The following is a 56,388-nucleotide window of genomic DNA, read 5'->3' as shown; positions in this document are numbered from 1 at the left end:
GCGTTGTTTCTGCGCAGCAGCCACGGCAGCAACATGTCGTTGGACACCATGGTCGACAGCGCCACACTGGCCACGATCACCATGCCGGTCGCCGCCGACGCGCCACCGATAAACGCCAGCAACGCCAGCGCCGGGTGGGCCTGGGCCAGGGGCAGGCTGATCACGAAGGAATCCGGCAACACTGAACTGGGCAGCAACATCTGACCGGCCAACGCGATCGGGACGACAAACAATGCGGCCAATGCCAGATAAGCCGGGAACACCCACTTGGCCAGGCGCAAATCCTGGGGCTCGATGTTCTCCACCACCGTGACGTGGAACTGCCGGGGCAGGCAGATGATCGCCATCATCGCGACGCCGGTCTGCACCACCATCGACGGCCAGTTGATGGTTTCTTTCCAATACTCTTCAAGGCGCGGGGCGAGCATGGCCTGGTTGAACAGGTCGTCGAAACCGTCGTACAGGCCAAAGGTCACGAAGGCGCCGACGGCGAGAAAGGCGAACAGCTTGACCAATGATTCGAAGGCAATCGCCAGCACCATGCCGCGATGGTGTTCGGTGGCATCGAGGTTGCGCGTGCCGAAAACGATGGTGAACAGCGCCAGCACCAGGGACACGATCAGCGCCGTGTCCTGGGCACGCACGCCCATGGCATCGGCCCCGGCGCCGATCAGCAGATTCACGCCGAGGACGATGCCCTTGAGCTGCAAGGCGATGTAGGGCAACACGCCGACCAGGCAGATCAGCGCCACCACTACCGCCAGCGATTGCGATTTGCCGTAGCGCGCAGCGATAAAGTCGGCGATGGAGGTGATGTTCTCCTGCTTGCTGATCATCACCATTTTTTGCAGGACCCACGGCGCGCACACCAACAGCAGGATCGGCCCAAGGTAGATCGGCAGAAACGACCAGAGCTGTTCGGCGGCTTGGCCTACGGCGCCAAAGAATGTCCAGCTTGTGCAGTAGACGGCCAGCGACAGGCTGTAGACCCAGGCACGCACCCGCGGCGGCAACGGCGCGCTGCGACGGTCGCCGTAGAAGGCGATGGCGAACATGATGGCCATATAGGCCAGGGCAACGGCGGCGATCAGCCCGCTGGACAGCGACATGGAAACTCCCGGCAAAAGACATCCGGGGTTCAGGCCCGGTCAGACAGTCTCGCACGACCGTCCGCGTTAGTCAGTGTCGACCAAGGTCGAGGCGTGGCGGGGTGTCGCAGGGTTTTGTGTCAGGTAGATCGTGGGGGTTTGGGCGGGCCTCTTCGCGAGCAAGCCCGCTCCCACAGTCGACTGAGTTTCCCTGAAGAAATGCGATCCCCTGTGGGAGCGGGCTTGCTCGCGAATGGCGGCCTTAATGACTCAACGCAATCTCAATCAACCGATGCAACTCCTCAACCTCCAGCGGCGCCGCGGAAAACACGATGCGAAACACCGTCGGTGCGACGATCAGGTTGATCAGCCGATCCACACTCGGCAGCGACTGGTTGGGATAGCGATCCAGAATGGTCTGCAACTGCCCGCCGATGATCGCCGCGCAAAAGCCCGGGGTAGAGCTGCATTGCACATCGCGCAACAGGTTGCGCCCAAGCTCTGAGCTCATCTCATCCAGATACTGCTCGGCCCAGGCACGCAGGTCACCGCGCAGGCTGCCGGTGTTCGCCGGCTCGCTGTCGGGTTGCATGCGGGCGAGGGCGACGTCCGCCAGCAACACCGACAAATCCCCCCAGCGCCGATAAATCGTCGACGGCGTCACCCCCGCCCGCGCAGCGATCTGCGGCACGGTCACGGTCGAGCGCTCCTGTTCTTCAAGGAGCGCGCGGACTGCCGAATGAATCGACTCTTGCACCCGGGCACTGCGGCCGCCGGGGCGTAAACCTTCTTTAATTGCCATGTGGCGGACCTTAACACAAAGAATTTGCTTTAAGCGCTAACGAGTAGCACACTCCGCAAAAGCAAAAACTTAGCTTTTGCGGAGTGTGCCCATGTCTCGTTCTACCTCAAATCGTGTAAGCCTGTGGTTTCTGGCGATCACTTTACTCAGTTTTCTCGCCGCTTCCACGGCGCCGACGCCGTTGTATCACTTGTATCAGGAGCAGTTGCAGTTCTCGGCCGCGACCCTGACCCTGATTTTCGGCGTATACGCCCTCAGCTTGCTGGTGGCGCTGCTGACCGTCGGGTCGCTCTCGGATTTCCTCGGGCGCAAACCGGTGATCTTCACCGCGATCCTGCTGAACATGCTGGCGATGCTGCTGTTTATCAACGCCGACAGCGTCACTTGGCTGATCAGTGCCCGGGTGCTTCAGGGCTTCGCCACCGGGATGGCCACCGCTGTATTGAGCGCCGCGCTGCTGGATACCGATCGCCAGCAAGGGCCGCTGATCAATAGCGTGGCGCCGTTGCTGGGCATGGCCATCGGGGCGATGGGCTGCGGCTTGTTGGCCGAGTTCGCGCCGCTGCCGTTGCAACTGACCTTTTGGGTATTGCTGGGGCTTTTCGTGATGCAGGCGCTTTACGTCTGGCGCTTGCCGGAAAGCGTCAGCCCGCAACCGGGCGCCTGGGCGTCGCTGCGCCCGACCTTGCACGTGCCGGTCCAGGCGCGGCGCACCTTGTGGTCGGTGCTGCCGATCAACACCGCCGTGTGGGCGCTGGGCGGTTTCTTCGCTTCGTTGGCGCCGTCACTGGTGCGTACGGCCACGGGCTCGACCTCGAACCTGATTGGCGGCGCGACGGTCGCGACATTGACGGTGACCGGTGCATTGATGATCTACACCTCACGCAATCGGCCAGCGGACAAGGTGCTGCGTCTGGGCGCCAGTCTGTTGCCCATCGGCGTGGTGCTGATCCTGACCGCCGTCCACAGCGCCAGCCTGTCGCTGTTTTTCATCGGGACGCTGGTGGCCGGTTGCGGTTTCGGCGCCGGTTTCCTGGGTGCCGTGCGCAGCCTCGTGCCGCTGGCCTTACCCCACGAGCGGGCGGGATTGATGTCGTCGTTTTATGCGCTCAGTTACCTGGCGTTCTGCCTGCCGTCGTTGTTGGCAGGAAATCTGACCCGTACGTTTGGGCTGATCGCGACCACCGATGGCTATGGCGCGGTGCTGATCATCCTGGCCGTCGGTGCGCTGCTGGCCTTGATGCGCCAGCGCTCATTGAAAGTCTGCCAGCCATAAAAAAACGCGGCGCCCATCAAGCCTTGCTGCTGATCCGCCGGTTTGAGTTAGCCTTGGCTTCGCCATTCACTCGACAGGCCGACCATGAAAATCATCCGCAGCAAATCCTTCACTGCCGAGCGTGCCTGGGGCGCGCTGGACATCGCCAACATGAACGGCATCACCACCCGTTTGCACTGGACCGATCAGCCGTACAAATGGCACGTCAATGACGGGCAGGAAGTGTTCGTCGTGCTCGATGGCCAGGTGCAGATGCATTACCGCGAAAATGGCGCCGAACAGCAGACCTTGCTGGAGGTCGGCGATATTTTTTATGCGTCGGTGGGGACCGCGCATGTGGCACATCCCATCGGTGTGGCGCGAATTTTAGTAATCGAATCGGAAGGAAGCGTCTGACGGTATATCTGCAAAACAGATAACAGTTAGAGATATTACCCGTTATATAGATATTCGATTCGGATCTACCATGGCTCCACCTCATCAGAGGACAGGAGTTCGCCATGATTTGCCCCAATACTGCCAAGCCCGCTTACAAACCTTTAAGCCTTCTGCCACGTCCGCTGGAGGCGATTCGCCAATTCACTCCGAACTGGTTCGCCGCCACCATGGGCACTGGCGTGCTGGCCTTGGCGCTGGCGCAATTGCCTGTCGCGATTCCCGGTCTGCACGGGGTCGCGGAGGGTTTGTGGCTGTTCAACATCTTTCTGTTTGTGTTGTTCACCGGGTTGTACGCCGCACGCTGGGTGCTGTTCTTCGATGAAGCGCGACGGATTTTCGGCCACTCCACGGTTTCGATGTTTTTCGGCACGATTCCCATGGGCCTGGCGACCATCATCAACGGCTTCCTGGTATTCGGATTGCCGCGTTGGGGCGAAGGCGTGATTCATGTGGCCGAAGTGCTGTGGTGGCTGGATGTGGCGATGTCCCTGGCCTGCGGAGTGTTGATCCCGTACATGATGTTTACCCGTCAGGAACACAGCATCGATCAGATGACCGCCGTCTGGCTGTTGCCCGTGGTCGCGGCAGAAGTGGCGGCTGCAAGTGGTGGTCTGTTGGCGCCGCATCTGGCCGAGGCCCATTCGCAACTGGTGGTGCTGGTGACCAGCTACGTGCTGTGGGCTTTTTCCCTGCCGGTGGCATTCAGCATTCTGACCATCCTGTTGCTGCGCATGGCCCTGCATAAATTGCCTCACGAAAACATGGCCGCTTCGAGTTGGCTGGCGCTGGGACCCATTGGCACCGGGGCGTTGGGCATGTTGCTGCTGGGCGCTGACGCCCCGACGATCTTCGCCGCCAATGGCTTGCCGGGCATCGGCGAAATCGCCGCCGGGCTGGGGCTGGTGGCCGGGATCACGCTGTGGGGCTTCGGGCTGTGGTGGATGCTGATCGCGGTGCTGATCACCGTGCGTTACCTGCGGGCCGGCATTCCGTTCAACCTTGGCTGGTGGGGGTTCACCTTCCCGCTGGGCGTCTATTCTTTGGCGACGCTGAAACTGGCCAGCACCTTGAACCTGACCTTCTTCAGTATTTTTGGCTGCGTGTTGGTGGCGTTGCTGGCGGTGATGTGGCTGATCGTCGCCAAGCGCACCGTGCAGGGCGCCTGGCGTGGCGAGCTGTTTGTCTCACCGTGCATTGCAGGATTAAAGAAATAACCTGCAAAGATTAGGTAATGTGTGGCCTGGATCGGCGTTCGATATTCCAATAACAAAATCCACGCCGCACTCTACCTAACATCAGCTACCTAACATCAGGGAAACACGGAAGATGAGTCACCCCTCACAGTTCACCTTGCTTCGTACCCGGCGTTTCCTGCCGTTCTTCGTGACCCAGTCCCTCGGGGCGTTCAACGACAACATCTTCAAGCAGTCGCTGATCCTCGCCATTCTGTACAAACTGACTATCGACGGTGACCGTTCGATCTGGGTCAACCTGTGCGCGCTGTTGTTCATCCTGCCGTTTTTTCTGTTCTCGGCCCTGGCCGGCCAGTTCGGGGAAAAATTCGCCAAGGACGCGCTGATTCGTCTGATCAAGCTTGGGGAAATCGCGATCATGGCGGTGGGCGCGGTCGGCTTTATGTTCGATCACCTGTCGCTGATGCTGGTGGCGCTGTTCGCCATGGGCACCCACTCGGCGCTGTTCGGGCCGGTGAAATACTCGATCCTGCCCCAAGCCTTGCGTGAAGACGAACTGGTGGGCGGCAACGGCCTGGTGGAAATGGGCACGTTCCTGGCGATCCTCGCCGGGACCATTGGCGCCGGGATCATGATGTCGTCCGGGCATTACGCGCCCATCGTTTCCACCGCGATTATTGGTGTGGCGGTGCTCGGTTACCTGGTCAGCCGCAGCATTCCCCGCGCGGCGGCCGCGTCACCGGAAATGCGCCTGAACTGGAATATTTTCACCCAGTCCTGGGCCACCTTGAAACTGGGCCTGGGGCAGACCCCAGCGGTGTCGCGCTCGATTGTCGGCAACTCGTGGTTCTGGTTTGTCGGGGCGATTTACCTGACGCAGATCCCGGCGTATGCCAAGGAATGGATGCACGGCGACGAGACCGTGGTGACGTTGATCCTCACCGTGTTTTCGGTGGGTATCGCACTCGGTTCGATGCTCTGCGAAAAGCTCTCCGGGCGTAAAGTCGAGATCGGCCTGGTGCCGTTCGGCTCGTTTGGCCTGACGGTGTTTGGCTTGCTGCTGTGGTGGCATTCCGGTGGAATCCCGGACAGCGTGACCGGCCATGGCTGGATCGAAGTCCTGGGTTTCGGCCATACCTGGCTGGTACTGATCGACATTCTCGGGCTTGGGGTTTTCGGTGGTTTCTACATCGTTCCGCTGTACGCGCTGATTCAGTCGCGCACGGCCGAGAATGAGCGGGCGCGGGTGATTGCCGCCAACAACATCCTCAACGCACTGTTTATGGTGGTGTCGGCGATTGTCTCCATCGTGCTGCTGAGCATGGTGAAACTGTCGATCCCGCAGTTGTTTCTGGTGGTGTCGCTGCTCAACATCGGCGTCAACGCCTACATCTTCAGCATCGTTCCCGAGTTCAGCATGCGTTTCATGATCTGGCTGCTCAGCCATTCCATGTACCGCGTGGAGCATCGCAACCTCGACCTGATTCCCGACGAAGGCGCGGCGTTGCTGGTGTGCAACCACGTGTCGTTCGTCGATGCGTTGCTGATTGGCGGCGCGGTGCGTAGGCCGATTCGCTTTGTCATGTACTACAAAATCTACAACCTGCCAGTGCTGAACTTTATCTTCCGCACCGCCGGGACGATTCCTATCGCCGGGCGCCAGGAAGACATCCAGATTTACGAAAAGGCCTTCAAGCGGATTGCCCAGTACCTGAAGGACGGCGAGTTGGTGTGCATCTTCCCTGAAGGAAAACTGACCGCTGACGGTGAGATCAATGAATTCCGGGGAGGGCTGACGCGGATTCTTGAAGAGACACCGGTGCCGGTGATTCCGCTGGCATTGCAAGGGTTGTGGGGGAGTTTCTTCAGCCGCGATCCGGCCAAGGGCTTGTTTCGCCGGTTGTGGTCGCGGGTGACTTTGGTGGCGGGGCCGGCGGTGGCGGTTGAAGTGGCTGAGCCGGCAGCGTTGCAGGCGTTGGTGGGGGAGTTGCGCGGGACAGTTAGATAGTTGTGATGATTGAGGGCCTCTTCGCGAGCAAGCCCGCTCCCACAGTTAACCGAGTTCCCCTGGAGGAACGCGGTCCCCTGTGGGAGCGGGCTTGCTCGCGAAAGCGGTAGAGGCCTAAGCGCTGACCTTAAGCCCAACCAACCCGGCAATAATCAACGCCACACTCGCCAGTCGAAACAGCGCCATGGACTCACCAAACAAAATGATCCCGGCAATCACCGTGCCCACCGCGCCCACGCCGGTCCAGATCGCATAGGCCGTGCCCAGCGGCAATTCCTTCATGGCAAGGCCCAGCAAGCCGAGGCTGATGGCCATGGCGGCGACGGTGAGTGCAGTGGGGAGAGGGCGGCTGAAGCCGTCGGTGTATTTCAGGCCAACGGCCCAGCCGACTTCGAACAGGCCGGCGAAAAACAGAATGATCCAGGACATGAATGACCTCCATCGATTGACGGGGTCGTCCCCAGATTAATGACTCGATCGAGCCGCGAGGTCGTCCTCGCGTTGGGCCATAGAGTGCCCATCATTAACCCGAGGATCAAGTTTGAGCGCTTACTCGGTCGCCTGCCGCGCTGCGGTTTCCCGGTCTTCTTTCTCGCTCATGCGGCGGAAATACGTCGAGAGCAACGCCCCGGAAATGTTGTGCCACACACTGAACAACGCGCTCGGCACCGCCGCCAAAGGTGAGAAGTGCGCACTGGCCAGGGCGGCACCCAAACCGGAGTTCTGCATGCCGACTTCCAGGGCCAACGACTTGCGCTGGGCCAGGGGCAGCTTGAACAGGCGCCCGGTGAAGTAACCCAGCAGGTAGCCGAAGCTGTTGTGCAGCATCACCACCGCCATGATCAACAGGCCGGACTCGGCAATCTTCGCCTGACTGGCCGCGACCACGGCGGCAACGATGATCACGATGCTCACCACTGACACCAGCGGCAACACTTCTACCGCGTGACGCACCTTGTTGCCGAGCAGTCGTTGAGCAATCACGCCGAGCACGATCGGCAACAGCACCACTTGCAGGATCGACCAGAACAACTCCATGAACGACACCGGCAACCAGGCCGAGGCCAGCAACCAGATCAGCGCGGGCGTCAGCAGCGGGGCGAGGAGGGTGGTGACGGCGGCGATGGCTACCGACAGCGCCAGGTCGCCGCGGGCCAGCCACGTCATGACATTGGACGACGTGCCGCTCGGGCAGCAACCGACCAGGATCACGCCGACAGCAATTTCCGGCGGCAGGTGAAACGCCTGGCAAAGCAACCACGCCATACCCGGCATGATCACGAAATGCGCGACCACGCCCAGTGCCACGCGCCACGGATGGCGAGCGACCTCGGCGAAGTCTTCGAGTTTGAGGGTCAGGCCCATGCCGAACATCACCAGCCCCAGCAATGGCACGATGGCGCCTTTGAGGCCAACGAACCACGTAGGCTCCATGAACGCCAGCACGGCGAAAATCAGCACCCAATAGGCGAAGGTGTTGCCGACGAAGCGGCTTAAAGCGGCGAGTGCGCGCATGGCCTGATCCTTATTATTCGATGTTGAAAATCACACAGAACCCCTGTGGGAGCGGGCTTGCTCGCGAAGGCGGCTGATCATTCAACATTTATGTCGTCTGACACACCGCTTTCGCGAGCAAGCCCGCTCCCACAGGGGATATCACACGGCTTTAGATGCCTTGTGGGGTCTCTTCGCCACCCAGCGCTTCAACCAGCGCCGGCAGGAAGTCGCCGAAGGTCAGCATCATCAGGGTGAAGCTGGCGTCCAGTTGGCCCAGGGCTTCGTCGCCGCCGTCCTGTTCCGCCTGGTCCTGCAGCAAGTCTTCGAACTTCAGGCGCTTGACGGTCATCTTGTCGTCGAGCATGAACGACAACTTGTCCTGCCACGCCAGGGACAGCTGAGTCACCACTTTGCCGGTGCTCAGGTGCAGCTGGATTTCTTCGCTGGTCAGGTCCTGACGCTTGCAGCGCACGATGCCGCCGTCTTCGTGGGTGTCGCGCAGTTCGCACTCGTCCAGAACAAAGAAGTCGTCTGCGGCTTTCTGGGTCTTCACCCAGTCGGTCATGGTGGCAGTCGGGGCCATTTTCACGGTCAGCGGACGCACCGGCAGCGAGCCGATGACTTCACGCAAAGTCGACAGCAAGTCTTCGGCGCGTTTCGGGCTGGCCGAGTTCACCAGGATCAGGCCTTGTTTCGGCGCGATGGCGGCGAAAGTCGACGAACGACGGATAAAGGCGCGGGGCAGGAAGGCCTGGATGATTTCATCCTTGATCTGGTCCCGTTCCTTTTTATAGACCTTGCGCATTTGCTCGGCTTCGATCTCTTCGACCTTTTCCTTGACCGCGTCACGCACGACGCTGCCCGGCAGAATGCGTTCTTCTTTACGGGCGGCGATCAGCAGGAAGTCACCACTGACGTGCGCCAGCGGGGCATCTTCGCCCTTGCCGAACGGCGCGACGAAACCGTAGGTGGTCAACTCCTGGCTTGCACATGGACGCGCCAGTTTGGTCGCCAGTGCAGTTTCCAACGCCTCGGCATCAAAAGGCAGATCTTGGGTCAGGCGATAGATAAGCAGGTTTTTGAACCACATGGGGCGAGTCTCTCCTTTATACAAAGGGGGGCATTATTCTCTTCGCGGCGCCATAGGCCAACCCTTCTCTAAGCCTTTGGAAGGCCTCGGAAAATTAATTAAAAAAGTGCTTGCCAGAGGTTGGACCCCTCCGTAGAATGCGCGCCACACCGAAGCGAAGGGTGATTAGCTCAGCTGGGAGAGCGTCTGCCTTACAAGCAGAATGTCGGCGGTTCGATCCCGTCATCACCCACCATTCGTTCTTAGTGTTACGCGCAGCGGTAGTTCAGTCGGTTAGAATACCGGCCTGTCACGCCGGGGGTCGCGGGTTCGAGTCCCGTCCGCTGCGCCATATTCGGTCACCTGGAATGCTGAACGCCAGGTCACCACGGAAAAGCCCGCTAACGCGGGTTTTTTTCTGTCTGTTGTTCCCGCGGGATGTGTGATTTCACCGGTTTTCAGATTTAATTGAAAAAATATTCAATTAAATCAACACTTTACGAAAACCTGTGGCATAATGCGCCCCGCAACGAAGGTAAAGGGTGATTAGCTCAGCTGGGAGAGCGTCTGCCTTACAAGCAGAATGTCGGCGGTTCGATCCCGTCATCACCCACCACTTTCAACGCTACGCGCAGCGGTAGTTCAGTCGGTTAGAATACCGGCCTGTCACGCCGGGGGTCGCGGGTTCGAGTCCCGTCCGCTGCGCCATATTCGGTAACCTGGAACGCTGAACGCCAGGTCACCACACAGAAAGCCCGCTTGATGCGGGCTTTTTGCTGTCTGGGATTTGACTCACTACCGCGATTCCCCTGTGGGAGCGGGCTTGCTCGCGAATGTGGTGTGTCAGCCAACATCTTCGGCGACTGATACACCGCATTCGCGAGCGAGCCCGCTCCCACAGGGTTACTGGGTTTGGCGTTTATTGCTCGGCGTTGCGGCTGTGGCGGTAGTCGCTGACCGCTTCATACACCGCCTTGCGCAGACGATTGATCCCCCCAATCGGCCGATGCGCCTCCAGCCCAAACCACGGGTTGAACGACAGGTTATCGCATTGCAGATTCAGCGCCGGGGTATCGAAATCCTGGGCCGGCACATTGATCTTCGCCACCGTCTCGAATGCTGCATCACTTTCACGCCACTCAATGCTCGTGTCCTCGATCGGCATGTACTTGTTTGCGTCCTGGCGCTGGATCTGCAGGACGAAACACGCCGGCACCCGGTCAGTCGACAACTGTTGATTCAGCGCACTGCGCAGGAAGTTCGGCAGGTCCTGATTCTGCTTGGGCAACACATAAGCCGGGCAGCTTCCCGGGTCCGGCATCACGCGGAACTTGGCGTTCGCGCCGCCGAATTTGTAGGGCGAAACTGAAAAGTAAGTCGTCTGGGTCGGGCTGTCGGGAGCGGGAGAGAGCGTCGCCAGGGCGATAAACAAATGGCGAACCTGCCACGTGCGCGGGTCCCAGCCCGGAAAGAACGCCATCGCCGTTTTGCCATCGGCCTGGGCGGCCACATTCTGACGGTACTCGGCGACATCGCTGACAAAGAAATTCGGATGACTGAACATCACGAAGTCCTGCTCCTGGCGCGCCGTTTGGTCGGCCAGCAATTGTTTGCCGGGCACGTCGAGCAACTTGATCGCCATGCCCCGGGCATCGCGGATGCTGTCGAATTGCGGGTAGGCGTTGCCGTTGGACAGGCGCACCGTGGCTTGCCAGGTTTTCCCCGGTTCGCTGAACACACCTTGACGCAAATCCGCTGCCAGATCCGGCAACACCTGGACCTCGGCTTTCACGCAACCATGGGCCTTGGCGTGGGCGTCGCGCAGGTAGCGCGTGTTTTCACGGTGCTGATCCACGATGCGTACGGCGGTCTGGATGATGTCCTGGGTCATCGCCGCTTCACCCGTCGGAACCTGTTCATCCGCGGACACCGCGCCGCTGTGCTGCCAGGCAAACCACGCAGTCGCCAGCGCCCAGCCCAGCAGCGCCAGGCCCAGTATCCAAAGCAGAAGTTTTCCGAGAAAGGCACCGAGGCGCAGCCAAAGGGTGATCAGCATCAGCAAGTCCTTTTGACGAATTCAGAATTCATGGCAGTTGCGCCTCCAGCGGGCCGCCCAGCACTTTCAGGTATTCCAGCAGCGCCCAGCGTTCTTGCGGTTGCAGCAAACGGCCAATAACGCCGTTGCCACGCTCGCCGGCGCGGAATTCGTGGCCGCTGTTGTGATTGCCGGTGATGCGCGTGTCGAACACGAAACCGTTAGTAAAGGCTTCGGTGCGATAGCCCAGGTGTTTAGGGTCGTACTCGAAAGTGCCTTTATAGAAAGTGGTCGCGCGTTCGTCCTGGGGCGACAGCAACTGATAAATGCTCGGCACTGAGCCGTTGTGCAGAAACGGCGCGGTGGCCCACACCCCCGCCAGTGGCCGGGCCTTGTAGGCGCGCAGCTCCTGAACACCGATGGGCAGGCCGAAGCCGTCCAGGTTCGGTCGTTCTGCGGGGGTGACCTTGGCCTCGCGGTAAGCCCGGTTTTCCACGAACGCCGTGACGTAGGCCAGGCCCTTAGCCACCGAGAGTTTGCTCAGGTCCAGCGGTTCGGTCGGTTTGGGATGCAGTTGAACATCCAGTTGCCCGAGTTCCGCCGGGTCCCATTGCAGGGCTGTCAGGTCGAAGCGATGGTCGGCGATGTTGTTGGCGGCGGTGGGGTCGGTGCCGATGGCGGCGACGGGCAGCAATTTGAGTTGTTGCACCGCACGATCGCCCACCTGATTGACCCGTGGCACGTGGCAACTGGCGCAGTTCTCGGCGAACAGCGTGCGGCCTTGGGCGGCCAGGGCTTTGTCCACGCGGCCCAGCACCTCCTCCGGCCAGGCGGGTGGCTTGAGCCGTTGCAGGGTTTCTTCGATCAGGTTCAGGTCGCGCACCCGGACACTGGAGGGATAGCGCGCATCTCCGCTGAGCGGCTGTCCATCGGCATCGAAGAAATTCAACGTCGCGCCCACGCCCAATGCCTCGCCGATATTGCGCGCCATCGGTTGCTGCGCCGAGCCGTTCCACTGCACCCAATCGAAGGTCCAGATGTCCCACAGCTGTGGATAATCCACTGGGGCGTTGGCCACGCGGTAGTTATCCGGGGAAATCGCATCGCCGAAGCTGGCATTGGCAATGCGGCCGAATGCGTCGGTGCGGCCGGGGCCTTCTTCGGTGGGATAGAGGCCGCGATGGGTGTCGTTCCAGGCGGCTTTCACAAAGGTATCGAGAGATTTTTTGAAGTCTTCCCGTAGGACGTTATGCCGGGCGTCGTAGTCCGCGCCCAACACGTTGCGTGCGAAACGTTCGAATTTCCACGGGTTGTAATAAGTCGATACAAGGCTGGCCACCAATGCCTGGCCGAAACTGCCGCCGCGCAGGGTCGGCACGCTGGACGGCAACACATGCTGCGCCGAGCCGCCATCAATGCGCACCGCTTGGCCGTTAAAGCGCAACTCGCCGGTATGGCACGCGGCGCAGGTGATGTCGAGGAACTGGTCCTGGCTGCCGGCATTCTGATGCCGGGCAAAGCCCACGGGCAGGTTGCCAGGGTTATTTGGCGTGGCTTTCTGGGCAGGATCGATCAGGAAACCGAAGCGTGCGAGGTATTCCGGGGCGGCGAATCGCTGTTGCGAGAACGGCAGCTCCAGCGCCTCGAACCAGTCGTAATGCAGGCCTTTGACCTGGGTGCCCTGGGGCGTGAAGTAGTAGGCCTGGCGGTCGGCGGCGCTCCACTGCTCGAGGTAATGCACCTGTTGCGCAGGAGAGTAGGTCGGCAGTTTTGGATTGGCCACGTAGTACAACACCACGGCCAGGCCAAGCCCCAGCAGTACAGCGATCACAACCAGCAAGCGGAGTAAGAGGCGCAAGATAAACGTCCTTGTCGATTTATAGCTCTCTTATGCCTCAGCTCCGTACGGGGCGGCAAGTGGCCATTACGCCAAGTGTTGTAGGAACCGGCATCTGCGTCTGTGGGGCGAAGATGACAGAAACTTCATCCAGCCCATTCCCGAAATGCTTTAAAAGACCTGAACTTATCAGAAGTTTCCTGCTCTCATGCCGGTAGCCATTGGTCGTGGCCGCCTGATAAGCTCGCGGCTTTATTCGATTGCCCTTTAGGCGCATGAACAAGGAAATAGCATGAAACAGCATCGGTTGGCGGCGGCGGTGGCCCTGGTAAGCCTGGTACTTGCGGGTTGTGATTCGCAGACCAGCGTAGAGCTGAAAACCCCGGCGCAAAAAGCTTCCTACGGGATTGGCCTGAACATGGGCAAGAGCCTGGCTCAGGAAGGCATGGATGATCTCGATTCCAAGGCCGTAGCCCAAGGCATCGAAGATGCCGTCGGCAAGAAAGAACAAAAGCTGAAGGACGACGAACTGGTCGAGGCCTTCGCAGCACTGCAAAAGCGTGCAGAAGAACGCATGGCGAAGATGAGCGAAGAGTCGGCAGCCGCCGGCAAGAAATTCCTCGAAGACAACGCCAAGAAAGCCGGTGTAGTGACCACTGCATCCGGTCTGCAGTATGAAGTCGTGAAAAAAGCTGATGGTCCTCAACCTAAGCCTACCGACGTAGTGACTGTTCACTACACCGGCAAGCTGACCAACGGCACCACCTTTGACAGCTCGGTTGATCGCGGTAGCCCGATTGATCTGCCGGTCAGCGGTGTGATCCCTGGTTGGGTCGAAGGCCTGCAACTGATGCACGTCGGCGAGAAGTACAAGCTGTACATTCCTAGCGACCTGGCTTACGGCGCGCAAAGCCCAAGCCCGGCAATCCCGGCCAACTCGGTGCTGGTATTCGACCTGGAACTGCTGGCGATCAAAGATCCAGCGAAAGAAGACGCCGCCAAGTAAGCGTCGTCTGCTGCAAACACAACGCCTCGCATTATGCGGGGCGTTGTTGTATCCGGGGTTTGGGCGCTGGCAAACAAAGCGAACGGATGCTGTAGGCTGGAGTCAGAGGCATTGAGAGTGCCGGACTAGCCGCACCGAACCGCCAAGTCAATGAAATCTTGGGTTTTTTTATGTGAGTAAAAAACGCCCGATCTGAGTTGAGCCCTTATAAAACGGGGCTCTCAGCGGTGAAATGCAGCTCTGTTCACAAGGTTATCCACAATTTGTGTGGATAACATTTCAGTGGGAGGAAAAGATGAAAACACCCTGGAATTTTGCTCGCTTCCTGCCATTGGCCGGGCGCCTGCTGGCCCGAGGGCGTTTGCCGACCCTGTTGTTTGCCGTGGCCAGCAAAAGCGCCAGTGAGGGCGGGCGCCTGGGTAAGCTCAAGGATGATCTGCGCCTGTTGCAGGCCTTGTGCCTGGCTTACTGGCGCGGTGAGTACCGGGCCATCAGCCGCAAGTCGATCCTGGTCGTTGTCGCCGGCCTGATGTATTTCCTCAGTCCCCTCGACGCCATCCCGGATTTCATCCCGGTTTTCGGCATGCTCGACGACATCGCCGTGCTGGCCTGGGTCATGAAAACCCTCGACGACGAACTCAATGCCTTCCGCGCCTGGCGCAATCGGCAGTTGCCGGAAAAGCTTGCGGTAGTGGAACGATTGCCCGATACCCCGGAGCAACTTCAGCTTCAAGGCCCGAAAGATGACTGAGTGACGGCAGTTTCATCCAGAGATTGATGCCCCCGCGACCTTGGCCGCTGTTAGGATTACACTTCAAGGGAAAAGCTCCGACTCGCTAAGTGTCGTTGTCCTACGGGGAAGTCATGGATATTCAGATAATCACACGCGAAGGCGAGCCCGAATATGCGGTTGTGCCATGGGCTCAGTATCAGGCTCTTCTGAAAGCAGCAGGCATCGAGCAACAACCGACGCGGGTCGCCCCAGAGCGCCCGGCGGCCGCAGCAGACCAGATTCTTCCGGGTCTGGATCAACTCCGTAATTTGCGCGAAGGGAAGGGCATCGCCATCGAGGCGCTGGCCCGCACGGTAGGCATCAGCCCGTCTTATCTGGCCTTGATCGAAAGTGGCGAGCGTCAACCCGACGCTGCGATTCGCCGCAGCCTGGCCTGGGAATTGACGGTGCCAGGGTGGAGGGATGAATCGTGAGCGTACGCATCAGTCGTCAACATTGGGACGGGTTGTTGGGTGAACTGGACCAGGCGCGCCGCCAGCGCCATCTTCTGACATATCGAGCGCTGCTGGAGCGATTGCAATTGCCCACGCCGGCCATGCAAACCCTCACCGCCGCCCTCGAACACCTGGCCGCGCTGGACGCCAAGGCCGAGCAGCCATTGCGCAGTTCGCTGGTGATCAGCCAGGGCGCCAGTCGCCTGCCGCGCACCGGTTTCTTCGAATGCGTCGAGCGCCTGGGGCGGTTCTCCGGCCCCTCAGATGGCGTCGCCGCCGCTTCATGGCACGCCTCGGAAGTCGTCCGCGTCTTCGAATACGAATACCCCGAATCAGCCGAGGCCTGAGTGTTCTTACGACTCAAGGCGCGGGCCGCCTACTGGCTGGCCCGCAGGCTGTTTCACTGGTCATGGTTCGTGCGCCAGCCCCGAGGCTGGAAATGGCTCGAAGGCCAATTCGCGCGCATGGCCAACCTCGGCGACGTCGGCGCGCAAAGCTTCTATGGCCACATCCTGACCTTTCGTGGTGTTGGCCTGGGTGCGCGTGAGGAAGGCGTGCGATTGCTGCGTCTGGCGGCATTGGCGGGGGATGGCAAAGCGGCGTATCAGGTCGGCGTGATCTGTTTGGCAGGCACGCCGAGCAAAGCGCCGGACCCAGTGGAAGCGGCGCGGTTCTGGCGGATCGCGTTGAAGGCCGGGCATCCGTTGGCGGAGATCAAGTTGAAAGGCTTGCCGAGCGACAGCTAACAGATCGTTCCCACGCTCTGCGTGGGAATGCAGCCCGTGACGCTCCGCGTCACAACAGTGTCCGACTCGAAACCACCAGTACAATTGCAACGCAGAGCGTCCCTGGCAGCATTCCCACGCAGAGCATGGGAGCGATCATCTCAAACAGATTTCAGGTACAGATGGATCAATCTACTCAAGGAAGATAAAAACAATGAAAAAAGCTCTCGGCCTCTTGCTTCTAACCTGCCTTACCACCAGCGCATTCGCCAACGATAACCTCATCGGCTTCCAGTCCTCGACCCTGCCAGACCCGCAAAACGAGCGCCCACTGGAGATGGTCGTCTGGTATCCCAGCACAACCACCGCCACACCGCAGCTATTCGGCGACAACCCCGTATTCATCGGCGCCCTTGCCGTGCCCAACGCGCCACCGACCGCCGGCGAGCACCCATTGGTGGTGCTCTCCCACGGTAACGGCGGCAGTTGGATCAACCAGACATGGCTGGCCAGCGCACTGGCCCACAAGGGCTACATCGTCGCGGCGGTCAACCACCCCGGCACCACCAGCCGGGACCGCAGCCCACAAGCCGCCGCACAACTATGGCAACGACCCGCCGACCTGAGCCGAGCCATCGACGCGGTGACGGCCCAACCAGAAAAATTTGGCACAGTCGCCAAGCGCCAAATCGCAGCCGTGGGCCACTCACTCGGCGGCTGGACCGTCCTCGAAATCGCAGGCGCCCGCTTCGACCCCGATCGCTTCGCCAAGGACTGCAAAGTCCACCCTCAATTGGCCAGTTGCACCGCTTACCAACAGATGAACACCGCCAGCACCCCGGAATCCAAGGCCCGACTGGCCGCTGACTTGCGCGATAAACGCGTTACCGCCGTTGTTTCATTGGACTTGGGCTTGTCGCGTGGAATGACCGATCAAAGCCTTGCAAAGTTGCCGGTGCCGATATTGGTGATCGCAGCGGGTGTTCCGTCTGTGGATCTTCCGGCGCAGTTGGAGTCTGCTGATTTGGTCAAACGGTTGCCACAGGCGTCGAAGCGCTATGTGGAGATCAGTGATGCCAGCCACTTTAGTTTTATGGCGGTGTGTAAGCCTGGGGCGGTGGCGATGCTTGAGGAGGATGTGAAGGGTGATGGGATTATTTGTGGGGATGGGGTGGGTGGTAGGTCGCGGGAGGTTATTCAGGAACAGGTTACGTCGTTGATATCAGGGTTTCTGGCGCGGCCACTATGAACCAAAACCCTGTTGAAGCCTGCCCCCGATTTGGATCAATCCAGCACGTTAGACCCAAGGCAATCTTGATAGGAGCAACAAGTCCCAAGAAACGCTTTGGCGGAGAAGAAAAGTCGGGCTTTCGTCGCTTGGATCAACTTGCAGTTGATGAATGCGATCCTGCCGAATTGAAACCTGCGCTGTTGGAGCAGCTTGTCGATGGATTTTATTGTGATAGTTGCGGGGTAGGTTTTGTGGCTAGTGGACTTGTACGGGGTAGCGATCGATTGGCACAGTAAAGCCGGTGTCGCTGAGCGCGATAGATAAAATAGGGACAGGAAAATAAAACTGTCCCATTTGCTCGATTTGCTCTTTTGTACGTTCAAAAAGAAAGTCCAGCTCAATGCCAGTGAACTCTATTACTTCGACGAATTACGGGGGTCGTGATGACTATCAATATAGTCGAGTCCCAGCGGGCCTATTCCGTAAACTTGAGAGACATACTCCCCCGACTTGGCCCAATGGAAATGTGGAGTATTGGCCGGAAGTACGACTACGCTACCTGGACCATATGCAACCAGCTTGCTCGAATCAAAAATGGTCCCAAAGCCAATATAAAACACACCCGATATTACGGTGTATATACGATCTTCAGGGTGTGTATGAGGCATTAATTTAGTGCCGTTCGGGACTTTAACTCGCACAACGTAGGGTGCTGGTTTACTTGGGTCTCCGACCAGAACAGACAATTTCACTTCTTTTGGGAACGCTGGAAAGCTGCGCCATTCCACATCTTCATTGTGTAGGGCCCCGGTACTTCCCAGTGGTAGTGGTTGCGCCTGGACTAATGGCGCAGCGGCGCTTGCGGCAAAAAACGTAGTCAAGCAAGCAGCTTTGATAATGCTTTGAATCATGAGAGGCACCTTAGATACGCAATAACAGACCGGTATCGCCACCAGCATTACCGATCAATTTGACAAGCGAAATGTGGCGAGTCGCCGCTGGCAACAGATAGGGCGCACTATATTTGGGTGCAACGTCTTTGATAATGGCATTAGTATGCATTTCAGTTGATACATTATGTAATTAATACACTGAAGGGACGAATGTGCCACGTTCGCCTTTTATTGAGAGAAATTTCTGGGCAAGGTCCTAGGAAATTTCCTTCAAGTTGCGGCGACTTTGGTGAACTGGTGTGCGGTGCGTCCCATCGGTAGGCGTTAGTGGTCGCTGCATATTCAGCGGCAGGGCGTAGGAAACCTTCAAGACTTTTAAGGTGACATTGGCGCAGTTTCCATCACACTTTCAAGGTTTCGAAAATGACAAACTTCATCCCGATCCATCCTACGAAAGACCAATTACCCACCCCAAAAGCCGCTTCATGGCGCTTACCAGCAACTGCGACGATGTGATTGGGCGGCGGTTGCGGGCGATGCCGTCGGCGCAATAGTTTTACAGAGCTCGGGTGTTTGATCTGGCGTCTTCGCGGGCAAGCCTCGCTCCTACGGGGTTTTGTGTTGGTCGCAAAAATCACGCATGACGCAAAACCCCGCAAGAGCGAGGCCGGCCAGTTGATTTTCAGATCTATGGGGATGGGGTGGGTGGTAGGGCGCGGGAGGTTATTCAGGAACAGGTTACGTCGTTGATTGAAGAGTTTCTGGCAGTGCAGCCTGTATGGGCAAGGCCGTGATACCTTCCATGACTCATTAATGACACGGAGGTCGCCATGCGCAGTCTTTATATCCCTTTCATCCTGGCGGCAACTTTTTTGGCATCGGGTTGCAGCATCAAGCAAACCGTGACGCCTGCTGACCTGTCTTCCGAGATGACACCAGAGATCTGTCTGATCCCTGCCGAAGGACTGCGAGAGGGATTCAACACTACTTATGAGAACTTGCTCAAAAGTAAGGGATTCCATACGCGTCAAATCCCGCCCGGCAGCGCGCCGTCCACCTGTCCTCTTTCGACGACTTATATCGGTACTTGGTCCTGGGACTTGGCTATTTACATGAGCTATGCGGATATCCGCGTTTATCAGTACGGTCAGCAGGTTGGCCAAGCTGAGTACGACTCGCGTTGGGGCGGCGGTCGGGTAGTTGATAAATTCATTAATGCTGAGAAGAAAATCACAGAACTGACCGATCAGTTGTTTCCAAAAGGTGCAGCAGGTTTAAAGGGAGTTAAGGAGTCAAATTCCGGAACCGGTGCCGGACTCATGACAAAAGAAGCTTACAGGCAGCAACAGATTGAACAGCTTGAACATCAGGGCCTTTCCTATGACGAATACCAGAAGCGTTACAAGCGGATCATGGCTGACTAGCGCTGGACGGTGTTGGTTTTTCGCACGACAAGCTATTTAAAATCAAATAAGGAGTTTTTATGAATCGTATTTTCGGACTGATTTTGTGCGCATTAGTGCTGCCAATGAGCGGCTGCGTGCAAGGGACTTACACCAAGTCCGTTCAGGTCACCAAGGATGAGACTGGTCGCGTTGTGCAGACTATCGAAACTGAGAGCGTGACGCAGGTGGGTCAGGGCAATGCTATGCGGTTGGAAAGAATTAAAGGGGTTCAAAATTAAGTAGTCGGAAACCGCCTACTCATCTCAAGGCTTGCCTCCTACCGGTGGGGGCAAGTATTTGTCAATGCGCGCTGAGCGTATTCAAGCCGTTATCCAGGACGCGGGCCGCCCTCTATACATACTCATCCTTTGAGTATTCAACTCCTGTTTATTGCATTCCTACAGAAACTGCTTCGAATTAGCCGGCACGAATGTCAGCAATAGGTCGAAGCGGCCTCCCGTTGAGTGGAGAAATTTCTGGGCAAGGTCCTAGGAAATTTCCTTCAAGTCGCGGCGACTTTAGTGAACTGGTGCGCGGTGCGTTTCATCGATAGGCTTTGGTGGTCGCTGGGTATTCAGCGGCAGGGCGTAGGAACCCTTCAATATCTTTAGAGCTACATTGGCGTCGATACTTGATTGCGGCCGTTAACACGCGTCCGTAAGATCCGTTTCGGCGGCTTTGCGCGGGCACGCTTCGGTGTGGTCGAGAATTGCTCTAAAGGACTCGATATTCCTACCCCGCGCATAGCTGCCACCCACGCCTGTAGGAAGGCTGTTGGCAGCTCTCATTCCTTCCTTAAGAGCTTTCAAATGACAAAACTCCATCCCGATCCACCCTACGAAAAACCAACACCCCACCCCAAAAGCCGCTTCATGGCACTCACCAGCAACTGCGACGATATGCCGACGTTGTTCGTCGACACCCACGCGCCGCTGGATGTTTTGTATGACGCTGCCAATTACCGGATTCGTGCGGTGACCCAAGCGCTGGAGAATCTATCCATGCGCGATTCCATCGAGTGTGAGTCCTTCATCCTCAGCGACTTTGCGTTGCTGTGCGCCATTCCATTGCGCGATGGGTGTGATGTGCTGGATGTGATTGGGCGGCGGTTGCGGGCGATGCCGTCGGCGGAATAGTTTTACAGATCTCGGGTGTTTGATCTGGCGTCTTCGCGGGCAAGCCTCGCTCCTACAGGGTTTTGTGTTAGTCGCCGAACCCTGTAGGAGCGAGGCTTGCCCGCGAATGCGTCAGGTCAATCACCGCTGTCCCATCAGCAATTCATCCTCTCGCCCGGGCACCGCAAGGCTATCAATCACATGCACGCTATACCCCGGCACGTTCTTCGCGTGGTGTTTGGCTTGTGATGCCATCTCGGCCAGTTGGCTGGCATCCAACCCGGCACAGGCTTCGGGGTGCAGGTGCACCACGCCGATGGACAACGACAGCAGGGGAAATTCCTGCCGTACGCCTTGGCGGTTCGGTGCAATGAAGCAGCCAGCCTCCAGGTGTTCGGCGCGGTAGAAGCGGCGGCATTGGCTGTGGAAATCATCCAGCAACTGGTTCAAACGTTTGCGCCAGTCTTCCGGCCCGAGCACCAGCAGGAAATCATCACCGCCGATATGTCCTACGAAGTCGCGGGAAGGGTCGACGCGGTCGTTCAGGCATTGCGCCAAACACAGTAGGACTTCGTCCCCGCGGCCGTAGCCGTAGATGTCGTTGAAGGGTTTGAAGCTGTCGATGTCGACGTAGCAGATCACCGATTCCCGCGCTTGTTGCAGCAGGCGGGTCAGGCATTGTTGGATCGGCACGTTGCCGGGCAGCAGCGTGAGCGGGTTGGCATAGCGGGCTTGTTGGATTTTCAGTTCGGTGATCAGTTTGAGCACGTCGATGACCCGGCCGAGTCCGAGATAACCACCGTTGAGGGTGATGATGAAGTCTTCTTCGATGCGTTGGCGGGCGCGGCTGGTGATGAGGCGGCTGACTTGTTGCAGGGACTGGCTCATTTCCACGGCGAGGAAGTCGTCGTTCATCAGGCGGCTGATGGGTTTGCGGGCAAACAGGTCGGTGGCGAAGGGCTTGAGCAGTGCGTCCGAGAGCGAGTGGCGATGGACGATGCCGCAGGGTTGGCCTTGTTCGTCGAGCACCGCCAGGGAGTTGAGGTTGGCCTGGCGGCGGAAGGCTTCCAGTACGGTGGCGGTCGGGGTGTCGCGGCCCACGGCCGGTTGGTCGTTGAGCAGGGCGCTGAGGTCGCTGCTTTCGTCGTTGAACGCCACCGTCGTGCTTTCCTTTTTCGGCATCAGCGCCCGAGCGTCCCGGGGCGGATGCTCTTGCGGGCGGCAGAGCAAATAGCCTTGCACCAGGTCGACGCCCATGTCGGTCAGCACTGCGAGTTCTTCCGGCAGCTCGATGCCTTCGGCGATCACCTGCGCCCGGGAGGCCTTGGCGATTTGCAGGATCGAGCCGACAAATTCACGTTTGAGCGCGTCTTGGTGGATGCCATCGATAAAGTGCCGATCAATCTTCACGTAGTCCGGACGCAGCTCGGACCACAGCCGCAAACTCGAATAACCGGCGCCCAGGTCATCCAGCGCAATGGAAAACCCCATGGCCCGGTAGTGATGCAGGGCGTTTTGCAGCAACTGAAAATCATCGGTCGGGGTTTGTTCGGTGAGTTCGATCACCACCTGGCTCGGTGGAATCCCGAAGTCCTGCAGCAATTGCAAAGTGCGACCGGGTTGGTGCGAGGTTTCGAGCAGGGATTCCGGCGACACGTTGAGGAACAACTTGCCCGGCAGTTGCTGTTCATTGAATCGACGGCAGGCGCTTTCCCGGCAAGCGATTTCCAGTTCGCTGAGGCGCCCGGCCTGGCGGGCCACGGCGAACAGGGCGATGGGGGAGTGCAGCGGGCTGTTGGAAGGGCCGCGACTCAGGGCTTCGTAGCCGACGATTCGTCGTTCGGAGAGGGAAATGATCGGCTGGAACAGACTGTGCAAACCGCTTTGAGCCAGAATTGAACTCAAGGCACTCAGCTGTTCTGTCGTGGTCATGGCGATCTCTGGCGATAAAAAAAGGACTGGGAGCAGCTAGCTCCCAGTCCTTCATTTCACGACAGAATGATGACTGTTTGATGACGCTCCGGGGAGCGTCAGCATTAAATTGCCATCATGTTAGTGCTTGGCCACCTGGTTGCTCAATTTCAGGTAATCCAGCAGCACTCGCCCGGTCTCGCTGAGGTAGGCGTCGTCTTCCGGCTTGATCTTGTCCGGTTCGGCCGCGATAGCATCTTCGTCTTCTTTCTTCAGCTCTTTGAGCGGTTCTTCGCCCTTGGCCTTGCGACGGATGTTTTCCATGACCAGTTGCTTGGCTTCGATGTCGGCATGTTGCTTGCGACGATCCGCTTCGTTGAGGCTGACGGTTTTTTCTTCCATCAGCTTCTGGGCCAGGGCCAACTTGTCACGGATAAACACGAACTCGGCGTCTTTGGCCGAACGCGCGTCATGCTCGGATTTGAGCTCGGCGATGTAAGGCTTGAACGGGTCGGTCGCCGGTTTGATCGAGGCCTTGATGGTGTCCCACGGCATGGCTTCCGGCAGGGCGCTTTCGCCGATTTCCTTGGTGTCGATGATCGACGGGAAATCCACATCCGGCAGTACGCCCTGGTGCTGGGTGCTCTGGCCGGAGACCCGGTAGAACTTGGCCAGGGTCAGTTTCAGTTCGCCATGGTTCAGCGGCTGAATGGTTTGCACGGTGCCTTTGCCGAAGGTCTGGCCGCCGATGATCAAGGCGCGGTGGTAGTCCTGCATGGCGCCGGCGAAGATCTCCGAAGCCGAGGCTGACAAGCGGTTGACCAGCAACGCCATCGGGCCTTTGTAGAACGCACCCGGGTTTTCATCTTCCAGCACATCGACCCGGCCATCGGCGTTACGCACGAGTACGGTCGGACCTTTGTCGATGAACAGACTGGTCAGCTCGGTGGCTTCCTGCAAGGAACCGCCGCCGTTGTTGCGCAGGTCGATGACCACGCCGTCGACCTTGTCTTTCTGCAACTCGGTCAGCAGTTTCTTGACGTCGCGAGTGGTGCTCTTGTAGTCCGGATCGCCAGCGCGGAACGCTTTGAAGTCCAGGTAGAAGGCCGGGATCTCGATGACGCCGAGTTTGTAGTCCTTGCCGTCCTGTTTCAGGTTGAGGATCGACTTTTTAACGGCCTGATCTTCAAGCTTCACTGCTTCGCGGGTGATCGGCACGATTTTGCTGGTCTGGTCGTTGGGTGCATTGCTCGCCGGAATCACTTCCAGGCGCACCACGGTGCCTTTCGGGCCGCGGATCAGCTTGACCACTTCGTCCAGGCGCCAGCCGACCACGTCGACCATCTCTTTGTTGGCCTGGGCCACGCCGATGATCTTGTCGGCCGGGGCAACCATTTTGGTCTTGTCGGCCGGGCCAGCAGGCACCAGGCGTACGACTTTCACCTGGTCGTTATCGCTCTGCAACACGGCACCGATGCCCTCGAGGGACAGGCTCATGTTGATGTCGAAGTTTTCCGCGTTATCCGGCGACAGATAGTTGGTGTGCGGGTCGTAGGACATGGCGAAGGTGTTGATGTACGCCTGGAAGATGTCTTCCGGACGGGTCTGGTCCAGGCGCGCCAACTGGTTCTTGTAGCGCTTGGTCAGGGTTTCCTGGATCTGCTTGGAATCCTTGCCGGCGATCTTCTGGCGCAGCACTTCGTCCTTAACGCGTTTGCGCCACAGGTCGTCCAGTTCTGCGGTGGACTTGAGCCACGGAGCGTCCTTGCGATCGATCAGCAAGGTTTCCTTGGTGGTGAAGTCGATCTTGTCGACGCCTTTGTTCAGCTCTGCAAGGGCGAAGTCCAGACGCGCTTTGACGCGGTCCAGGTAGCGCTTGTAGATGGTGAACCCGGCGTTCAGGTCGCCGCTTTTGAGGAAGTCGTCAAACTGGGTTTTCCACTTGTCGAATTCGGCAATGTCGCTGGCCATGAAATAGCTGCGCGATGGGTCCAGCAGCTTGAGGTAGCTGTCGTAGATGATCACCGAGCGCGCATCATCGAGCGGCGGCTTGCTGTAGTGGTGGCGCTTGAGCAGCTCGACCACGTTCAGGCTGGCGATCACTTCGTCACGATCAGGCTGAAGGTTGTCCCAGCTATTGGCTGCAAACGAATTGCTCGACAACGGCAAGAGGCCGATACCAATAAATAGGGCTAGGGCAGTGCTGGGAAACAGTTGCTTCATGCTGATTCGACGCGGGGACAATTGATCACGCATATTAGGCCGTCTTTGAAGTCGCCGGTTCCACAAAGGGCCGGTCACATAATGCAAGAAAGCCCGGCGCTACAGCTACGGGCTCAGTCCAGACTCACTATGGAGGCACTGTGAAAGCATTGCAAGGCGTTGACGGTCAAGTGGAGTGGGTTGAAGAGCCGAGTCCTACATGCGATGTAGGACAAGTTCGCATCCGAGTGGCGGCAGCGGGCCTCAATCGCGCCGATTTGTTACAGAAGGCGGGCCTGTATCCGCCCCCGCCGGGAGCCAGTCAAGTGCTGGGTCTTGAGTGTTCCGGGGTCATCAGCGAGGTCGGCGCGGGCTCGTCCTGGCAGGTCGGGGATAGGGTTTGCGCCTTGCTGGCCGGGGGTGGGATGGCCGAAGAGGTGGTTGTCGACGGACGGCATGTGCTGCCGGTGCCGGAAGGTTTGTCGCTGGCCGAGGCAGCAGCGTTGCCCGAGGTGTACGCGACTGTTTGGTTAAATTTATTTCATCTGGCCGGCCTCAAACCCGGTGAGAAAGTTCTGCTGCACGCCGGGGCAAGTGGAATCGGTTCAGCCGCCATTCAGTTGTGCAAGGCGTTTGGCAACCCGTGCTGGGTCAGCGTCGGGTCCGCCGAGCGTTTGGCGTACTGCGAAGCCCTGGGCGCCCAGGGTGGGGTGGTGCGCACCGGGGATCTGGAAAGCTTGAATGACCTGGGGCCGTTCAATGTGATCCTGGATCCGGTGGGCGGCAATTACGCGGCGCTGAATCTCAAGTTGATGGCGCTGGATGGTCGCTGGGTGTTGATCGGTTTGATGGGCGGGCGTGAGGCGAAACTGGACCTGGCGCAGGTGTTGGGCAAACGCGTGCAGTTCCTCGGCTCGACGCTGCGCAGTCGCGATGATCAGTTCAAGGCGGATGTGTTCAGTGATTTGAGCCAGCATGTGTGGCCGTTGTTTGCCGAAGGGCGGTTGAAGCCGCAGTTGGCCAAGGCATTCCCGATCAAGGATGCGGAAGCCGCGTTTGCGGAGTTGGCGAGTAACACGGTGGCGGGGAAATTGGTGTTGGTGATCGACGAAACCCTGACCTGATTCCCTTTTCCCTGTGGGAGCGGGCTTGCTCGCGAAAGCGGTGTGTCAGTCAACAGATGTGTTGAATGTCAGTCTGCATTCGCGAGCAAGCCCGCTCCCACAGGTTCAGCACAATCCCTGTAGGAGCGAGGCTTGCCCGCGAATGAGACGACGCGGTGCATCTGTTAAACCGCGTCATCGTTCTTCGCGGGCAAGCCTCGCTCCTACGGGGGCGCGGGTTATTTCCAGAGGTGGATTGGCCAGCCAGCCTTCTGGGCATGTTCCAGCAACACCGGGTCCGGGTTCACCACGTGCGGGAAATCCACCTTCAGCAACAACGGCAAATCATTGCGTGAGTCCGAATAGAAACTCGCGCCTTCCAGGTTTTCCTCTTCGGCATCCAGCCATTCCAGCAACCGGGTGATCTTGCCTTCGCGGTAGGTCAGGGTGCCGACCGTGTGGCCGCTATAAACCCCATGCGCCACTTCCAGTTCAATCCCCAGAATCTCATCAATACCCAGGCGATCGGCAATCGGCCGCACAAGGTGCGTGCCCGACGCCGAGATCACCAGGATCCGGTCGCCGGCCTTGCGGTGGGCGGCGATGGTTTTGGTGGCGTCGCTGAAGATAATCGGCTCGATGAAATCTTCGACCCACGGGCCTACCAAGTGATCGACCTCTTCCGGGGTGCGGCCGATCATCGGTTCCAGGCTGAAGGTCATGTAGTCCTCCATCCGCAGCTTGCCGTGGCTGTAGGCGTCCATCAGTTCGTTGTTCTGCCGCATGAACGATTCGGGATCGACCCAGCCCAAGCGGCCCATCTGCTCGCTCCAGAGGGTGGCGCAGTCGCCGTGGATCAGGGTTTCGTCCAGATCAAAAATTGCCAGGGCCATCAGTGCAGTTCTCTCTTCAACATCAGCAAAGGCATCAGGCTACCTCACACAGGGCCGTCGGATCGATGGAAAGTGCCAGGCGCTGACCATCGGGATGCAGATCGGCCGCAGAGCGGTTGAGCACATCCACCACCAATTCCACGCCCCGGGCTTCGATCCGGTAGCGAATCACGTTACCCAGCAGGCTATGGCTGCGAATCTGCGCATCGAGTTCGCCGTTGAGGCTCAGTTCGATGGCTTCCGGGCGAATCGCGATGCGGTGGCTGATCGGCCGTTGCAGCAGCTTCGAGGCGGCGTCGGCGTCCAGCAGGTTGTAGTTGCCGATGAAACCGGCAGCGAACACATCCACTGGCGCGGTGTAGAGGGTTTCGGCATCGCCGCTTTGTACGATTTTTCCCTGATTCATCAGAAAAATGCGATCAGACATGGTCAGAGCTTCTTCCTGATCGTGTGTGACGAAAATCGTAGTCAAGCCGAGTTCGCGCTGGATCGCACGAATCTGTTCGCGCAAGTGCTTGCGAATCCGCGCGTCCAGGGCCGACAAGGGTTCATCCAGCAGCAGCAACCGTGGCCGGGTGACCAGCGAGCGGGCCAGGGCCACACGCTGGCATTGGCCACCGGACATTTGATGGGGATAGCGCGAGGCAAAGTCGTTCAACTCCACCAGTTTCAGCACTTCTGCGACGCGTTTGTGGCTGTCGTCGGCGTTGACCTTTTGCATGCGCAAACCGAACGCGACGTTCTGCTCCACGGTCATGTTCGGGAACAGGGCGTAGCTCTGGAACACCATGCCGATCCCGCGTTTCTGCGGGCTCAGCGGCACGATATCGACGCCATCAAGCAGGATCTTGCCGCCATCCACCGAAGTCAGCCCGGCGATGCAACGCAGCAGCGTGGACTTGCCGCAACCGGATGGGCCGAGGAGGGTGACGAACTCGCCCTTCTGGATCTCGCAGTTGATATCGCTGAACACCGTAGTGCCCGCGTAATTCTTTTGAAGGTGTTGGACGCTGACATAGCTCATTCGCTTTTGTCCTTGTTCAAGATATTGGCCGCCCAGGTCAGAACCAGCACAAAGAAGAAGTAGGAAATCACCAGCGCACTGGTGAAATGGCCGCTGCTGTTACGCATGTTGTTGAGGTAGACCTGCAGGGTTTCGTAGCGGGTGCCGACGAGGATGTTGGCGAACACGAACTCGCCGAACAGGAACGAGAACGACAGCAGCAACGCCACCATCAAGCCCTTGCGCAGGTTCGGCAGCACCACCAGGATCGCCGCTTGAAAGGTGCTGGCACCGAGCAGTTGCGCGGCGTCCATCAGGTCGCGCAGGTTGATCGCTTGCAGGTTGTTGGTGATCGCCCGGTACATGAACGGCAGCGCCACGGTGAAGTAGCAACCGATCAGGATCCACGGCGTTCCCACCATGGCAAACGGTCCGGAACCGTAGAGTTGCAGCAACCCCACCGACGACACCACCGGCGGCACCGCGAAGGGCAGCAGGATCAGGATGTTCATCAGCGCATCGAGCTTGGGGAAGTGGTAATGCACCACGAACAGCAGCGGCAGAATCAGCACCACCGACAGAATCAGCGCGCCGACGCACACCAGCAGCGACTGCCCGAAAGCATGCAGAAAGCGCGGATCGCTCCACAGTTGCACATACCATTTAAGGGTGAAGCCACTGGGCAGGATGGTCGCCGACCAACTGCTGGCAATCGAGTAGATCAGCGTGCCGGCCAGCGGCAGCAACAGAATGGCGAACAGCAGATACACCACGACCCGGTGGTAGACGCCCACAGGCCCTAAATCAGCGCGAGACATGGTAGCTCCTCTTCAACAGCAACTGATGCACGACGGTCACCAGGGTCATCAACGCCACCAGCACCACGGCCAGGGCACTGGCCAGGTTTGGATCGAGGGAAATGTCGCCGGACACCATCGCTGCGATGCGGATCGGCAGCACGTTGAAGTTGCCGGTGGTCAAGGCGTACACCGTGGCGTAGGCGCCGAGGGCGTTGGCCAGCAGGATCACGAAGGTGCCGAGCAACGCCGGGGTCAGCACCGGCAAGCCGATATGGCGCCAGTATTGCCAGCCATTGGCACCGAGCAGTTCGGCGGACTCGCGCCAGTCTTCGCGCAACGCATCGAAGGCCGGGTAGAGCAGCAGCACACCCAGGGGAATCTGGAAGTAGGTGTAGAGAATGATCAGCCCGGTTTTCGAGTACAGGTTGAAATCCTGAATGATCCCGGCCTGCTTCAACATGATCGTGAAACTGCCGTTGAAGCCCAGCAGAATGATGAACGCGAAGGCCAGGGGCACGCCGGCGAAGTTGCTGGTCATGTTGGCGAAGGCGTTGACGAAGTTGCGCAGTTTCGAGTCGACCCGACGCAGGGAGTAAGCGCCGAGCACCGCGATGATGATCCCGAATACGCTGGACCAGAAACTGATCTCAAGGCTGTACTGGATCGCCTGCAGGTAGAACTTCGAACTGAAGATCTTGGTGAAGTTTTCGATGCCCCAGCCGAACTCTTCCGATTGCAGGCTGTTGATCATCACCCACACCAGCGGGGCGATCTCGAACACGATAAAGAACAGTGCGAAGGGCACCAGGCATAACGCTGCCAGCCATTTGCCGCGGATGATGGAGTTCACTTGAGCAGCTCCCGGCACACAGGTTTGTCGTGGGCCACGCCGAGCAGTTCGCAGACGGTGCCGCAGATCTGCGTCTGCTTCGGTGCGGCGCCGGCGTTGAAGTTGAAGGCGTCGCCGAGGACGAACAGCGGCACTTCCCGTTCCTCTGGCAGCAGGCCGTTATGGGAGCGGTCGTTGTTCATGCCGTGGTCGGCGGTCACCAGCACCTGGTAACCGGCGTCGAGCCAGCCTTGCAGGTAATCGGCGAGGATGATGTCCGCCGAGCGCGCACTGTTGCGGTATTGCGGGGTGTCGAGGCCGTGCTTGTGCCCGGCGTCGTCGATGTTCATCGGGTGAATCAGCAGAAAGTTTGGCGCGTGGCGCAGGCGCAGGTGTTCCGCGTCGGCGAACAGGTGCGAATCGGGGTAGTGATCGCTCCAGTAGAAATGACCGTGCTGGATCGGCAGTTCCGGGTTGTCGGTGTGACGGTCCCGGGCGGCTACGAACGGCGAACGGTTGTACAGCTCGCTGACCCAGTGATAGGCCGCCGCCGCAGTGGTCAGGCCGGCGTCGCGGGCGTAGTGATAAATGCTGCGCTGGTTGGACAGGCGCGAGACGTTGTTGTGGACGATGCCGCTGTCGATCGGCGTAACGCCGGTCAGGATGCATTCATACAGCGGTCGGGACAGGGCCGGCAGTTCGCACTCCAGTTTGTAGAGCGCTGCGCGTCCTGCGCCGACGTAAGCCTGCAGGTGCCCCATGGCGTGGCGCGCAACCTCGTAATTGAGGCCGTCGAGCACGACAAGGATGACGTTGTGCTTCATAGGGGCGATGACTCCGCAAAACAGAAATTCGAAAAACGCTGGCTTCACTCGGTCCTGTGTGGGAGCGGGCTTGCTCGCGAAGGCGGTGTGTCAGTCAACACATGTGTTGAATGTAAAACCGTCTTCGCGGGCAAGCCTCGCTCCTACAGATGAAGCATCACTTCATTTCTACGATGACTTCTTCGTTCCACTTCTGCGGCAGGGCCTTGGAAGTCTTTTCCCATGCATCGGCATCTTTGATCGGCGTTACTTTTTTGTACTGCTCATTCGGCAGCAGCTTGGCCTGGACGTCGGCCGGCAGTTGCAGGTGCTCGGCGCGGATCGGGCGGGCATTGCCGCGTGCCAGGTTGATCTGGCCGGCGTCGCTGAAGATGTATTCGCGGGTCAGCTTGGCGGCGTTCGGATTTTTCGCGTATTTGTTGATGATGGTGGTGTAGCCGGAAATCACCGAGCCATCCGATGGAATCAGCACAACGTAGTCATCCGGGTTGGCCATCTTGGCTTTGTAGCTCAGGCCGTTGAAGTCCCAGACCACGCCGACTTCGATCTCGCCTTTTTCCATGGTGGCGATGGTCGGGTTGGCCATCGACAGGCGACCTTGCTTGGCGATGTCTGCGAACAGCAACAGCGCTGGTTGCAGGTTTTTCTCGTCACCGCCGTTGGCCAGTGCAGCGGCCAGTACGCCGTTGGCGGCTTGGGCGGCAGTGCTCACGTCACCGATGGAGACTTTGTATTTGCCGGTCTTGAGGTCAGCCCATTTGGTTGGGGCTTCGGAACCGTGCAGCAGCTTTTTGTTGACGATGAATGCGATGGTGCCGGTGTAGGCCAGAGCCCAGTTGCCGTCCTTATCCTTGGCCCAGTCCGGGACTTGTTCCCAAGTGCTTGGCTTGTACGGTTGCACCACGCCTTGCTTGACCGCGATCGGGCCGAAGGCGGCACCGACGTCGCCGATGTCGGCGCTGGCGTTGTCTTTTTCAGCGGCGAACTTGGCGATTTCCTGGGCCGAGCTCATGTCGGTGTCGATGTGCTTCAGGCCGTAGTTCTTGGCCAGGTCGTCCCAGGTGCCTTTCCAGTTGGCCCAGTCATCGGGCATGCCGACGCTGTTGACGGCGCCTTCCGCTTTCGCAGCGGCTTCCAGAGTTTTCAAATCCGTATCAGCAGCCATGGCGGCGGTGCACATGGCAATGGTCGAGCCTAACAGTGATGCCAGGAAAAGCTGTTTCATCCGAAGCTCCTTTGGGCGTTTTCAACGCTGCGATTGCGGTTGTGTTGGTCTAGGTCAGCAATACCTGAGCCAATTTAAGGGGACTGCATGACACTTTCATGTCGCTCGTCGCCCTGCGGGACTTTTATTTGCCCGCAATTGGTGGGTGCCCGGTAAGCGTAGACCATGGGTAAAGGCCCGCAGGGCAAGGGACTTGGCCGATGTATTGCAAGGTTTTGACAGCCGTTCGGCATGACCGTTGGGCGGCTGTCATCTCTCAGTCATCTGCACTGCCTAGGCTTGCAGAATGTTGAAACGAGCCGGTTTTGCCGTGCGGTTCTGCTCCGAAACAGTGCTGGTCTAGTCCAGATAGGTAACGTTGATGCGCGATGAGGCAACAAAGGCGGTGACAGCCATTGGCCAGGTGCTGCAAGAGCAGCTCGACCATGGCCTGTTGGCGGCGGGCAGCAAGCTGCCGGCCGAGCGCAAGCTCAGTGAGTTGTTCGGTACGACGCGGATTACCGTGCGCGAAGCGTTGTTGCAACTGGAAGCGCAGGGTCAGATTTATCGCGAAGAGCGCCGTGGCTGGTTTGTCTCGCCGCCGCGCCTGGCCTACAACCTGATGCAGCGCAGCCACTTTCACGCGATGGTCAGTGCCCAGGGACGGGTGCCCTCCACCGAAGTGATTTCAGCGCGCCTGCAACCGGCCTCGGCGGCGGTGTGTGCGTGGTTGCAGTTGCCGGCGTTGTCGAGTGTGATCCAGATTTGCCGTGCTCGGCGGATTGATGGGCGGTTGGTGTTGTATGTCGAGCACTACCTGAACCCGCAATATTTTCCGGGGATTCTGGAGTTTGATTTGAATCAGTCGATTACTGAGCTGTATGCGCGGCATTACGATTTGCACTATGGGCGGGTGCGGTTTGAGATTGTGCCGACGTCGTTGTCGGTGGATGCGGCGGCGGCGTTGCGGGTGTCGGTGGGGAGCCCGGGGTTGCGGATTGCCCGGGTTAATTATGATCAGCATGAGCGGTTGATCGATTGTGACCTGGAGTTTTGGCGGCACGATGCGATTCACGTTGGGGTTGATGTGGTTTGACCTTGGCGGCCTGCGGGCCGACCAGGTTTTGGGTGGTTGAGTACATATCCGTTGCTGTGGTTACGGCGGCTGGCGGTTTCGCCCTTACGGCGAGGCACTTTTTTCAAACGCCAAAAAAGTACCCAAAAAGGCTCGCCCCGGCGTCCGGCCCCTCGCTTAGGCTCGGCGTGCCTTCGTTCCGGTATTCATCTGGGGGCATCGCCTCCGGTCGGCTTCGCTTCGACCTCCTCTCGATGTGTTCGACTTCGTCGAACGGCGCTTCGCGCCTGCCCCCCAGATGAACACCTCCACTCAGCCTCCCGAAGGGGCGGGTAGAGCAAGATCAAGGGCAGGCGAGCTAACGCTCGGCCTAATGAGTGGTGAAGAGCGGATGGTGTACGCCGCTTTGCTTTTGCTTTTGCTTTTGTAGGAGCGAGGCTTGCCCGCGAAGGCGTCCTGACAGACGACCATTCTCTTCCGGATGTACTCGGTCCAATTGTGGGAGCTGGCTTGCCTGCGAAGTCGTCCTGACAGACGACCATTCTTTCCCGAATGTACCCGATCCAATTGTGGGAGCTGGCTTGCCTGCGAAGGCGTCCTGGCAGATGACCATTCTTTCCCGAATGTACCCGATCAAGTTGTGGGAGCTGGCTTGCCTGCAAAGGCGTCCTGACAGTCGACCAATCTCTTCCGGATGTACCCGCTCAAACTGTGGGAGCTGGCTTGCCTGCGAAGGCGTCCTGACAGTCGACTAATCTCTCCCGAATGTACCCGATCAAATTGTGGGAGCGAGCCTGCTCGCGAAGGCGTCCTGACAGTCGACCATTCTCTCCCGAATGTACCCGTTCAAATTGTGGGAGCTGGCTTGCCTGCGAAGGCGTCCTGACAGACGACCAATTTCTCCCGAATGTACCCGATCAAATTGTGGGAGCGAGCCTGCTCGCGAAGGCGGCCTGGCGGCCCGCCAGTCGCTCGCAGGCGTAATGGTTTCTAGCGCTCAAGGCTTGGCATTGGCATACAGATAATCAGTCGCCAACGAAGCCAGTGTCCGCACCCCAACCACCAACGCCGACTCATCCACAAAGAACCCCGGATTATGATTCGGCGCCGCTTTGCTCATGTCCTGGTCCCGTGGTGTCACGCCGAGAAACACGAACAACCCCGGCGTCTCCTTGGCATAAAACGAGAAGTCCTCCGCGCCGCCCACCAGCGGCCCTTGCACCACGTCATCTTTCGCGGCCCAGCGCAGGGTCGGCAGCATTTTTTCGGTCAATGCCGGGTTGTTAATCGTCGGGTCGTACTTCTCGATGATCGTCACTTCAGCCTTCGCGCCACCACTCTCGGCGATTTTTTCGACGGTCTGGCGTACGTCGGCATGCAGTTTCTGGCGGATGCCGTAGTCGTAGGAGCGGATGGTGCCGGTCATGTCTACGGACTCGGGAATGATGTTGTAGCGGGTGCCGCCGTTGATCGTGCCGATGCTGACCACCGACGGATAAGAGGAAATGTCGGTGCGGCGGCTGACCACGGTTTGCAGGCCGACGATGGTTTGCGCGCCGACGGTGATCGGGTCGATGCCATCCCAGGGGCGACCGGCATGGGTTTGTTTGCCGAGGATCTTGATGCGCAGGTCGTCGGAACTGGCCAGGGTCGGGCCGGGGCGGTAGGCGATCTGGCCGGCGGGGACGCCAGCCCACACGTGCAGGCCGAAGACGGCGTCCGGTTTCGGCGATTTCATCACGCCTTCCTCGATCATCATTTTCGCGCCCCAGGTGTTTTTGCCGTCGGGGATGAAGTCGCTCGGGCCTTCTTCGGCGGGCTGGAAATAGAACACCACGGTGCCGGGCAAGGTGTCGCGCATGCCGGTGAGGATTTTCGCCGTGCTGAGCAGGATGGCGGTGTGGGCGTCGTGGCCGCAGGCGTGCATCACGTCGACTTCTTTATCGAGGTAGGTGCCTTTGGCCTTTGAGGCAAAGGGCAGGTCCGAGACTTCCTTGACCGGCAGCGCATCCATGTCGGCGCGCAGGGCCACGGTCGGGCCGGGCAGGGCGCCTTTGAGAATGGCGACCACGCCAGTGCGGGCGACGCCGGTCTTGACCTCCAGGCCCATGGCCCGCAGTTGATTGGCCACCAGTTCCGCAGTGCGTTTTTCGGTGTTGCCCAGCTCCGGGTGCGCGTGGATATCGCGGCGGGTTTCCAGCAGTTCCGGCTCAAGCGCTTTGGACTGCGCGGCGATTTGTTCGCGGGCGCTATCCAGCGTTGCGGCGCTGGCGTGACCCGCCGCGAGGGTGAGCAAAAGCGTCTGGGCAATGCGTGTGAGCTGCATCGGGTTTCTCCATGGTTATTATTTTTCTGGCTGCCTTGCCTGTGACCCGAACCTCGCGCCTAAGTGCTATTCCTTCTGCGGCCCGCCACCGGCCGTGACCACTTGCACGCTCATGCGCGGCGTCGCCAGATCCAGTCCGGCCTCATCCAGATGTCGTTTAAGCGAAAGGTTGAATGCCCGTGAAACTTCCCACTGCTTGATCGGCGCAGTCTTGAACCGGGCGCGCAGGATCGCGTTGCCGGACTCAAAACTCTCGACCCCCTGGATCTCCAGCGGCGACCAGATGTTGCGGCGTTGCAGTGGATCGGTGCGCATTTTCTGGCCGACTTCGCGCATCAGTTTGATTGCTTCGTCGATGTCCATGTTGGAGGGCACCGCCACCCGGAAGATCGCGTAGCCGAATTCCCGGGAGTAGTTCTTGATGCTTTTGATTTCGCTGAACGGAATGGTGTGGACGATGCCGTCGATGTCCCGCAGGCGCACGGTGCGGATGGTCAGGCCTTCGACGGTGCCGAGGTGGCCGCCGACGTCCACGTAGTCGTCGATGGCCAGGGAGTCTTCGATGATGATGAACAGCCCGGTGATCAAATCCGCCACCAGGGACTGCGCGCCGAAACCGATGGCCAGGCCGATCACGCCGGCACCGGCCAGCAGTGGCGTGACGTTCATGCCCATGTTCGCCAGGGCGACGATCAGCGCGATGATGAAGATCGCCACGAACAGCACGTTGCGGATCAACGGCATCATCGTCTGCGCCCGGGCATTGGCCAGGCCTTTGCGCGAACGGGTGAGGGCGTGGTGCACGGCGGTGTCGCTGAGGATCCAGATCAGCCAGGCAAAGATCAGTGTGCCGGCGAGGCTGAACAATTTGACACTGACTTCATGGCCTTCGCCTTCGGTGAAGGCAATCAGCGACATGCCCCAGACTCGCAAGCCGAGCTCGATAAACACCAGCCACACAATCAGGTGGGCGAGGGTGTAGCAAAAGCTTTTCAGGCGCTCGGAATACAACGCATGGCGCTTCACGCCCCGTTGCGGTTTCAGCGAGTGCCGCCGCACCAGGCCATTGATGACCATGCACAACACCAGCAACACCGTGCAGATCAGCGACTGGCGCAACGCGGTGCTGGTGTCGCCCGCCGAAATGAAGGTGGCGAACAGCGAAATGCACACCAGCACCAGCGCCGGCACGTACCAGAAGGTGCCGAGGATATCGATGGTATCGCTGAGGGCGCGGCGGGTCAGGCGTCGGGACAACGGCTGGTTGCGGATCAAATGCGCGATCGGCCGGCGGAAGCGCAGGATAAATAACCCGGTGGATAATGCGGCCAGGACATTGGCGACTGTTGCGGCGGTATGGGCGAGATGGCTGCCGAGGCTGGCCACCAGGCGCGGGTCGCTCAGGGCTTCACCGAACGCGGCGAAACTGCCGATCAGCCACAACGGCCGGAATGCCTGATGACGCAGGATGTACAAGGCGCGATGGCGATGCGGCCCGTCGAGCACGGAGAAGGCAATCACACAGATCGCCGAGAAGCAGGTGCCGACCACCAGCGCATAGGCCAGCACCATCGCCAGGCTTTTGCCCAGGGACGAGGGCAGCGCGTAGGTCATGTAGACCGTCATCACCAGGGCAATCAGCCATGGCCCGAGCTTGCGCAGGGCGAAGCGCAGCATGTCGAGGGCCTTGGGATGTTGCGGCAGTTCTTCGGTCAGGCCGAAGCGCATACGCACCCGATGGCTGACCCAGATCAGCGCGGCAGCCAGCAGGCTCCAGACCATCAGGATCATGGCGAAGGCAAAGATGATCGGCAGCCATTCATTGGCCGGCAGCATCAGGGCCGAGAGTTCTTCCTTGGCCAGATCGAATTCATTGGACCAGCGGGTGAGGGGGCTGTCGGCGCCGGTGAACTGCTTTTCGAAACTGGCCAGGGTGCCGCCGATCAAGCCCAGTACACCTTGCTCGGCGGTGGGTTGGGCTTTTTTGGTGACGTCGCGCAGCTTCTTCAGGTCCGCCAGCAATTTACTGCGTTGCTGGTCGTTTTCCAGGGACTTGATGACTTCATCGAGGGATTGCCCCAGGGGTTCCTGGGCTTCGGGCTGAGCCTTCGCCGAATTGTTCAGCAGCCCCGGCAGGCTGACCGCCTGGGCAGGCGCCATCGGCAGCAGCGTCATGAGGCAGACAAGGAACAAACAGGGCAGGGCGAAAAGACGAGCGAACACTAGGCGGTCAACCTCGGGAAGAGCGGATCGGCCGAGTGTACGAGCCCGTCAAAATCAATGCGAGCGGGGCGCATGCATTTATTCGTTGAGTTTGGCCAGGATTTTGTAAACAACGGTGGCCAGGATCAGCAGCATGCCGAGCCACATGGCGAACACGCCGGCATTCTTGTCACGGAAATTGAAGCCGATGGCCAGCATGATCATGCCGACGAGAATCGGGATCAGCATGGCGTGGAAGGAAGACATCGAGATCATGGCGACAGCCTTGTCGTAGGGGATAACTTAAGTCTAGGTGGCTTTTGGCGACCGGTGGTAAACACCTGTAGGAGCAAGGCTTGCCCGCGATGGCGATCTCATTGACGCCATCGCGGGCAAGCCTTGCTCCTACAGGGGTGCAGCGTCTACGGCAACTCGCGGCACGCGTAGAACGCGCCCAGCACTTTGACCAGGTGCGCCAGGTCGTGGCTGCCGCACAGTTCACGGATCGAGTGCATGGCGAACGTCGGCAGGCCGATGTCCACGGTGCGCACGCCCAGGTGGCTGGCGGTGATCGGGCCGATGGTCGAGCCACAGCCCATGTCGCTGCGTACCACGAAGCTCTGCACCGGGACTTCTTCGGCCATGCACAGATGGCGGAAGAACCCGGCGGTTTCGCTGTTAGTGGCGTAGCGCTGGTTGCTGTTGACCTTGATCACCGGGCCGGCGTTGAGTTTCGGGCCGTGGTTGGCGTCGTGTTTTTCCGCGTAGTTGGGATGCACGCCGTGGGCGTTGTCCGCCGAGACCAGCAGGGATTTCTGAATCGTGCGGACGAATTCATCCCCTTCAGGCAGCAGGCGACGCAGGGTCTGCTCCAGCATCGGGCCATCGGCGCCGCAGGCCGAGCAGGAACCGACTTCTTCGTGGTCATTGCAGACCAGTACGCAGGTTTCGTCGGTTTCAGTGGTCAGCAACGCTTGCAGGCCGGCGTAGCACGACAGCAGGTTGTCCAGGCGCGCACCGGCAATGAAGTCGCCATGCAGGCCGATGACCGCTGCGCTTTGGGTGTCATAGAAACTCAGCTCGTAGTCGAGCACCACGTCGGCGTTGAGGCCGTGTTCCCGGGCGAGTTGATCGGTGAGCACCGCACGGAAATCCACGCGCTCGTCACCGGCGAATTGCGCGAGGATCGGCGGTAATTCGGTTTGCGCATTGATCGCCCAACCCATGTTGGCTTCACGGTTGAGGTGAATGGCCAGGTTGGGGATGGTGGCGATCGGTGCCTTGAAGTCGATCAACTGGCTCTCGACCTTGCCATCACGGCGGAAGGTCACGCGGCCGGCCAGGGACAGGTCACGGTCGAACCACGGCGCCAGCAGCGCGCCGCCATAGACTTCGACGCCCAGTTGCCAGAAACCCTGGCGTTGCAGCTCCGGCTGCGGCTTGACCCGCAGGCATGGGCTGTCGGTGTGGGCGCCGACCAGGCGGATGCCGCCGTGCAGGGGCGAATGGCGGCCCATCTTGAACGCGACAATCGAGGAGTCGTTACGGGTGACGTAGTAACGACCGTTGGTTTCGACGGCCCACGGCTCACGCTCATCAAGACGCGAAAAACCTGCCGCTTCCAGTCGCTGAACAAGGCTGGCAGTGGCATGAAACGGGGTAGGGGAGGCCTTGAGAAAGTCGATCAGGCCTTGGTTCAACTCTTCGCGCATAAGAAACTCCAGACAGCAATGGGCGGCAGTTTAACGTATTGGCCTGGGGCTTTGGGCATCACATGTGTCACCGGCGTCAGCCGGCAGCCTCGACCCGTTTTTTCAGGTATTGCATGATCACCCGTTCATCTTCGGGTTTTTCCGGTTTGGGCAGTTGTTCCGGCCAGAGACTGCGAGTGCTCAGCAGCTTTTTCTGACGGCTTTCGTCCCAGCGCAAAATCTCCCGCGAGGCGCATTCCCACCATTCATGGCGGCAAGCCCCGTAATACGGCCCCTCAGGTGCGGCACTGCCATACAGCAAGTCGCGACCGACCTTGCGCAGCGCGCCGTTCTGGTGGCGCAACTTCCATTTGATTTTCAATCGCTGCCAGGCCGATGGGAACGGTTTGACCCGCGGCACATCACGGCAAAGCTCAACCAGATCGAGGCTGAACTGTTCGCCATGTCGGGAGAAGAAATAGGCAACCATCGCATGGAAGAAGCGTTTTTCCGCGAAGTAGTGATAGATGTACTTTTTCGCCTCACCCACGGGTTTGTCGCGCATCGCGAACGACAACGCAATTTGCTCGATGGTGTGGATGTCGAAACCGTCCCGGGTCCATTCGTCGATCAACTGGATGGATTCGTCCAGCAGAGCGCCGTCGTGGTGAGTCACGCCGCACAGTCCGCTGTTGTACAACTTGAAACCGTTGTCCGCGTTGACGCCATGAGCTTGCAGGCACGTACCGAGTTTCAAGTATTCGGGGCGCTCACAGACGTAATGCCAGTCGTACTCGAAGCGATCCATCAGGTATTGGCCGGGCTCGATCTTGCTGAAGGCCCGGTTCGGGTCGCTGGTGAACAACGTGTCGGTATCGACGAACAGGGTTTTTTCAGCAAGTGTCAGGCCGGCGGCAATGGCGCAGGCCTTGCGCCGGTGGTGATAGCCGTTTTCGCCCTGCCACTGTGTCAGGATTTCCTGGCTCAGAAACACGGTTTCAACCGGCCAGCCGGCGTAATCCTGAGGGCGATCCGTGAGGATTCTGATGCGTGGGAACTTCGCATTTTTTACATGGGACAGCGCGGTCAAGATGCTGAACTTGGCTTCGCGCCGGTAAACGTCCTGGTTGCCGTAAATCAGGTAAAGCAGTTGGTTGCGGGTTTTTTTAACGGGTGTTTCCAGAAAATCGGTAAAACTCATCCGGATGGGGGTCCTTTTAAAGCGGGCAACTGCTTGTCAAGCAGCGCTTAAAACGGGGCCGGGCATTCGAAACGCAAGCGTTCGCCGGTTTGAGGATGGGTGAAGCTGAGCATACTGGCGTGCAGGCACAAACGTGGCCAGGCAGTGAGGGCTTGTTCGTGGGCGTAGAGCCCGTCACCCAGCAACGGGTGGCCGATGGACAGCATATGCACGCGTAGCTGATGGGAGCGGCCGGTGATCGGCGTCAGCTCGACACGGCACCAGTCGCCGCAACGTTCCAGCACACGCCAGAAGGTCAGGGCGTTCTTGCCGAATTCGTGGTCCACCACATGGCGAGGCTTGGTCGGCGGATCGTAGCGCAGGGGCAGATCGATGCTGCCACTGTCCAGTTCCGGCTGACCCCAGCACAGGGCGGTGTAGGCCTTTTCGGTTTCGCGGTCGTGAAATTGCCTCGACAGTTCGCGATGGGTATCCGGGTCACGGGCCAGCAGGATGATGCCGGAGGTTTCCCAGTCCAGGCGATGGACGATCCGCGCTTCCGGGTAGCCGTTTTCTTGCAAACGGGTAATCAGGCAGTCCTTGTTGTCATCGGCCCGGCCGGGGACGGAGAGCAACAGGGTCGGTTTGTTCACCACCAGGACGGCGTCGTCTTGATGGATGATGTGGACGTTGGACAACGGCATTAAAACAGCCTCGTAACAAACGCCAACGGCGGCTCAGAACCCTGCACACCTGTGTAGGAGCGAGGCTTGCCCGCGAATCGCATCAACTCGGTGTGTCAAATACACCGAGTTGCCGGGGTTCGCGAGCAAGCTTCGCTCCTACACGGAGCGCAGGTCTGAGCCGCCGTGGCTCCCGCTGGATCGACTAGCGATCCGGAAGGGTGATATTGAGTTCCAGAATCGAGCAGCTACCCTGGTTTTCCAGGGCGACGTGCACGTCATCGGACCCGATATTGACGTACTTGCGGATCACTTCCACCAGTTCCTTCTGCAAGGCTGGCAGGTAGTCCGGGGTACTGCGCTGGCCGCGTTCATGCGCCACGATGATCTGTAGACGCTCTTTCGCTACCGACGCGGTGCTGACCTTTTTGCTGGCACGAAAGAAGTCAAAAAGATTCATTATTTACCTCCAAACAGGCGCTCGAAGAAGCCCTTCTTCGTCACATCGAGAAAACGATGTTCCTTTTCTTTGCCAAGGAGGCGATCGACGGCATCGCCGTACGCCTGGCCGGCGTCGCTCTGGTCGTCGAGGATCACGGGCACGCCCGAGTTGGAGGCTTTCAGTACGGCTTGGGATTCCGGAATGACACCCAGCAGTGTCACGGCCAGGATTTCCTTCACGTCTTCGACGCCAAGCATTTCGCCGTCGCTCACGCGTTGCGGGTTGTAGCGGGTCAGCAGCAAATGTTCCTTGATCGGATCTTCGCCACGTTCGGCGCGACGGGACTTGCTGGCCAGGAGGCCGAGCATGCGGTCCGAGTCACGTACCGAGGACACTTCCGGGTTGGTCACGATGATCGCTTCATCAGCGAAGTACATGGCCAGGTGAGCACCTTTCTCGATGCCGGCCGGGGAATCGCAGACCACGAATTCGAAGTCTTCTTTCAACGCCATCAGGACTTTTTCCACGCCTTCGACGGTCAGCGCGTCTTTGTCGCGGGTCTGACTGGCGGCCAGTACGTAGAGGTTTTCCAGGCGTTTGTCTTTGATCAGGGCTTGTTGCAGGTTGGCTTCGCCGTTGACCACGTTGACGAAGTCATACACCACGCGGCGCTCGCAACCCATGATCAGGTCGAGGTTACGCAAACCGACGTCGAAGTCGACGATGACTGTTTTGTGGCCGCGCAGAGCGAGGCCTGTACCGATAGCGGCGCTGGTGGTGGTCTTACCCACACCACCCTTGCCGGATGTAACCACGAGAATCTTGGCCAAGGTGTTTCACCCCTAAGGAAAAAGGACTTTTAGCCCCTGAAAAACATCTCTTGAAAAACTACTGCAGTCGGACAGCCTTGGCTGGAATCCGGTCCTTGGCGGTATCTACCTGCGGTAAACACTGCTTTTGGCCTTTTTCCTACTTCGTTTGAGCCGTTTTCGCTACGTTTTAGAGATGCTTGGAAAATGCGGCAGTATCCGTTAAAGCCGAATGATGTTCAACACGTCGCCCGACAGGCTGACTTGTACGCCCGAGCCCCACAACGGATCGCGGCGCAGATCTTCGGACACCTTGTAGTGGCCGGCGATGGACAGCAGTTCAGCGCTCATTTGCTGACAGAAAATCCGTGCTTTCCAGTCACCCTTGACCCCGGCCAGTGCACGACCGCGCATAGGGCCGTATACATGGATGTTCCCATCGGCGAGAAGTTCCGCCCCCGGGCTGACCGAGGAAATCACTACCAGATCGCCACCTTGGGCATAGATCTGTTGGCCACCACGTACTGGCGACGTGATGATTTTCGTCGGTTTGATGGTCGGCTCCGGTGGTTTTTCCGGTTTTTTCACCACCACGCCTTCGTTCGGGTCCAACGGACGCTCACGGGCGCCGGACGGCGGCAGTACTGGCAGGTCGACGGCAATGGCGGCGGCGATGTCTTCGATGCGGCTGGCGCGGATCGCCAGGGTGCGCAGGCCGTGGGAGCGGCACACGCGCATCAGGCCGGGCAGATCGACCGCGCCTTCGCTGGCCGGGAGTTTGTCCAGGGCCAGCACCAGCGGCGCATTGCTGAAGAAATTCGGCGCCTGGGCGACCTTGGCGGCCAGTTGCCGATCGAGGCTCTCGAGGTCGTTTCGGGCCAGCTCCAGCACCGTAATGGCGAGCATGCTGCCCTTCAACTGGAACACGGGATCTTGGTCTAGCGGTTCGGTTTGGCTCATGGTCGGCATACAACGGCTTGTCACTAAAAGTGCCGAGACTTATAACGATAACGCCCGCAGGCCGCAAGCCGGGTCGAACGATGTAGAATGCGCGGCCATTGTCTTTCCGGAACCTTTAATGGATCGCCCGCGTTTTCGTACAGCATTTCTTTCTCCGCGTTTCTGGCCGCTGTGGTGTGGGCTGGGGCTGTTGTGGCTGATCGTCCAGTTGCCGTATCCGGCGTTGTTGTCCATCGGTCGCCTTTTGGGTGCCTTGATGTACCGGGTGGCCGGCGACCGACGGCGCATCGCCAAGCGCAATCTTGAGCTGTGTTTCCCTGAAAAGTCCGCCGCCGAGCGCAAGCGCCTGCTCAAGGAAAACTTCGCTTCTACCGGCATCGCCTTCTTCGAAATGGCCATGAGTTGGTGGTGGTCGCGCAAGCGCCTGGCCAAATTGGCCCATGTCGAAGGCCTGGAGCATCTGAAAAAAGCCCAGCGCGACGGCAAGGGCGTGATCCTGATGGCCCTGCATTTCACCACCCTGGAAGTCGGCGCGGCGCTGCTGGGGCAGCAGCACACGATTGACGGCATGTATCGCGAACATAAAAATCCGTTGTTCGACTTTATCCAGCGTCGCGGCCGCGAGCGGCACAACCTCGATTCGCTGGCGGTGGAGCGCGACGACGTGCGCGGCATGCTCAAGTTGCTGCGCGCCGGCCGGGCGATCTGGTACGCACCGGACCAGGACTATGGCGCCAAGCAAAGCATCTTCGTGCCGCTGTTCGGGATTCAGGCTGCCACCGTGACCGCGACCAGCAAATTTGCCCGGTTGGGCAAAGCGCTGGTGGTGCCGTTCACCCAGGAGCGTCTGGCGGACGGCAGCGGCTATCGGCTGGTGATTCATGCGCCACTGGAGAATTTCCCCGGCGAGACTGACGAGGCGGATTGCATTCGCATCAATCAGTGGGTTGAAGGCGCCTTGCGCGACTGCCCGGAGCAATACCTCTGGGCCCATCGCCGCTTCAAGAGCCGCCCGCCGGGCGAGCCCAAGTTGTACGCAAAACGCGGTTGAACCACCGACCCCTTTAGGCACCATGGAGTGTTGCGATGAGCCCAGCTGAACCGGTTACAGGGTTGATTCTTTCCGGCGGCGGGGCTCGGGCGGCGTATCAGGTGGGCGTGCTGGCGGCGATTGCCGAATTGCTGCCACCGGGGGCAGACAACCCGTTTCCGGTGATCGTCGGCACCTCGGCCGGGGCGATCAATGCGGTCAGCCTGGCCAGCGGGGCGATGGACTTTCGTGGCGCCATCGAGCGCCTGACTGCGTTCTGGCAAGGCTTTCGCAGTCATCTGGTGCTGCGCAGCGACTGGCCCGGCGTCATCCATCAAGCCAGTCGTTTTGTCAGCCACAGCCTGCTCGGCATCGGCGCCCAAGTGCCGGTGGCGTTGCTCAACAGTTCGCCGCTGCGCGGGTTGCTCAACGACAAACTGCAGATGAACGGCATCGCCGAAGCCATCGCGCAAAAGCAGTTGCAGGCGGTTGCGGTGACCGCGTTCGGCTACGAGTCCGGCCAGGCCGTCACCTTCTATCAGGGCGGCGGGACCATCGACGCCTGGTTGCGCCATCGACGAATCGGCGTGCCGACCCAATTGACCGTTGAACATTTGCTCGCCAGTTCGGCGATTCCGCTGTTGTTCGCCCCGATAAAAATCGGCGAAGAGTTTTTCGGCGATGGCGCAGTGCGGCAGTCGGCACCGATTAGCCCGGCGCTGCACCTGGGCGCGAGCAGGGTACTGGTGGTGGGCGTCAGCGGCAACCCGCGTGGGGTTGACCCGGAGCAACCGCTGCAACGGGCCTACACCGGCCAGCAGCCGACCTTGGCGCAGATCGGCGGGCACATGCTCAACAGCACGTTCATTGACAGCCTGGAAAGTGATATCGAGCTGTTGCAGCGTTTGAACCAGTTCAGCCACTTGATGCCCGATGGCACACCGACCCGTGCCTTGGGCGTGGCGCCGGTGGACGTGCTGGTGATTTCCCCAAGCCAGCCGATCGATGAAATTGCCGCACGGCATCGCCAGGAATTGCCGGCGGCGCTGCGCCTGTTCCTGCGCGGGCCGGGAGCGACCAAGACGAGTGGGGCGGGGGTGTTGAGTTATCTGCTGTTCGAGGCGGGGTATTGCAGCGAGTTGATCGATCTCGGGCGCCGGGATGCGTTGGCCAAGCGTGATGAGTTGTGCCGGTTTTTGGGGTTGGCGGAGCCGGTGGTTCCGGCTTGAGATGGGCGGTGCGGCCATTCGCGGGCAAGCCTCGCTCCTACAGGGTGGTGTCGTTCGCGAATTCGGCGAACGACACAAAACCCGTAGGAGCGAGGCTTGCCCGCGAAGCTTTTAAGATCAGAAGTGGAACTTCACCAGGAAGCTCGTGGTGTTCTGATTGGTGGTGAACGCACGGGTGTCGTCGATCCCGTACTTGTCTTTCCAGTAGTCGTATTCCACACCGACGTACAACTGCTTCTCGCCAAAATTCAGCGCTTTGCCCAGGTCGTATTTAACCTGTGGGTTGAAGTGCAGGTTGGCGTGGTAGTCGCCGTGGGAATTGGAGTCGTTGTCGACCACCCAGTCCATGAAGCCGTCGATCAGGATGTTCGAGTCGCCGACCGGAATGGTGTAGGACCAGACCGGGGTGATCTGCCAGACGTTGTCACCGGCGCGCGGGCCTTCAGTGTGACGCTGGTAGAAGTTCAGTTGGAAGTAGTCGAAGCCGGGAATCGCCAGGTCGAAACCCGGGCCGATCAGGTACGACTCGACGTCGCCTTCACCGAACTCGTAAGTCATCGCCAGCAGGACGTCTTTGATCGGGCCGAACTCGATCTTCTGGTCGAGGACCTTGCCCAGGGAAATACGCGGGCTGAACTCACCGTAGTAGGTGTTCGGGCCGACGTTGAAGTCCTTCTCGCCGTTGTAGAAGATCTTGTCGACGAAGAGGAAGTTGTCCCCGTATTTCCAGGCGTCAGCGTGCTCGAAAGTGACGGTTTGCTGAATGTGCGGGTTGACCTTGAAGTCCTTGCCATACAGGTAGGTCAGACTGTTGTTTTGCCATTGCAGCAGGTCGCCGGCCATCGCCTGGCCCCCGGCCAGCAAGGTTCCCGCGAGCATCAGGCTGGTGCACGTACGTTTCATTCGGTTGCTCCCAAAAAGTAGGTGGTTCGACGTTTTTTTTTCTTAGGTCGGCGCTCTGGTGTGGCGCCTTTTCTTGCAGCTGTAAAAATTCATCCATTCGGTCAGCTTTGTTGCTGTTAGCAAGAGCTGAGCCAAGGCATTCAAAAAGCCAAAAAACGCCCGCTCGGCTGTTCGGAAACAGTCGATTACGAGAGATTTTGGGATGCCTTGATGCCGTCCAGTGCCGGGATAAGTTGGCTTTCTGGTCAGGAATTAAATCCGGGCTTTTTTTTAGACCAGATTCGGGCGGCCGCGGAGAATACTGACTCCTTGGCCAGGTCTCAAGTGCCCCGCAACAGCGCACCGACGACAGGTTTGGGGCACGGTTGGCGGAAGTGGGCCTGCCGTCGTCAAACGACAGGCTTGAGGGGGTAAAAACCATCGGGTGCTTCCTCTTGTTTTTATTGTTGAGGCGCAGGCTGTGGCTGACCCGTCCCTGTGTGGGAGCGGGCTTGCTCGCGAAGGCGGTGTGTCAGAACCACATGAGTCGACTGATACGACGCTTTCGCGAGCAAGCCCGCTCCCACAAGGGGGGATCTGTGTTTTTCCGGTTAGTGCGGGTGGGCCGCGCAGTCGTTGATGGCTGCGCGTTCGCGGCCGCCGAGAATGTTGAACAGCAGGTTCAGCGCCAGGGCACTCAAGGTCGCCATGGCGATGCCGCTGTGGGTGATCGGGCTCATCCACATCGGCAAGTGCGCGAAGAACTCCGGACGCACCACCGGGATCAGGCCCATGCCAATGCTCACTGCCACCAGCAGTTGATTGCGGCGGTCGCCGATGTCGGCTTCTTGCAGGATCTTGATGCCAGTGGCCGCAACCATGCCAAACATCGCAATCGCCGCACCGCCCAATACCGCCGGTGGAATCGAAGCCACCAGGAACGCCGCTTTCGGCAGCAGGCTCAGAACCACCAGCAAGCCACCGGCGACGATGGTCACCGAGCGGCAACGCACGCCGGTCATCTGCACCAGGCCGATGTTCTGCGCGAAGGAGGAGTGGGTGAACGTGTTGAAGAACCCGGCGAAGAACGACGCGCCGGCATCGCAGAGCAGACCGCGACGGAGCATCCGTGGGCAGACTTCCTGGCCGGTGATCTTGCCCAGGGCGAGAAACATCCCGGTGGACTCGACGAAGATGATCACCACCACCAGGCACATCGACAGGATCGGCGCGAGTTCGAATTTCGGCATGCCGAAGTGCAGCGGGGTGACAATCTGCACCCACGGCGCCTGGGCCATGCCGCTCAGGTCAACCATGCCGATTACACCGCACAGCGCGTAGCCCAGGCACATGCCGATCAACACGGAAATGTTGACCCAGAATCCGCGCATAAAGCGGTGGACCAGCAGAATCGTGGCCAGCACCAGCGCGGCGATGGCCAGGTAAATCGGCGAACCGAATTGCGTGGCGCCGGCACCGCCGCCGGCCCAGTTCACGGCGACGGGGAACAGCGACAAACCGATCGAGGTGATGACCGTGCCGGTCACCAGCGGCGGGAAGAAGCGCACAACTTTGGACATGAACGGCGCGATAAGCATGCCGAAGAACCCGGCGGCGATGGTCGCACCGAAGATCCCCTGCAAACCGATCCCGGGCATGCCGGCCATCGCCACCATGCTGCCGACCGCAGCGAAACTGGCACCCATCATCACCGGCATACGAATGCCCATCGGGCCGATGCCGAGGGATTGCACGATGGTGGCGATGCCGGCCACCAGCAGGTCGGCGTTGATCAGGAAGGCGATTTCTTCACGACTCAGGCCAGCGGCCTGTCCGATGATCAGCGGCACCGCGATGGCACCGCCGTACATCAGCAGAACGTGTTGCAGACCGACCAGGATCAGTTGCAAAAGGGGCAAACGCTGAATGGCGGGTGCGTCGGGGATGCGCGCTTGGGATAGCTCGGACATGCAACACCTCGGATCTTTTTTATTCTTGTGATTTTTGCAGCAGGCAAACCTGTGGAAGCGGGCTTGCTCGCGAAGGGGCCATTACATTCAACATCTTTGTTGACTGACCCGACGCTTTCGCGAGCAAGCCCGCTCCCACAGGTCAACGTGGACCTTGTAGGAGCGAGGCTTGCCCGCGAAGCTTTTAACGATTAATTGGTCTGGGCTCCCTGGTTGATCCACGCACCAATCAGGTCACGTTCCTGCTGGGTCATCTGTGTGATGTTGCCCAGTGGCATGATCTGGCTGGCGACGGCTTGCGCCTGGATCCGCGGGGCCAATTGCTGGATTTGTTGCGGGGTGTCGAACATCACGCCGGCCGGTGCTGCACTGAACAGCGGGCTGGTCGGTTTGGCCGAATGGCACACGGCGCAGCGTTCCTGAATCACGCTGTGCACCTTGTCGAACGCCGGGCCCTGGTTCGACGCTTGCGCCGGTGCAGTGGCAGGCGCGGCAGGCTTGGCTTCAGCAGGTTTGGCGCCACCACCGAGGGCGGTTTCCGGCAACGGCTGGTACTCGATAGTGCCAGGGGCCTTGGCCACTTCCGGTGCGCTCGGCATCTGCGCCGGGCCAGTCACGTAGGCCAGGCTGATCATGCCCACGGCTGCGACCGGCAGGGTCCAGGCAAACTTGTGGCTGTCGTGACGGGTGTTGAAGTAGTGACGCACCAACACCGCCAGCACCGCGATCCCGGCCAGGATCAGCCAGTTGTATTGGCTGCCGTAGGTGCTCGGGAAGTGGTTGCTGATCATGATGAACAGCACCGGCAAGGTGAAGTAGTTGTTGTGACGCGAACGCAGCAAACCTTTGGCCGGCAGCGCCGGATCCGGCGTGCGGTTCTCGGCAATCGCCGCCACCAGTGCACGTTGCGCCGGCATGATGATGCGGAAGACGTTGCCGACCATGATGGTGCCGATGATCGCGCCGACGTGCAGGTACGCACCACGACCGCTGAACACTTTGCTGAAGCCGTAGGCGGCCGCAATGATCAGCACGAACAGGATGCCGCCGAGCAGGGCAGGGCGTTTGCCCAGGGCCGAGTCGCAGAGGAAGGAGTAGATGAACCAGCCGATGAACAGCGAACCGATACCGATGGCCACACCTTCAGGACCGCTCAGGGTGCTGCCCGGTGCCAGCAGATAGAGTGTCGGGTTGGAGTAGAACACCACGCACAGCAGCGCGATCCCCGACATCCAGGTGAAGTAGGCTTCCCATTTGAACCAGTGCAGGTTGTCCGGCATGGTCGGTGGAGCCAGTTTGTATTTTTCCAGGTGATAGATACCGCCGCCGTGGATCGCCCACAGATCGCCCGCCAGACCGCTTTTCGGGTTGACCCGATTGAGGTTGTTTTCCAGCCAGACGAAATAGAACGACGCACCGATCCAGGCCACGCCAGTAATCATGTGAACCCAGCGCACGCTCAGGTTCAGCCATTCCAACAGATGTGCTTCCACAGTCTTTACCTCTCGCCCGTCACTCTGTTGTCGAGTGATCAGACCTTCTCTTATTGGTGGGGGGCAAGGATCAACCGCTCATCCTCTTTGAAAAAATGCTCATCGCAGTTATTGCCTGTGCCACTGCGATCAACCACCAGGAAGTCATCCCGCTTTTCGATCGTCAGCACCGGATGGTGCCAAACGCCGCGATGGTAATTAATGCCCTGCCTGCCGTTGGTGACGAAGGCGCGGACCAAGCCTGATACAGGTTCATCGCCAAGTGGCGCGACCACGATCAGAAAGGGGTTGCCGAGCAGCGGGATGAAAGCCTGGCTGCCCAGCGGGTGACGCTCCAGCATGCTGACGGTCAGCGGCATGTCCTGCGCGTCGGCGCGGAAAATGCTGATGATCGCGTTGTCTTCTGGCGTGGCGGTTTGCACCGTCGCCAGTTTATGAAAGCGCATGGTCGAACCGTTGTTGATCATGAAGTGATCGCTGCCGTCGGTTTCAATCACGTCACCGAAAGGGGCGAAGGCTTCTTTGGTCAGCGGTTCAATCGTCAGTGTGCGCATGCTGGTCTTCTTACCTTGAATTCTGTGTTGTTAGTTCTGACGCCTTCGCGAGCAAGCCCGCTCCCACATTTGGAATGCATTCCCCTGTGGGAGCGGGCTTGCTCGCGAATGGCTTCACCGCTTATTTAGCCACTTTGCCGAGCACGCGCAGGCGACTCACACCACCATCCGGGAACACATTGAGGCGGATGTGGGTGATCGGGCCCAGGGCTTTGATCTGCTCGGCGAAGGTGTGTTCGGCGTGCATTTCCAGTTTCTGCGCCGGCAGCAGTTCGCGCCAGAACAGCGATTGGGTTTCGATCTGGCTGTCGGTGCCGCCCTTCACGAAAGCGCCCTGGATCGAGCAAGTGTCCGGGTAGTTGCCCTTGAAGTGCAGGGTGTCGACGATGACTTTCTCGACTTCGCCGGCATGACCCAGCGCGACGATCACCCAGTCATTGCCCGGCGTGCGACGACGTGCGGTTTCCCAGCCATCGCCCATGTTGACGCCACGGCCCGGGTTGAGAATGTTGCTCATGCGACCGAAGTGTTCGTCGGAGCAGGCGAGGGCGCGGCCACCGTTCAGGGCTGCGGCCAGGTCGATCTGTTCGTTGTCGCCCACCGCCGACCAGTCGCGGTGCGGCACACCATACACACGCAGACGCGCTACGCCGCCATCCGGGTAGATGTTGAAACGCAGGTGGCTGAAGGCCTGGTCGTTGTTGATTTCGTGGTAGTGGTGGCTGTTGCCTTGCAGCTCGACGGCGGACAGCACTTCAACCCACTGGGTATTTTCGGTCGGCTCGCCTTCAGCCAGGAAACAGGCTTCCAGGGAGGCCGACGGCGGGAAGTTGCCGGTGAAGAATGAAGTGTCGATGTCCACGCCTTTGATCGAACCGGCGACACCCAGGCGAATCACCGCGCTGTCATAGCCTTCGAAGCGCTTGCGGCGCGATTCCCAGCCGTCCATCCACTTGCCGTTGTCATCGAACACGCCTTCTTTCCACACAGCCGGGGTCGGCTGGAACAGGCGGTTGGCATCAGCGAACCAGTCATCGGTGACCGAGATGATTTTGGTGCCCAGGCGGGCGTCGGCCAGGTTGACGAACTTCTCGAAAGGTACGGCGTAAGCTTTCATTCTTCTTGTCTGCCTTTAATTAGTTGGCTTGGGATGCTCTCGGGGCCCTGGGAAACGCAAGCGTTCATGAGGTTTCTCGGGCCAGGATCGCTATAGGGTCAGTAATCGGAACAGGGCGATCTTGTTGATCTCCGCCAGCGCGCATTTGAATTCGGTATCTGCCGAGTTGTGAATGCGCGTTTCGAACGCCGCGAGGATCTGATGCCGGTTGCTGCCTTTTACCGCCATGATGAAGGGAAACTTGAACTTGGCCTTGTAGGCGTCGTTCAGCTCGGTGAAGCGCTGGAACTCTTCGGCCGTGCATTGGTGAATACCGGCGCCAGCCTGTTCATTGGTGCTGGCTTCGGTCAGTTCGCCCTGGACGGCAGCTTTGCCGGCCAGGTCCGGGTGAGCGTTGATCAGGGCCAGTTGGCTTTGATGATCGGCACTCAACAGGATGTCGCTCATGCGCTGGTGCAGGGTTTCGATCTCGTCGATCGAGGCGTCCTGGCCCAGGTCGAAGGCCTTTTCGGCCACCCATGGCGAATGTTCGTAGATGTCGGCGAACGCCGCGACAAACGCCTCGCGGCTCAGGGTCGATGGTTTGACGGTTTGAAAGGTGCTCATTGGGCAGCCCCTTGGTACGGGTGGGTTTCGTGCCAGTGGCGAGCGATGTCGACGCGACGGCTGAACCACACCTGTTCATGACTTTTAGCGTATTCGATAAAGCGCTTGAGCGAGGCCAGGCGCGCCGGACGGCCAATCAGGCGGCAGTGCAGGCCGATGGACAACATCTTCGGCGCTTCGGCACCTTCGGCGTACAGCACGTCGAACGCGTCCTTGAGGTATTCAAAGAAATCGTCGCCCTTGTTGAAACCCTGGACCTGGGTGAAGCGCATGTCGTTGGTGTCCAGGGTGTACGGGATCACCAGGTGCGGCTTGCCGGTCGGGTTGTTCGGTTCCCAGTAGGGCAGGTCGTCGTCGTAGGTGTCGCAGTCGTAGAGGAAACCGCCTTCTTCCATCACCAGCCGACGGGTGTTCGGGCCGGTGCGACCGGTGTACCAGCCCAGTGGGCGTTCGCCGGTGAGCTCGGTGAGGATGCGGATCGCTTCGAGCATGTGCTCGCGTTCCTGGGCTTCGTCCATGTACTGGTAGTCGATCCAGCGATAGCCGTGGCTGCAGATCTCATGGCCGGCCTCGACCATGGCGCGGATCACGTCCGGGTGGCGCTGGGCGGCCATGGCCACGGCGAAGATCGTCAGCGGGATGTCGAATTCCTTGAACAGTTTAAGCACCCGCCACACGCCGGCGCGGCTGCCATACTCGTAAAGGGATTCCATGCTCATGTTGCGCGCGCCTTGCAGCGGCTGCGCCGAGACCATTTCCGAGAGGAAGGCTTCGGATTCTTTATCGCCATGCAGGATATTGCGCTCGCCACCTTCCTCGTAATTGAGCACGAAGGACAGGGCGATGCGGGCATTGCCCGGCCAGTGTGGGTGCGGAGGGTTACTGCCGTAACCGACCAGGTCGCGTGGGTAGTCAGCGCTCACTGCAGTCTTCCTTCTTGTTCGTGTTGACTTGAGTTGTGTGGCCGCCTGGTGTGGCGTCACAGCGATGGGCTGATTGTATACAACTTTATATTCACTTTGTAAGCCTGATTTTTTGCATTTTTCATTAACTGTCATGAATGGATGCTACTGCAAGAAACCTGCCTGACTGGTCAGCTAATGGATAGAAGGTCCGCTGCACGTATGGTTCGTGGTTAGATTCGCCGGGAATCCCCGGATGACGGTGGTCGGGATAAAAATGTCATTTTTATTGTGTACAATATTTTTGAAAAGTGTCTTAATCAGTCGCTCGCCGCAGCTTTTCGTGCTCCGAAACGGTGCGGTCTCCTTTTCAACTGACTTCGGGAGGCGCGAGGCCTGACTGCTGTATGCAGGCAGGCGCGCAGAATCAATGGGACGTTTGACTACACACGTTTTGGACGCTGCACACGGTTGCCCGGGCAGCTCGATCAAGGTCGAGTTGTACCGCGTTGAAGGTTCGCAACTGGAATTGGTCGCCAGCGCGATCACCAACAGCGATGGCCGAGTCGATGCACCGTTGCTGCAAGGCGATGACTACCGTTCCGGGGTCTATCAGGTTCAGTTTCATGCGGGCGATTACTACCGCGCCCGTGGCGTTCAGTTGCCTACACCTGCGTTCCTCGACGTGGTGGTGCTGCGGTTTGGCATCTCTGCAGAACAGGATCACTACCATGTGCCGTTGCTGATTTCGCCCTACAGCTATTCGACCTACAGAGGAAGCTAGGACTTTCCCCCCAAGAATCCTGCGCATAAAGCTTCTTTGGTCTTTTGCCCGCCCACACTGCGGGCTTTTTTTTGCCCTTGAAAAAGTGGTGCCTGTCAGGGCCTCTTCGCGAGCAAGCCCGCTCCCACAGGGGAACGCATTCCATTGTGGGAGCGGGCTTGCTCGCGAAGCTTTTGCTTTTAGCGGCTCAACAACGACGCCGCACCCGCACCACCAAACAACCCGGCACTGACCCGGTTAAACCAACTCTGCCCCTTGCCGCTGCGCAAATACCGCGCCGCGCCATGGGCACCCAACCCATAAGCCAACTTGCACAGCAGATCGAGCACGGTCCAGGTTGCAATCATCACCAGCAACTGCGGCAGGAACGGTTGCTCGGCGCTCAAGAACTGCGGCAGGAACGCGGCGAAGAACAGGATGTCTTTCGGATTGCTCGCGCCCAGCACAAACGCGCGCCCGAACAGCGCACGGAAACGCGGCACTGGCGCAGCCTGGGGCACTTCGGCGCCCACTGATGGCTGGCGGGATTGCTGCCAGCTCTGCCAGGCGAGGTAGAACAGGTACAGCGCGCCGACGATCTTCAGCGCGCTGAACAGCTGTTCCGAGGCCAGCAGCAGGGCGCCCAGACCCAGCGCCGAGGCACTGAGCAGACAAATCGAAGCAATCACCCCACCGAGAAAGGCCGGGTAAGAACGGCGCAAACCGTAGTTCAAACTGTTGCTGATCATCAGCAAAGACAATGGCCCCGGGATCAGGATCACCACCAGCGCAGCGCCGCTGAACAGCAGCCAGGTTTCCAGACTCATCACTTTCCTCCTAATGTGCAAAAGCCCCACCCGACGGGGTGAGGCTGTTTGAAGCTATGACGGGTTACAAGAAAATGAACTTGGCGATGAAGATCGCGCAGAGCACCCACAGACTGATGGAAATTTCCTTGTACTTACCGGTGCCGGCCTTCAGCACCACGTAAGTGATAAAGCCCAGCGCGATGCCGTCGGCGACTGAAAAGGTCAGCGGCATCATGATCGCGGTGACAATCGCCGGGATGCTGTCGGTCGCTTCATCCCAGTTGATGTGCGCCATGCCGCTCATCATCAGCATCGCCACATAAATCAGCGCACCGGCGGTGGCGTAAGCCGGAATCATGCCAGCCAGCGGTGCGAAGAACATCGCGGCAATAAATAGCACACCTACGGTCACGGCGGTAAGACCAGTCCGACCACCAGCGGCGACACCCGCGGCACTTTCCACATAGCTGGTGACTGGAGGGACACCGACCATCGCCCCGAAAACGCTGGAGGCACTGTCGGCTTTCATCGCGCGGGAGAGGTTTTCGATCCGGCCGTCAGCGTTCACCAGGTTGGCGCGCTGGGCGACACCCATCAAGGTGCCGGCGGTGTCAAACATGTGCACGAATAGGAACGCCAGCACCACGCTGATCATACTGACGTTGAACACGCCGGCGATGTTCATGGCCATCCAGGTCGGGGCCAGGCTCGGCGGGGCGGACATGATGCCTTCATAGTGAACGAGGCCCAGGCCCCAGCCGGCGGCGGTCACGGTGATGATGCTGATGAGAATCGCGCCGAACACCTTGTGATAGCTGAGCACAGCGATCATCAGAAAGCAGATGGCCGCCAGCAGCGGGCCGGGTTCGCGCAGGGAGCCGAGCTTGATCAGGGTGGCCGGGCTGGCGACGATGATGCCGGCGGTTTTCAGGCCGATGATCCCCAGGAACAGCCCGACACCCGCGCCCATGGCGTAGCGCAGGCTCACGGGAATACTGTTGAGCAGCCATTCGCGAATCTTGGAAAAGGTCAGGATCATGAACAATACACCGGAGACAAACACCGCGCCGAGGGCGGTTTCCCAGTTGTAGCCCATGGTGCCGACCACGGTGTAGGTGAAGAACGCGTTCAGGCCCATGCCCGGCGCCAGACCGACCGGCCAGTTGGCGTACAGGCCCATCAACAGGCAGCCGAGCGCGGCGGCGATGCAGGTGGCGACGAACGCAGCGCCGTGATCAATGCCGGCGTCGGCCATGATGTTCGGGTTGACGAAGATGATGTAAGCCATGGTGATGAAGGTTGTCAGACCGGCAATCAGCTCGGTCTTCACCGTGGTGCCATGCAAGGTGAGTTTGAAGAGGCGTTCCAGCAGACCATTACGTAATGGCGGCGAGAGGTCCAATGTCGGGGCTTCGGATTTGCGGCTTTCCACAGCGAGTACTCCTCAAGAGTTTTATTTTTATTTCCAGGGCCGGACCCATGAGGGTGGCAGCGGCCCTTTGAGGCAGATACGAATTTGTTGACCGCTTGGTCAGGAACTCGCACGAAGTGGATTATGCTTTTGTATACAAATAAAGCAAATAATGTTTTTGTTTTTGTCGACGAAAAGTTTGGCAATAGAGATATATCGCCTGTGCTGGCCCCTTCGCGAGCAAGCCCGCTCCCACAGGGGAACGCATTCCAATGTGGGAGCGGGCTTGCTCGCGAAGGGGCCAGAACGGCCCAAACAAATCCAGCCAATAAAATTCAGTCAGCAGTCCCCTGGCTTTTCCCTGAATCTGAGGCTGAACTTCAACCACATCGATTCGGCTCGACTGGATGAAGGGCTCAGGCGATTGGCGGCGGTGGCAAGGCAGGCCTTGGCGGCGAAGGCAGCCTGAGGTCATAAAAAAACCGGCTTGAGGGCCGGTTTCTTTTATTCGGAATTTACGGTGTATGGACGGACGCCTTCGCGGGCAAGCCTGTTGGGGTCCAGTTTTTTTGGACCACTCCGTAGGAGCTTTAGGCCGCC

Annotated in this window: 53 protein-coding genes, 4 tRNA genes and 1 pseudogene (1 of these 58 only partly in view); 23 read left to right on the top strand and 35 right to left on the bottom strand. The window is 59.4% G+C overall.

All coding sequences use genetic code 11. The features are described 5' to 3' along the window. Positions 1 to 1,109, bottom strand: partial view of a hybrid sensor histidine kinase/response regulator gene (locus tag BK665_RS23905; RefSeq protein ID WP_123409062.1) — the 5' end (the start) only. It extends 2,362 nt beyond the left edge of the window; the window shows 1,109 of its 3,471 coding nt (coding positions 1-1,109); it begins with the start codon at positions 1,107 to 1,109; its stop codon lies beyond the left edge, outside the window. Positions 1,110 to 1,350: 241 nt separating this feature from the next. Then, a complete protein-coding gene (locus BK665_RS23900; RefSeq protein ID WP_123409061.1) occupies positions 1,351 to 1,890 on the bottom strand; it encodes a TetR/AcrR family transcriptional regulator in 540 nt (179 codons plus the stop codon). Positions 1,891 to 1,981: 91 nt separating this feature from the next. Here BK665_RS23900 and BK665_RS23895 point away from each other — a divergent pair, with 91 nt between their 5' ends. The 4 genes from BK665_RS23895 (at position 1,982) to BK665_RS23880 (ending at position 6,805) form a co-directional block, all read left to right on the top strand. Continuing rightward, positions 1,982 to 3,166 (top strand): MFS transporter, encoded by a 1,185-nt coding sequence (locus tag BK665_RS23895; RefSeq protein ID WP_123409060.1) that lies wholly within the window; start codon positions 1,982 to 1,984, stop codon positions 3,164 to 3,166. 84 nt (positions 3,167 to 3,250) lie between these two features. After that, positions 3,251 to 3,562 carry a cupin domain-containing protein gene (locus BK665_RS23890; RefSeq protein ID WP_123409059.1) on the top strand — a complete coding sequence of 104 codons (312 nt, stop codon included), beginning with the start codon at positions 3,251 to 3,253 and terminating at the stop codon, positions 3,560 to 3,562. Between the two features lie 104 nt (positions 3,563 to 3,666). Continuing rightward, the gene (locus BK665_RS23885; protein WP_123409058.1) at positions 3,667 to 4,818 is read left to right on the top strand and encodes a TDT family transporter; all 1,152 of its coding nucleotides are present in this window, start codon (positions 3,667 to 3,669) and stop codon (positions 4,816 to 4,818) included. A 112-nt stretch (positions 4,819 to 4,930) separates the two neighbouring features. Then, positions 4,931 to 6,805, top strand: coding sequence for an MFS transporter (locus BK665_RS23880; protein ID WP_123409057.1), 1,875 nt, complete (start codon positions 4,931 to 4,933; stop codon positions 6,803 to 6,805). A gap of 114 nt (positions 6,806 to 6,919) precedes the next feature. Here BK665_RS23880 and sugE read toward each other — a convergent pair whose 3' ends face one another. The 3 genes from sugE to rdgC form a co-directional block, all read right to left on the bottom strand. Beyond that, complete coding sequence (gene sugE / locus BK665_RS23875) at positions 6,920 to 7,234, bottom strand: quaternary ammonium compound efflux SMR transporter SugE (RefSeq protein ID WP_027922462.1); 315 nt, start codon at positions 7,232 to 7,234, stop codon at positions 6,920 to 6,922. 120 nt (positions 7,235 to 7,354) lie between these two features. Next, a complete protein-coding gene (locus tag BK665_RS23870; protein ID WP_123409056.1) occupies positions 7,355 to 8,320 on the bottom strand; it encodes a bile acid:sodium symporter family protein in 966 nt (321 codons plus the stop codon). 151 nt (positions 8,321 to 8,471) lie between these two features. Further along, complete coding sequence (gene rdgC, locus BK665_RS23865) at positions 8,472 to 9,392, bottom strand: recombination-associated protein RdgC (RefSeq protein WP_123409055.1); 921 nt, start codon at positions 9,390 to 9,392, stop codon at positions 8,472 to 8,474. Positions 9,393 to 9,551: 159 nt separating this feature from the next. Here rdgC and BK665_RS23860 point away from each other — a divergent pair. The 4 genes from BK665_RS23860 to BK665_RS23845 all read left to right on the top strand — a co-directional run bounded on the left by BK665_RS23860 (position 9,552) and on the right by BK665_RS23845 (position 10,079). After that, positions 9,552 to 9,627: transfer RNA gene (locus BK665_RS23860), tRNA-Val, on the top strand. Positions 9,628 to 9,646: 19 nt separating this feature from the next. Continuing rightward, positions 9,647 to 9,723: transfer RNA gene (locus BK665_RS23855), tRNA-Asp, on the top strand. A 188-nt stretch (positions 9,724 to 9,911) separates the two neighbouring features. Next, positions 9,912 to 9,987 (top strand) — tRNA-Val (locus tag BK665_RS23850). A gap of 15 nt (positions 9,988 to 10,002) precedes the next feature. Beyond that, a tRNA-Asp gene (locus BK665_RS23845) sits at positions 10,003 to 10,079 on the top strand. A gap of 211 nt (positions 10,080 to 10,290) precedes the next feature. Here the strand turns inward: BK665_RS23845 and BK665_RS23840 are convergent. Then, positions 10,291 to 11,427 carry a catalase family protein gene (locus tag BK665_RS23840; protein WP_123409054.1) on the bottom strand — a complete coding sequence of 379 codons (1,137 nt, stop codon included), beginning with the start codon at positions 11,425 to 11,427 and terminating at the stop codon, positions 10,291 to 10,293. 28 nt (positions 11,428 to 11,455) lie between these two features. Continuing rightward, positions 11,456 to 13,264 (bottom strand): di-heme-cytochrome C peroxidase, encoded by a 1,809-nt coding sequence (locus tag BK665_RS23835; protein ID WP_123409053.1) that lies wholly within the window; start codon positions 13,262 to 13,264, stop codon positions 11,456 to 11,458. 271 nt (positions 13,265 to 13,535) lie between these two features. On the opposite strand from BK665_RS23835, the gene bamJ reads away from it, so the two are divergent. From bamJ to BK665_RS34340, 7 genes are all read left to right on the top strand, one after another. Further along, complete coding sequence (gene bamJ / locus BK665_RS23830) at positions 13,536 to 14,249, top strand: BamJ family beta-barrel-assembly machinery protein (protein ID WP_123409052.1); 714 nt, start codon at positions 13,536 to 13,538, stop codon at positions 14,247 to 14,249. 295 nt (positions 14,250 to 14,544) lie between these two features. After that, the gene (locus BK665_RS23825; protein ID WP_123409051.1) at positions 14,545 to 15,000 is read left to right on the top strand and encodes a YkvA family protein; all 456 of its coding nucleotides are present in this window, start codon (positions 14,545 to 14,547) and stop codon (positions 14,998 to 15,000) included. 113 nt (positions 15,001 to 15,113) lie between these two features. Then, entirely contained in the window at positions 15,114 to 15,455 is a 342-nt protein-coding gene (locus BK665_RS23820) for a helix-turn-helix domain-containing protein (protein ID WP_123409241.1), read from the top strand. Further along, entirely contained in the window at positions 15,452 to 15,823 is a 372-nt protein-coding gene (locus BK665_RS23815; protein WP_003223109.1) for a hypothetical protein, read from the top strand. Before BK665_RS23820 ends, BK665_RS23815 begins: the two co-directional genes overlap by 4 nt. Next, a complete protein-coding gene (locus tag BK665_RS23810; RefSeq protein WP_123409050.1) occupies positions 15,824 to 16,222 on the top strand; it encodes an SEL1-like repeat protein in 399 nt (132 codons plus the stop codon). Between the two features lie 193 nt (positions 16,223 to 16,415). Further along, complete coding sequence (locus BK665_RS23805) at positions 16,416 to 17,450, top strand: alpha/beta hydrolase family protein (protein WP_123409049.1); 1,035 nt, start codon at positions 16,416 to 16,418, stop codon at positions 17,448 to 17,450. After that, on the top strand, positions 17,447 to 17,728 hold the full coding sequence (locus tag BK665_RS34340) for a hypothetical protein (RefSeq protein WP_148053254.1): 282 nt from the start codon (positions 17,447 to 17,449) through the stop codon (positions 17,726 to 17,728). The genes BK665_RS23805 and BK665_RS34340 overlap by 4 nt, the downstream gene beginning before the upstream one ends. 120 nt (positions 17,729 to 17,848) lie before the next feature. Here the strand turns inward: BK665_RS34340 and BK665_RS23795 are convergent, their stop codons facing one another. Further along, the gene (locus BK665_RS23795; protein ID WP_123409047.1) at positions 17,849 to 18,343 is read right to left on the bottom strand and encodes a cupin domain-containing protein; all 495 of its coding nucleotides are present in this window, start codon (positions 18,341 to 18,343) and stop codon (positions 17,849 to 17,851) included. An 812-nt stretch (positions 18,344 to 19,155) separates the two neighbouring features. Between BK665_RS23795 and BK665_RS23790 the strand changes: the two genes are divergently transcribed. From BK665_RS23790 to BK665_RS23780, 3 genes are all read left to right on the top strand, one after another. Next, entirely contained in the window at positions 19,156 to 19,749 is a 594-nt protein-coding gene (locus BK665_RS23790) for an Sbal_3080 family lipoprotein (RefSeq protein WP_123409046.1), read from the top strand. 59 nt (positions 19,750 to 19,808) lie between these two features. After that, on the top strand, positions 19,809 to 20,009 hold the full coding sequence (locus tag BK665_RS23785) for a hypothetical protein (RefSeq protein ID WP_123409045.1): 201 nt from the start codon (positions 19,809 to 19,811) through the stop codon (positions 20,007 to 20,009). A gap of 570 nt (positions 20,010 to 20,579) precedes the next feature. Next, the gene (locus BK665_RS23780; RefSeq protein WP_123409044.1) at positions 20,580 to 20,906 is read left to right on the top strand and encodes a hypothetical protein; all 327 of its coding nucleotides are present in this window, start codon (positions 20,580 to 20,582) and stop codon (positions 20,904 to 20,906) included. Positions 20,907 to 21,026: 120 nt separating this feature from the next. Here BK665_RS23780 and BK665_RS23775 read toward each other — a convergent pair whose 3' ends face one another. Both BK665_RS23775 and BK665_RS23770 read right to left on the bottom strand, forming a co-directional pair. Then, positions 21,027 to 22,817: a bifunctional diguanylate cyclase/phosphodiesterase gene (locus tag BK665_RS23775; protein ID WP_123409043.1), complete on the bottom strand. Its 1,791-nt coding sequence runs from the start codon at positions 22,815 to 22,817 to the stop codon at positions 21,027 to 21,029. A gap of 120 nt (positions 22,818 to 22,937) precedes the next feature. Continuing rightward, positions 22,938 to 25,019, bottom strand: coding sequence for a carboxy terminal-processing peptidase (locus tag BK665_RS23770; RefSeq protein WP_185076625.1), 2,082 nt, complete (start codon positions 25,017 to 25,019; stop codon positions 22,938 to 22,940). Positions 25,020 to 25,159: 140 nt separating this feature from the next. Between BK665_RS23770 and BK665_RS23765 the strand changes: the two genes are divergently transcribed. Then, the gene (locus BK665_RS23765; protein ID WP_123409041.1) at positions 25,160 to 26,122 is read left to right on the top strand and encodes a zinc-binding dehydrogenase; all 963 of its coding nucleotides are present in this window, start codon (positions 25,160 to 25,162) and stop codon (positions 26,120 to 26,122) included. Between the two features lie 218 nt (positions 26,123 to 26,340). Here BK665_RS23765 and BK665_RS23755 read toward each other — a convergent pair whose 3' ends face one another. The 6 genes from BK665_RS23755 to BK665_RS23725 all read right to left on the bottom strand — a co-directional run bounded on the left by BK665_RS23755 (position 26,341) and on the right by BK665_RS23725 (position 31,675). Further along, on the bottom strand, positions 26,341 to 26,994 hold the full coding sequence (locus tag BK665_RS23755; protein WP_054049585.1) for an HAD family hydrolase: 654 nt from the start codon (positions 26,992 to 26,994) through the stop codon (positions 26,341 to 26,343). A gap of 34 nt (positions 26,995 to 27,028) precedes the next feature. Continuing rightward, on the bottom strand, positions 27,029 to 28,018 hold the full coding sequence (locus BK665_RS23750) for an ABC transporter ATP-binding protein (protein WP_123409040.1): 990 nt from the start codon (positions 28,016 to 28,018) through the stop codon (positions 27,029 to 27,031). Continuing rightward, complete coding sequence (locus BK665_RS23745) at positions 28,015 to 28,815, bottom strand: ABC transporter permease (RefSeq protein WP_123409039.1); 801 nt, start codon at positions 28,813 to 28,815, stop codon at positions 28,015 to 28,017. The genes BK665_RS23750 and BK665_RS23745 overlap by 4 nt, the downstream gene beginning before the upstream one ends. Then, positions 28,802 to 29,647, bottom strand: coding sequence for an ABC transporter permease (locus tag BK665_RS23740; RefSeq protein ID WP_123409038.1), 846 nt, complete (start codon positions 29,645 to 29,647; stop codon positions 28,802 to 28,804). The genes BK665_RS23745 and BK665_RS23740 overlap by 14 nt, the downstream gene beginning before the upstream one ends. Continuing rightward, positions 29,644 to 30,450, bottom strand: a complete 807-nt coding sequence (locus BK665_RS23735; protein WP_123409037.1) for an alkaline phosphatase family protein — start codon at positions 30,448 to 30,450, stop codon at positions 29,644 to 29,646. The genes BK665_RS23740 and BK665_RS23735 overlap by 4 nt, the downstream gene beginning before the upstream one ends. A gap of 157 nt (positions 30,451 to 30,607) precedes the next feature. Continuing rightward, entirely contained in the window at positions 30,608 to 31,675 is a 1,068-nt protein-coding gene (locus BK665_RS23725; protein WP_123409036.1) for an ABC transporter substrate-binding protein, read from the bottom strand. Between the two features lie 361 nt (positions 31,676 to 32,036). Between BK665_RS23725 and BK665_RS23720 the strand changes: the two genes are divergently transcribed. Next, positions 32,037 to 32,750 (top strand): UTRA domain-containing protein, encoded by a 714-nt coding sequence (locus BK665_RS23720; RefSeq protein ID WP_123409035.1) that lies wholly within the window; start codon positions 32,037 to 32,039, stop codon positions 32,748 to 32,750. 976 nt (positions 32,751 to 33,726) lie between these two features. Here the strand turns inward: BK665_RS23720 and BK665_RS23710 are convergent. From BK665_RS23710 to minC, 9 genes are all read right to left on the bottom strand, one after another. After that, the gene (locus BK665_RS23710) at positions 33,727 to 35,055 is read right to left on the bottom strand and encodes an amidohydrolase (protein ID WP_123409034.1); all 1,329 of its coding nucleotides are present in this window, start codon (positions 35,053 to 35,055) and stop codon (positions 33,727 to 33,729) included. A gap of 66 nt (positions 35,056 to 35,121) precedes the next feature. Next, positions 35,122 to 37,278 carry a mechanosensitive ion channel family protein gene (locus BK665_RS23705; protein ID WP_123409033.1) on the bottom strand — a complete coding sequence of 719 codons (2,157 nt, stop codon included), beginning with the start codon at positions 37,276 to 37,278 and terminating at the stop codon, positions 35,122 to 35,124. A gap of 78 nt (positions 37,279 to 37,356) precedes the next feature. After that, positions 37,357 to 37,533: a hypothetical protein gene (locus tag BK665_RS34525; RefSeq protein WP_185076617.1), complete on the bottom strand. Its 177-nt coding sequence runs from the start codon at positions 37,531 to 37,533 to the stop codon at positions 37,357 to 37,359. 146 nt (positions 37,534 to 37,679) lie between these two features. Beyond that, on the bottom strand, positions 37,680 to 38,969 hold the full coding sequence (locus tag BK665_RS23700; protein WP_123409032.1) for a M18 family aminopeptidase: 1,290 nt from the start codon (positions 38,967 to 38,969) through the stop codon (positions 37,680 to 37,682). A gap of 76 nt (positions 38,970 to 39,045) precedes the next feature. Further along, positions 39,046 to 40,149: a hypothetical protein gene (locus tag BK665_RS23695; RefSeq protein ID WP_123409031.1), complete on the bottom strand. Its 1,104-nt coding sequence runs from the start codon at positions 40,147 to 40,149 to the stop codon at positions 39,046 to 39,048. 47 nt (positions 40,150 to 40,196) lie between these two features. Continuing rightward, on the bottom strand, positions 40,197 to 40,832 hold the full coding sequence (locus BK665_RS23690; RefSeq protein ID WP_123409030.1) for an RluA family pseudouridine synthase: 636 nt from the start codon (positions 40,830 to 40,832) through the stop codon (positions 40,197 to 40,199). 184 nt (positions 40,833 to 41,016) lie between these two features. Then, positions 41,017 to 41,271: a cell division topological specificity factor MinE gene (minE, locus tag BK665_RS23685; RefSeq protein WP_007898843.1), complete on the bottom strand. Its 255-nt coding sequence runs from the start codon at positions 41,269 to 41,271 to the stop codon at positions 41,017 to 41,019. Beyond that, a complete protein-coding gene (gene minD, locus BK665_RS23680) occupies positions 41,271 to 42,083 on the bottom strand; it encodes a septum site-determining protein MinD (RefSeq protein WP_123409029.1) in 813 nt (270 codons plus the stop codon). Before minD ends, minE begins: the two co-directional genes overlap by 1 nt. Positions 42,084 to 42,284: 201 nt before the next feature. After that, a complete protein-coding gene (minC, locus tag BK665_RS23675; protein WP_123409240.1) occupies positions 42,285 to 43,022 on the bottom strand; it encodes a septum site-determining protein MinC in 738 nt (245 codons plus the stop codon). 118 nt (positions 43,023 to 43,140) lie between these two features. On the opposite strand from minC, the gene BK665_RS23670 reads away from it, so the two are divergent. After that, positions 43,141 to 44,073 carry a lipid A biosynthesis lauroyl acyltransferase gene (locus tag BK665_RS23670; RefSeq protein WP_123409028.1) on the top strand — a complete coding sequence of 311 codons (933 nt, stop codon included), beginning with the start codon at positions 43,141 to 43,143 and terminating at the stop codon, positions 44,071 to 44,073. 35 nt (positions 44,074 to 44,108) lie between these two features. After that, positions 44,109 to 45,281: a patatin-like phospholipase family protein gene (locus BK665_RS23665; protein ID WP_123409027.1), complete on the top strand. Its 1,173-nt coding sequence runs from the start codon at positions 44,109 to 44,111 to the stop codon at positions 45,279 to 45,281. A 117-nt stretch (positions 45,282 to 45,398) separates the two neighbouring features. Here BK665_RS23665 and BK665_RS23660 read toward each other — a convergent pair whose 3' ends face one another. The 7 genes from BK665_RS23660 to puuE form a co-directional block, all read right to left on the bottom strand. Next, a complete protein-coding gene (locus tag BK665_RS23660) occupies positions 45,399 to 46,184 on the bottom strand; it encodes an outer membrane protein OmpK (protein WP_123409026.1) in 786 nt (261 codons plus the stop codon). A 590-nt stretch (positions 46,185 to 46,774) separates the two neighbouring features. Then, on the bottom strand, positions 46,775 to 48,133 hold the full coding sequence (locus BK665_RS23650) for a nucleobase:cation symporter-2 family protein (RefSeq protein WP_123409024.1): 1,359 nt from the start codon (positions 48,131 to 48,133) through the stop codon (positions 46,775 to 46,777). A gap of 191 nt (positions 48,134 to 48,324) precedes the next feature. After that, positions 48,325 to 49,626 carry a urate hydroxylase PuuD gene (locus BK665_RS23645; protein ID WP_123409023.1) on the bottom strand — a complete coding sequence of 434 codons (1,302 nt, stop codon included), beginning with the start codon at positions 49,624 to 49,626 and terminating at the stop codon, positions 48,325 to 48,327. A 50-nt stretch (positions 49,627 to 49,676) separates the two neighbouring features. Beyond that, positions 49,677 to 50,180: an ureidoglycolate lyase gene (locus BK665_RS23640; RefSeq protein ID WP_010456681.1), complete on the bottom strand. Its 504-nt coding sequence runs from the start codon at positions 50,178 to 50,180 to the stop codon at positions 49,677 to 49,679. A 121-nt stretch (positions 50,181 to 50,301) separates the two neighbouring features. Then, positions 50,302 to 51,297, bottom strand: a complete 996-nt coding sequence (gene alc / locus BK665_RS23635; RefSeq protein ID WP_123409022.1) for an allantoicase — start codon at positions 51,295 to 51,297, stop codon at positions 50,302 to 50,304. 90 nt (positions 51,298 to 51,387) lie between these two features. After that, positions 51,388 to 51,903 carry a 2-oxo-4-hydroxy-4-carboxy-5-ureidoimidazoline decarboxylase gene (gene uraD, locus BK665_RS23630; protein ID WP_123409021.1) on the bottom strand — a complete coding sequence of 172 codons (516 nt, stop codon included), beginning with the start codon at positions 51,901 to 51,903 and terminating at the stop codon, positions 51,388 to 51,390. After that, positions 51,900 to 52,826, bottom strand: coding sequence for an allantoinase PuuE (gene puuE, locus BK665_RS23625; protein ID WP_123409020.1), 927 nt, complete (start codon positions 52,824 to 52,826; stop codon positions 51,900 to 51,902). The genes uraD and puuE overlap by 4 nt, the downstream gene beginning before the upstream one ends. 409 nt (positions 52,827 to 53,235) lie before the next feature. Here puuE and uraH point away from each other — a divergent pair, with 409 nt between their 5' ends. Next, entirely contained in the window at positions 53,236 to 53,589 is a 354-nt protein-coding gene (gene uraH / locus BK665_RS23620) for a hydroxyisourate hydrolase (RefSeq protein WP_123409019.1), read from the top strand. Positions 53,590 to 53,768: 179 nt separating this feature from the next. Here the strand turns inward: uraH and BK665_RS23610 are convergent, their stop codons facing one another. From BK665_RS23610 to BK665_RS34645, 3 genes and pseudogenes are all read right to left on the bottom strand, one after another. After that, positions 53,769 to 54,395, bottom strand: a complete 627-nt coding sequence (locus BK665_RS23610) for a LysE family translocator (protein WP_077430609.1) — start codon at positions 54,393 to 54,395, stop codon at positions 53,769 to 53,771. 64 nt (positions 54,396 to 54,459) lie between these two features. Beyond that, positions 54,460 to 55,809, bottom strand: coding sequence for an NCS2 family permease (locus BK665_RS23605; protein ID WP_123409017.1), 1,350 nt, complete (start codon positions 55,807 to 55,809; stop codon positions 54,460 to 54,462). A gap of 121 nt (positions 55,810 to 55,930) precedes the next feature. Beyond that, a pseudogene (locus BK665_RS34645) lies at positions 55,931 to 56,388 on the bottom strand (hypothetical protein); the annotation flags it as partial.

The organism is Pseudomonas frederiksbergensis, from assembly GCF_003732665.1.
Lineage (GTDB): Bacteria > Pseudomonadota > Gammaproteobacteria > Pseudomonadales > Pseudomonadaceae > Aquipseudomonas > Aquipseudomonas frederiksbergensis_G.
The sequence above is the reverse complement of the archived record's forward strand: the minus strand, read 5'-3'. Positions and strand labels throughout refer to the sequence as shown.

What these genes read in the sequence shown, in the direction of transcription:
- BK665_RS23900 (WP_123409061.1), bottom strand. Translation starts at nt 1,890, where the DNA reads ATGGCAATTAAAGAAGGTTTACGCCCCGGCGGCCGCAGTGCCCGGGTG.
- BK665_RS23895 (WP_123409060.1), top strand. Translation starts at nt 1,982, where the DNA reads ATGTCTCGTTCTACCTCAAATCGTGTAAGCCTGTGGTTTCTGGCGATC.
- BK665_RS23890 (WP_123409059.1), top strand. Translation starts at nt 3,251, where the DNA reads ATGAAAATCATCCGCAGCAAATCCTTCACTGCCGAGCGTGCCTGGGGC.
- BK665_RS23885 (WP_123409058.1), top strand. Translation starts at nt 3,667, where the DNA reads ATGATTTGCCCCAATACTGCCAAGCCCGCTTACAAACCTTTAAGCCTT.
- BK665_RS23880 (WP_123409057.1), top strand. Translation starts at nt 4,931, where the DNA reads ATGAGTCACCCCTCACAGTTCACCTTGCTTCGTACCCGGCGTTTCCTG.
- sugE (WP_027922462.1), bottom strand. Translation starts at nt 7,234, where the DNA reads ATGTCCTGGATCATTCTGTTTTTCGCCGGCCTGTTCGAAGTCGGCTGG.
- BK665_RS23870 (WP_123409056.1), bottom strand. Translation starts at nt 8,320, where the DNA reads ATGCGCGCACTCGCCGCTTTAAGCCGCTTCGTCGGCAACACCTTCGCC.
- rdgC (WP_123409055.1), bottom strand. Translation starts at nt 9,392, where the DNA reads ATGTGGTTCAAAAACCTGCTTATCTATCGCCTGACCCAAGATCTGCCT.
- BK665_RS23840 (WP_123409054.1), bottom strand. Translation starts at nt 11,427, where the DNA reads ATGCTGATCACCCTTTGGCTGCGCCTCGGTGCCTTTCTCGGAAAACTT.
- bamJ (WP_123409052.1), top strand. Translation starts at nt 13,536, where the DNA reads ATGAAACAGCATCGGTTGGCGGCGGCGGTGGCCCTGGTAAGCCTGGTA.
- BK665_RS23825 (WP_123409051.1), top strand. Translation starts at nt 14,545, where the DNA reads ATGAAAACACCCTGGAATTTTGCTCGCTTCCTGCCATTGGCCGGGCGC.
- BK665_RS23820 (WP_123409241.1), top strand. Translation starts at nt 15,114, where the DNA reads ATGGATATTCAGATAATCACACGCGAAGGCGAGCCCGAATATGCGGTT.
- BK665_RS23805 (WP_123409049.1), top strand. Translation starts at nt 16,416, where the DNA reads ATGAAAAAAGCTCTCGGCCTCTTGCTTCTAACCTGCCTTACCACCAGC.
- BK665_RS34340 (WP_148053254.1), top strand. Translation starts at nt 17,447, where the DNA reads ATGAACCAAAACCCTGTTGAAGCCTGCCCCCGATTTGGATCAATCCAG.
- BK665_RS23795 (WP_123409047.1), bottom strand. Translation starts at nt 18,343, where the DNA reads ATGATTCAAAGCATTATCAAAGCTGCTTGCTTGACTACGTTTTTTGCC.
- BK665_RS23790 (WP_123409046.1), top strand. Translation starts at nt 19,156, where the DNA reads ATGCGCAGTCTTTATATCCCTTTCATCCTGGCGGCAACTTTTTTGGCA.
- BK665_RS23785 (WP_123409045.1), top strand. Translation starts at nt 19,809, where the DNA reads ATGAATCGTATTTTCGGACTGATTTTGTGCGCATTAGTGCTGCCAATG.
- BK665_RS23780 (WP_123409044.1), top strand. Translation starts at nt 20,580, where the DNA reads ATGACAAAACTCCATCCCGATCCACCCTACGAAAAACCAACACCCCAC.
- BK665_RS23775 (WP_123409043.1), bottom strand. Translation starts at nt 22,817, where the DNA reads ATGACCACGACAGAACAGCTGAGTGCCTTGAGTTCAATTCTGGCTCAA.
- BK665_RS23770 (WP_185076625.1), bottom strand. Translation starts at nt 25,019, where the DNA reads ATGAAGCAACTGTTTCCCAGCACTGCCCTAGCCCTATTTATTGGTATC.
- BK665_RS23755 (WP_054049585.1), bottom strand. Translation starts at nt 26,994, where the DNA reads ATGGCCCTGGCAATTTTTGATCTGGACGAAACCCTGATCCACGGCGAC.
- BK665_RS23750 (WP_123409040.1), bottom strand. Translation starts at nt 28,018, where the DNA reads ATGAGCTATGTCAGCGTCCAACACCTTCAAAAGAATTACGCGGGCACT.
- BK665_RS23745 (WP_123409039.1), bottom strand. Translation starts at nt 28,815, where the DNA reads ATGTCTCGCGCTGATTTAGGGCCTGTGGGCGTCTACCACCGGGTCGTG.
- BK665_RS23735 (WP_123409037.1), bottom strand. Translation starts at nt 30,450, where the DNA reads ATGAAGCACAACGTCATCCTTGTCGTGCTCGACGGCCTCAATTACGAG.
- BK665_RS23725 (WP_123409036.1), bottom strand. Translation starts at nt 31,675, where the DNA reads ATGAAACAGCTTTTCCTGGCATCACTGTTAGGCTCGACCATTGCCATG.
- BK665_RS23720 (WP_123409035.1), top strand. Translation starts at nt 32,037, where the DNA reads ATGCGCGATGAGGCAACAAAGGCGGTGACAGCCATTGGCCAGGTGCTG.
- BK665_RS23710 (WP_123409034.1), bottom strand. Translation starts at nt 35,055, where the DNA reads ATGCAGCTCACACGCATTGCCCAGACGCTTTTGCTCACCCTCGCGGCG.
- BK665_RS34525 (WP_185076617.1), bottom strand. Translation starts at nt 37,533, where the DNA reads ATGATCTCGATGTCTTCCTTCCACGCCATGCTGATCCCGATTCTCGTC.
- BK665_RS23700 (WP_123409032.1), bottom strand. Translation starts at nt 38,969, where the DNA reads ATGCGCGAAGAGTTGAACCAAGGCCTGATCGACTTTCTCAAGGCCTCC.
- BK665_RS23695 (WP_123409031.1), bottom strand. Translation starts at nt 40,149, where the DNA reads ATGAGTTTTACCGATTTTCTGGAAACACCCGTTAAAAAAACCCGCAAC.
- BK665_RS23690 (WP_123409030.1), bottom strand. Translation starts at nt 40,832, where the DNA reads ATGCCGTTGTCCAACGTCCACATCATCCATCAAGACGACGCCGTCCTG.
- minE (WP_007898843.1), bottom strand. Translation starts at nt 41,271, where the DNA reads ATGAATCTTTTTGACTTCTTTCGTGCCAGCAAAAAGGTCAGCACCGCG.
- minC (WP_123409240.1), bottom strand. Translation starts at nt 43,022, where the DNA reads ATGAGCCAAACCGAACCGCTAGACCAAGATCCCGTGTTCCAGTTGAAG.
- BK665_RS23670 (WP_123409028.1), top strand. Translation starts at nt 43,141, where the DNA reads ATGGATCGCCCGCGTTTTCGTACAGCATTTCTTTCTCCGCGTTTCTGG.
- BK665_RS23665 (WP_123409027.1), top strand. Translation starts at nt 44,109, where the DNA reads ATGAGCCCAGCTGAACCGGTTACAGGGTTGATTCTTTCCGGCGGCGGG.
- BK665_RS23660 (WP_123409026.1), bottom strand. Translation starts at nt 46,184, where the DNA reads ATGAAACGTACGTGCACCAGCCTGATGCTCGCGGGAACCTTGCTGGCC.
- BK665_RS23650 (WP_123409024.1), bottom strand. Translation starts at nt 48,133, where the DNA reads ATGTCCGAGCTATCCCAAGCGCGCATCCCCGACGCACCCGCCATTCAG.
- BK665_RS23640 (WP_010456681.1), bottom strand. Translation starts at nt 50,180, where the DNA reads ATGCGCACACTGACGATTGAACCGCTGACCAAAGAAGCCTTCGCCCCT.
- alc (WP_123409022.1), bottom strand. Translation starts at nt 51,297, where the DNA reads ATGAAAGCTTACGCCGTACCTTTCGAGAAGTTCGTCAACCTGGCCGAC.
- uraD (WP_123409021.1), bottom strand. Translation starts at nt 51,903, where the DNA reads ATGAGCACCTTTCAAACCGTCAAACCATCGACCCTGAGCCGCGAGGCG.
- uraH (WP_123409019.1), top strand. Translation starts at nt 53,236, where the DNA reads ATGGGACGTTTGACTACACACGTTTTGGACGCTGCACACGGTTGCCCG.
- BK665_RS23610 (WP_077430609.1), bottom strand. Translation starts at nt 54,395, where the DNA reads ATGAGTCTGGAAACCTGGCTGCTGTTCAGCGGCGCTGCGCTGGTGGTG.